This is a genomic window from Photorhabdus sp. RW14-46, assembly GCF_963887965.1.
Lineage (GTDB): Bacteria > Pseudomonadota > Gammaproteobacteria > Enterobacterales > Enterobacteriaceae > Photorhabdus > Photorhabdus laumondii.
In genome coordinates, this window is record NZ_CAWPHH010000002.1 from 256356 (window position 1) to 314026 (window position 57671).

47 protein-coding genes and 1 riboswitch (1 of these 48 only partly in view) are annotated in these 57671 nt (G+C 43.2%); of the genes, 17 read left to right on the forward strand and 30 right to left on the reverse strand.

From position 1 onward, the window contains the following. Positions 1-338: 338 nt before the first annotated feature. From recD to rppH, 14 genes are all read right to left on the reverse strand, one after another. The gene (gene recD / locus AACQ38_RS02955) at positions 339-2192 is read right to left on the reverse strand and encodes an exodeoxyribonuclease V subunit alpha (protein ID WP_165577372.1); all 1854 of its coding nucleotides are present in this window, start codon (positions 2190-2192) and stop codon (positions 339-341) included. Further along, positions 2192-5797, reverse strand: coding sequence for an exodeoxyribonuclease V subunit beta (gene recB / locus AACQ38_RS02960; protein ID WP_165577412.1), 3606 nt, complete (start codon positions 5795-5797; stop codon positions 2192-2194). The genes recD and recB overlap by 1 nt, the downstream gene beginning before the upstream one ends. Further along, positions 5797-8688, reverse strand: coding sequence for a pitrilysin (ptrA, locus tag AACQ38_RS02965; RefSeq protein ID WP_165577373.1), 2892 nt, complete (start codon positions 8686-8688; stop codon positions 5797-5799). The genes recB and ptrA overlap by 1 nt, the downstream gene beginning before the upstream one ends. Positions 8689-8703: 15 nt before the next feature. Next, positions 8704-12093, reverse strand: coding sequence for an exodeoxyribonuclease V subunit gamma (recC, locus tag AACQ38_RS02970; RefSeq protein WP_165577374.1), 3390 nt, complete (start codon positions 12091-12093; stop codon positions 8704-8706). Beyond that, the gene (locus tag AACQ38_RS02975) at positions 12086-12457 is read right to left on the reverse strand and encodes a prepilin-type N-terminal cleavage/methylation domain-containing protein (RefSeq protein ID WP_165577375.1); all 372 of its coding nucleotides are present in this window, start codon (positions 12455-12457) and stop codon (positions 12086-12088) included. The genes recC and AACQ38_RS02975 overlap by 8 nt, the downstream gene beginning before the upstream one ends. Beyond that, the gene (locus tag AACQ38_RS02980; protein WP_109791321.1) at positions 12454-12939 is read right to left on the reverse strand and encodes a YgdB family protein; all 486 of its coding nucleotides are present in this window, start codon (positions 12937-12939) and stop codon (positions 12454-12456) included. Before AACQ38_RS02980 ends, AACQ38_RS02975 begins: the two co-directional genes overlap by 4 nt. Before the next feature lie 5 nt (positions 12940-12944). Next, positions 12945-13532, reverse strand: coding sequence for a prepilin peptidase-dependent protein (locus tag AACQ38_RS02985; protein ID WP_011145003.1), 588 nt, complete (start codon positions 13530-13532; stop codon positions 12945-12947). 167 nt (positions 13533-13699) lie between these two features. Continuing rightward, positions 13700-14215 (reverse strand): prepilin peptidase-dependent protein, encoded by a 516-nt coding sequence (locus AACQ38_RS02990; protein ID WP_165577376.1) that lies wholly within the window; start codon positions 14213-14215, stop codon positions 13700-13702. A 491-nt stretch (positions 14216-14706) separates the two neighbouring features. Then, positions 14707-15039, reverse strand: coding sequence for a type II toxin-antitoxin system RelE/ParE family toxin (locus AACQ38_RS02995; RefSeq protein WP_011145001.1), 333 nt, complete (start codon positions 15037-15039; stop codon positions 14707-14709). Further along, complete coding sequence (locus AACQ38_RS03000; protein ID WP_011145000.1) at positions 15036-15302, reverse strand: hypothetical protein; 267 nt, start codon at positions 15300-15302, stop codon at positions 15036-15038. The genes AACQ38_RS02995 and AACQ38_RS03000 overlap by 4 nt, the downstream gene beginning before the upstream one ends. Positions 15303-15429: 127 nt before the next feature. Then, entirely contained in the window at positions 15430-16224 is a 795-nt protein-coding gene (gene thyA / locus AACQ38_RS03005) for a thymidylate synthase (protein WP_165577377.1), read from the reverse strand. Beyond that, positions 16221-17096: a prolipoprotein diacylglyceryl transferase gene (lgt, locus tag AACQ38_RS03010; RefSeq protein ID WP_011144998.1), complete on the reverse strand. Its 876-nt coding sequence runs from the start codon at positions 17094-17096 to the stop codon at positions 16221-16223. Before lgt ends, thyA begins: the two co-directional genes overlap by 4 nt. 75 nt (positions 17097-17171) lie before the next feature. Continuing rightward, entirely contained in the window at positions 17172-19418 is a 2247-nt protein-coding gene (gene ptsP, locus AACQ38_RS03015; RefSeq protein ID WP_011144997.1) for a phosphoenolpyruvate--protein phosphotransferase, read from the reverse strand. Positions 19419-19427: 9 nt separating this feature from the next. Beyond that, complete coding sequence (rppH, locus tag AACQ38_RS03020) at positions 19428-19958, reverse strand: RNA pyrophosphohydrolase (protein ID WP_109791314.1); 531 nt, start codon at positions 19956-19958, stop codon at positions 19428-19430. Between the two features lie 113 nt (positions 19959-20071). After that, a riboswitch (TPP riboswitch) is annotated at positions 20072-20176 on the forward strand. A gap of 72 nt (positions 20177-20248) precedes the next feature. On the opposite strand from rppH, the gene thiB reads away from it, so the two are divergent. From thiB to rluA, 6 genes are all read left to right on the forward strand, one after another. Then, positions 20249-21262 (forward strand): thiamine ABC transporter substrate binding subunit, encoded by a 1014-nt coding sequence (gene thiB / locus AACQ38_RS03025; RefSeq protein ID WP_011144995.1) that lies wholly within the window; start codon positions 20249-20251, stop codon positions 21260-21262. Next, positions 21238-22848, forward strand: coding sequence for a thiamine/thiamine pyrophosphate ABC transporter permease ThiP (gene thiP / locus AACQ38_RS03030; RefSeq protein ID WP_165577378.1), 1611 nt, complete (start codon positions 21238-21240; stop codon positions 22846-22848). The genes thiB and thiP overlap by 25 nt, the downstream gene beginning before the upstream one ends. Beyond that, entirely contained in the window at positions 22835-23542 is a 708-nt protein-coding gene (gene thiQ / locus AACQ38_RS03035) for a thiamine ABC transporter ATP-binding protein ThiQ (RefSeq protein ID WP_011144993.1), read from the forward strand. Before thiP ends, thiQ begins: the two co-directional genes overlap by 14 nt. A 313-nt stretch (positions 23543-23855) precedes the next feature. After that, a complete protein-coding gene (locus tag AACQ38_RS03040; RefSeq protein WP_158536423.1) occupies positions 23856-24002 on the forward strand; it encodes a hypothetical protein in 147 nt (48 codons plus the stop codon). Positions 24003-24199: 197 nt separating this feature from the next. After that, complete coding sequence (gene rapA, locus AACQ38_RS03045; protein ID WP_165577379.1) at positions 24200-27112, forward strand: RNA polymerase-associated protein RapA; 2913 nt, start codon at positions 24200-24202, stop codon at positions 27110-27112. A gap of 97 nt (positions 27113-27209) precedes the next feature. After that, a complete protein-coding gene (gene rluA, locus AACQ38_RS03050) occupies positions 27210-27860 on the forward strand; it encodes a bifunctional tRNA pseudouridine(32) synthase/23S rRNA pseudouridine(746) synthase RluA (protein WP_011144991.1) in 651 nt (216 codons plus the stop codon). 235 nt (positions 27861-28095) lie between these two features. Here the strand turns inward: rluA and djlA are convergent, their stop codons facing one another. After that, the gene (djlA, locus tag AACQ38_RS03055) at positions 28096-28917 is read right to left on the reverse strand and encodes a co-chaperone DjlA (protein ID WP_113025553.1); all 822 of its coding nucleotides are present in this window, start codon (positions 28915-28917) and stop codon (positions 28096-28098) included. 35 nt (positions 28918-28952) lie between these two features. Here djlA and AACQ38_RS03060 point away from each other — a divergent pair, with 35 nt between their 5' ends. The 7 genes from AACQ38_RS03060 to apaH all read left to right on the forward strand — a co-directional run bounded on the left by AACQ38_RS03060 (position 28953) and on the right by apaH (position 35951). Further along, positions 28953-29129, forward strand: a complete 177-nt coding sequence (locus tag AACQ38_RS03060) for a hypothetical protein (protein WP_165577380.1) — start codon at positions 28953-28955, stop codon at positions 29127-29129. A gap of 97 nt (positions 29130-29226) precedes the next feature. Next, positions 29227-31551, forward strand: coding sequence for an LPS assembly protein LptD (gene lptD / locus AACQ38_RS03065; protein WP_011144989.1), 2325 nt, complete (start codon positions 29227-29229; stop codon positions 31549-31551). Positions 31552-31621: 70 nt separating this feature from the next. Continuing rightward, positions 31622-32923 (forward strand): peptidylprolyl isomerase SurA, encoded by a 1302-nt coding sequence (gene surA, locus AACQ38_RS03070; protein WP_011144988.1) that lies wholly within the window; start codon positions 31622-31624, stop codon positions 32921-32923. Further along, entirely contained in the window at positions 32901-33920 is a 1020-nt protein-coding gene (gene pdxA, locus AACQ38_RS03075; protein WP_165577381.1) for a 4-hydroxythreonine-4-phosphate dehydrogenase PdxA, read from the forward strand. The genes surA and pdxA overlap by 23 nt, the downstream gene beginning before the upstream one ends. Beyond that, positions 33913-34731, forward strand: coding sequence for a 16S rRNA (adenine(1518)-N(6)/adenine(1519)-N(6))-dimethyltransferase RsmA (gene rsmA / locus AACQ38_RS03080; protein WP_011144986.1), 819 nt, complete (start codon positions 33913-33915; stop codon positions 34729-34731). The genes pdxA and rsmA overlap by 8 nt, the downstream gene beginning before the upstream one ends. A gap of 12 nt (positions 34732-34743) precedes the next feature. Further along, positions 34744-35121 carry a Co2+/Mg2+ efflux protein ApaG gene (apaG, locus tag AACQ38_RS03085; protein ID WP_011144985.1) on the forward strand — a complete coding sequence of 126 codons (378 nt, stop codon included), beginning with the start codon at positions 34744-34746 and terminating at the stop codon, positions 35119-35121. Positions 35122-35123: 2 nt separating this feature from the next. After that, positions 35124-35951, forward strand: a complete 828-nt coding sequence (apaH, locus tag AACQ38_RS03090) for a bis(5'-nucleosyl)-tetraphosphatase (symmetrical) ApaH (RefSeq protein WP_011144984.1) — start codon at positions 35124-35126, stop codon at positions 35949-35951. A gap of 43 nt (positions 35952-35994) precedes the next feature. Here the strand turns inward: apaH and folA are convergent, their stop codons facing one another. After that, entirely contained in the window at positions 35995-36480 is a 486-nt protein-coding gene (folA, locus tag AACQ38_RS03095) for a type 3 dihydrofolate reductase (RefSeq protein WP_011144983.1), read from the reverse strand. A 179-nt stretch (positions 36481-36659) separates the two neighbouring features. Here folA and AACQ38_RS03100 point away from each other — a divergent pair, with 179 nt between their 5' ends. After that, a complete protein-coding gene (locus AACQ38_RS03100) occupies positions 36660-37274 on the forward strand; it encodes a LysE family translocator (RefSeq protein ID WP_011144982.1) in 615 nt (204 codons plus the stop codon). Between the two features lie 96 nt (positions 37275-37370). Here the strand turns inward: AACQ38_RS03100 and carB are convergent, their stop codons facing one another. From carB to ribF, 8 genes are all read right to left on the reverse strand, one after another. Then, on the reverse strand, positions 37371-40595 hold the full coding sequence (carB, locus tag AACQ38_RS03105; protein ID WP_165577382.1) for a carbamoyl-phosphate synthase large subunit: 3225 nt from the start codon (positions 40593-40595) through the stop codon (positions 37371-37373). Between the two features lie 15 nt (positions 40596-40610). After that, positions 40611-41774: a glutamine-hydrolyzing carbamoyl-phosphate synthase small subunit gene (gene carA / locus AACQ38_RS03110; RefSeq protein WP_011144980.1), complete on the reverse strand. Its 1164-nt coding sequence runs from the start codon at positions 41772-41774 to the stop codon at positions 40611-40613. A 434-nt stretch (positions 41775-42208) separates the two neighbouring features. Beyond that, positions 42209-43030, reverse strand: a complete 822-nt coding sequence (dapB, locus tag AACQ38_RS03115; protein ID WP_011144979.1) for a 4-hydroxy-tetrahydrodipicolinate reductase — start codon at positions 43028-43030, stop codon at positions 42209-42211. A gap of 120 nt (positions 43031-43150) precedes the next feature. Continuing rightward, positions 43151-44104 carry a 4-hydroxy-3-methylbut-2-enyl diphosphate reductase gene (ispH, locus tag AACQ38_RS03120; protein ID WP_113025562.1) on the reverse strand — a complete coding sequence of 318 codons (954 nt, stop codon included), beginning with the start codon at positions 44102-44104 and terminating at the stop codon, positions 43151-43153. Continuing rightward, positions 44085-44555, reverse strand: coding sequence for an FKBP-type peptidyl-prolyl cis-trans isomerase (fkpB, locus tag AACQ38_RS03125; protein WP_011144972.1), 471 nt, complete (start codon positions 44553-44555; stop codon positions 44085-44087). The genes ispH and fkpB overlap by 20 nt, the downstream gene beginning before the upstream one ends. A gap of 5 nt (positions 44556-44560) precedes the next feature. Next, positions 44561-45064: a signal peptidase II gene (gene lspA / locus AACQ38_RS03130; protein ID WP_165577383.1), complete on the reverse strand. Its 504-nt coding sequence runs from the start codon at positions 45062-45064 to the stop codon at positions 44561-44563. Further along, the gene (gene ileS, locus AACQ38_RS03135; protein ID WP_011144970.1) at positions 45064-47877 is read right to left on the reverse strand and encodes an isoleucine--tRNA ligase; all 2814 of its coding nucleotides are present in this window, start codon (positions 47875-47877) and stop codon (positions 45064-45066) included. Before ileS ends, lspA begins: the two co-directional genes overlap by 1 nt. A 24-nt stretch (positions 47878-47901) precedes the next feature. Beyond that, positions 47902-48846, reverse strand: a complete 945-nt coding sequence (ribF, locus tag AACQ38_RS03140) for a bifunctional riboflavin kinase/FAD synthetase (RefSeq protein ID WP_011144969.1) — start codon at positions 48844-48846, stop codon at positions 47902-47904. Between the two features lie 350 nt (positions 48847-49196). On the opposite strand from ribF, the gene rpsT reads away from it, so the two are divergent. After that, on the forward strand, positions 49197-49460 hold the full coding sequence (gene rpsT, locus AACQ38_RS03145) for a 30S ribosomal protein S20 (protein ID WP_011144968.1): 264 nt from the start codon (positions 49197-49199) through the stop codon (positions 49458-49460). Positions 49461-49530: 70 nt separating this feature from the next. Here rpsT and nhaR read toward each other — a convergent pair whose 3' ends face one another. The 5 genes from nhaR to AACQ38_RS03170 form a co-directional block, all read right to left on the reverse strand. After that, positions 49531-50445 carry a transcriptional activator NhaR gene (gene nhaR / locus AACQ38_RS03150; RefSeq protein WP_011144967.1) on the reverse strand — a complete coding sequence of 305 codons (915 nt, stop codon included), beginning with the start codon at positions 50443-50445 and terminating at the stop codon, positions 49531-49533. A 223-nt stretch (positions 50446-50668) separates the two neighbouring features. After that, positions 50669-51835 (reverse strand): Na+/H+ antiporter NhaA, encoded by a 1167-nt coding sequence (gene nhaA / locus AACQ38_RS03155; RefSeq protein ID WP_011144966.1) that lies wholly within the window; start codon positions 51833-51835, stop codon positions 50669-50671. 248 nt (positions 51836-52083) lie between these two features. Next, complete coding sequence (locus AACQ38_RS03160) at positions 52084-52392, reverse strand: hypothetical protein (RefSeq protein ID WP_192880127.1); 309 nt, start codon at positions 52390-52392, stop codon at positions 52084-52086. Between the two features lie 38 nt (positions 52393-52430). Beyond that, positions 52431-52592, reverse strand: a complete 162-nt coding sequence (locus AACQ38_RS03165) for a hypothetical protein (protein WP_011144965.1) — start codon at positions 52590-52592, stop codon at positions 52431-52433. A 359-nt stretch (positions 52593-52951) separates the two neighbouring features. Then, the gene (locus AACQ38_RS03170) at positions 52952-54799 is read right to left on the reverse strand and encodes a beta-glucoside-specific PTS transporter subunit IIABC (protein WP_165577384.1); all 1848 of its coding nucleotides are present in this window, start codon (positions 54797-54799) and stop codon (positions 52952-52954) included. 116 nt (positions 54800-54915) lie between these two features. Between AACQ38_RS03170 and AACQ38_RS03175 the strand changes: the two genes are divergently transcribed. After that, positions 54916-55050 (forward strand): hypothetical protein, encoded by a 135-nt coding sequence (locus AACQ38_RS03175; protein ID WP_255562944.1) that lies wholly within the window; start codon positions 54916-54918, stop codon positions 55048-55050. Here the strand turns inward: AACQ38_RS03175 and AACQ38_RS03180 are convergent. After that, positions 55029-55967 (reverse strand): PRD domain-containing protein, encoded by a 939-nt coding sequence (locus tag AACQ38_RS03180; protein WP_240002187.1) that lies wholly within the window; start codon positions 55965-55967, stop codon positions 55029-55031. The genes AACQ38_RS03175 and AACQ38_RS03180 overlap by 22 nt on opposite strands. A gap of 488 nt (positions 55968-56455) precedes the next feature. Here AACQ38_RS03180 and AACQ38_RS03185 point away from each other — a divergent pair, with 488 nt between their 5' ends. After that, positions 56456-57671 carry the 5' portion of a PTS transporter subunit EIIC gene (locus AACQ38_RS03185; RefSeq protein WP_165577385.1) on the forward strand. The gene runs 227 nt beyond the window's last position, so the window shows 1216 of its 1443 coding nt (coding positions 1-1216); its start codon is at positions 56456-56458; its stop codon lies off the right edge, out of view.

Here is a 57671-nt window from a genome sequence, read left to right on the forward strand (position 1 = left end):
ACTAAGAAAAGATATTTCAGTTAGAAATTAACCAAAATTTGGCATATAGGTAGGTTTAAGATACATTTATCTTGCATAGGTCAATGTAATCTCTAGTTCACTGCACGAGAATTTTTCAATCACCCAATCGAGAACTTTTTACAAAACTGAAAAGGGATATTTACCGAAGTCAGCACGGCAAATCAGAAATCTCATTAAAGGGATTAATGATCTGATTGTCGGGCTTAAAAGCCCATCCAACAACCGAACAAATAACGATCAAAAAAATGTCAGAGAAGATATGGCAACATCATTAATATATAAATTTTTTTGCACAAGTTAGTCTATCAGAATAAGCGCTAATCCACCTGTAAGCTAAGCCGCTCTGCTAACCCGCTTCGCCTTTGAGTTGGCGTCTGGATTGCCTGACGCAATACCGCTTCATGTACATAAAGAGTCAGTTTTTCTCTGGCACGGGTTATCGCTGTATAAACCAGTTCACGGCTGACAACCGGCACAAATTGCGTTGGCAATACCAAAGCGGTATGTTCAAATTCTGAGCCCTGCGATTTATGTACGGTCATCACATACGCAGTTTCATGTTGTGGTAAACGACTTGGCTGGATTCCCTTAATCTGCCCGTCAGGCAGTTGAAAATAAGCACGCAGTTCATGATTTTCGTCTCTGAGCATAATACCAATATCACCATTAAATAGGCCCAATGTGCTGTCGTTACGCGATATCATGATGGGCCGCCCTGCATAACCACGGCTGAAAGTCCCGACTGGACGACGAATAAGCCCCTGACGATGTAATAGCTGTTCTATACTCTCATTAAGCCCACTGACACCAAACGGCCCTTCTCTAAGTGCACACAACAAACGATAGCGGTTAAATTCATCTAAAATCTCTTTGACTGGTGCCTGTTTTGCCACCAGATGCAAGTAAAGGTAATAACCCGATACCGTTTCTGCCAACAACCGCTGATAATCTTCATCGTCAGACAATGGGTAAAAACAGATATCCTTCAACGGTTGCTGCAAAATAGCGAGAGCTTGTCGACTCTTTCCCTGATTAACGGCCGTCGCCAATTGACCAATCCCCGAATCCACATTAAAACGATAACTTTTACGTAAAAGACACAAACGATCACGAACCTCTGGGATATTTTGCTGATCACCCGCAACTAACCGGCATCCCGTCAATCTGCTTAGCTGTTGCGCCCTCGTTACGCTATATCCGAGTTCGGCAAAACGGCAAATATCACCCAACACCGCGCCTGCTTCCACTGATGCCAATTGATCTCGGTCACCAAGCAGAACAATTTTCGCTTTCGGTGGCAATGCATCAATCAACCTAGCCATCATGGGTAAATCCACCATTGAAGCTTCATCCACCACCAGCACATCCAGGTTCAGTGGATTATCTCGATCATAGCGCAAGCGCTGGCTATCAGGCTGCGCTCCTAGCAAGCGATGAATCGTCTGCGCCTGATCCGGCATACATGCAAATTGTTCCTCCGTCAGAGGCAATTTTCTGACCGCACTATTAAGAGATTCGGTCAATCTGGCGGCCGCCTTTCCGGTCGGAGCCGCCAGTTGGATAACCCGCTTTTTATCAGGTTCAAGTTTAATTAAGGTAGCCAACAGCTTAGCAACAGTGGTAGTTTTCCCGGTTCCTGGTCCGCCAGAGATAACCGAAATTCTGCTAGTCACCGCGACAGCCGCAGCTATTTTTTGCCAGTCCACAATTTCCTCAGATAGCATGAATAATTCATCTAAAACAACTCTCAGTTGCTGTTCCTGAATATTATCAATTGGTTGATTGCCAGAAAAAAAAGCCGCCACCTGACATTCACTTTGCCACATTCTCTGCAAATAAAGCCGATCATGGGAAAGCACAACAGGCGTGGGTTGAAATCCATCACTAACCGCAGCACAATTTTCCAGTGCTATCCGCAAACTCTGCTCATCAGGTTTTCCCGCAACCTGCCATAACTGTTCGGCAAATTCACGATGTCGCCCATCAAAAAAATATTCAGGCGTTATCCGATTAACCGGCAGGCAAACATGGCCGGTACCGGTTTCAGCGCTTAACAGCGCCATCACCAACAACAAAACAGGATCTTTATCCTCAATCAATACATGAGCAAACTGTAAGTCCAATGAACGCAAAAGCCTGAGGTTTACTGCTTGTTGTAATAACGAAATCATCAATTTTTCTCTTTCTCAAGCTGTTCACTACCACTGAAAAGCAGATCCAAAGCATCAACAAATTCAGCCGATGGCCGACAATTGAAAATACCATTCCCCGGCTGTTGTTTATCTATTCCCCTCAGAAACAGATAAATCACGCCGCCGAAATGTTGTTGGTAATCATAATTAGCCAGCCTGTGACGCAAGTAACGATGCAATGCCAGTGTATAAAGTTGATATTGCAGATCATAACGATGCTCAATCATGGCTATTTCCATTGCCTGGCGAGTATAAAACTGACTCTCCTCTCCCAACCAGTTTGATTTGTAATCCAGCAGGTAGAATTTACCTTGCCAACAGAAGACCAAATCAATAAACCCTTTCAACACTCCTTTCACCTGCTGAAATTCCAGTTGGGGGCAGCGAGCAGAAATTGGATCATAACGACGTATCAGTGTATCCAACGTCTGAGATCGCAAAAGTTGTTCAACCGGCAGATAAAATTGCATTTCATCCTGTTGATGATGTAGCGGAATTTTTGCCAATTGCACTCCTTCATCATTCAATGGAATAGTAAAAATATCGACCATCCATTGCTGTAATGTCCCACTCCAGCGTTCATCAAATCCGGCTGATTGCAGTTGTTCTGCCAACCATTTCTCATCAGGTAATTGGCTGAAACTAAGTTCTTCCAAAATAGCGTGTAAAAAAGTCCCCGCGGAAGCTCCCCGTGGGAATGTATGTGGTGTCATTTCAGGTTGTTCTACTAACTGTCTTTCACCACTAGCATCAACATCAAGTTTTGGCGCAATAGACTGAACAATCACGTCAATAGATTCTTCTCCAGCAAAATAAGCGGAAGCATTACCACGATGAACTACAGAGTTTCGTAAACCAGAATAACTGGTAATACGCCAATCATCCTGAACTCTACGTTTAAATTGCCTGGCCGACAGGACTAAATCATTTTTACTTTGCGATTGCCAAGGGTGATCATCAGTCTCATTAATTGATGATATAACAATGCCATCTCCGCTTAATTCTTTAAGCGATGTTGCCAGAAAATCAGCATCCCCTTTCACCCCCTTTTGCAACAGGTAGCCCAGAGCACATTGATGCAGATCAGTATCCCCGGCCTTTTTCTTATTGCCTTTTATCAGCGGAGCCACGCCGACACTGCAATGGTAAACAGAACGCGTCAATGCGACATAGAGTAAACGCAAATCCTCTGCCAATCGCTCTTGTTCCGCCAGCTCAATCGTCTCGTCGTCAGGAAAGATATCGAGGCAAGCATTAAAGCTTGTACGATCATGATATATCGCCCGCTTCTGCTCCCTGAAATTACAGATAAATGGCAACCATACCAGCGGATATTCCAGCCCCTTAGATTTATGGATAGTACAAATTTGTACCAAATGACGATCGCTTTCCAGCCGTATCTGCTGATTTTCAGATTGTGGATCAGGATGAGAGATTTGCTGAGCCAACCAGCGAGTGACCGCATGTTCACTGTCAAGTTGTAAAGATATCTCCTGCAACAACTCACCAATATGCATCACATCTGTCAAGCGCCGTTCACCGTCATAACTGGCAAGCAAATTCTCAGCAATATGATGGTTGGCGATTACCGCTCGTAGCATAGGTAACACGCCACGGCGTTGCCACAGACGAAAGTAGCCATCAAACTCATCAACTAACTGGTCCCACGTCTTCTCATCATGATTTAGTTTGTCTATCTGTCGAGCGGTCAAACCAAACAAACCACTGGCAAGCGCACTTCTCAACACCCGCTCTTTCTCTGGTGATAACACCGCTTGCAGCAACCAGAGAATATCCTTGGCTTCTACGGTATCAAATACACTTTCTCGGTTAGAAAGAAATACGGAAGGGATAGATAACAGATTAAGTGCATTACGGATCAGTGTCGCTTCCTTTCTACTACGCACCAAAACCGTAATATCAGCCGCCGTCACAGGCCGAGAACCTTCACTTTTATGTAACAAAGCCCGCCCTTCACTACCTGCCTGCAACCAATCACGAATTTGCGCAGAACAGAGCCGTGACATCGTTTGCTCATAATCTCCGATAGAAACACCTTCTCCTGGTTGTAACCAGAAATTCAGTGCGGCCTGTTCTTCACCGTCATAGCTAAAAGAGAGTTCTCGGTTTTTCTCTGCCGCAGAAACTTCAATAAAAGGAATCTGCTCAAACAAAAATGGATTTTCTGAACGCATAAACAGTTTGTTTACTGCCTGTACCATCGAGTAGGCAGAGCGCCAGTTTGTTTCCAGAGTATAGTGAGCACTTACCTGAGAGCGGGCACGAATATAAGTGAAAATATCTGCGCCGCGAAATGCATAAATAGCTTGTTTGGGATCACCAATAAATAGCAATCCATTTTCAGGCTGAGTGCCATAAATGGTATGAAAAATTCGGTATTGCTGTGGGTCGGTATCCTGAAATTCGTCGATCAACGCAACCGGATAGCGTCGGCGGATTGTCTCAGCAAGCAAATCACTGCCGGGACCTTTCAGAGCATCATCAAGACGGGTTAGTAAATCATCAAACCCCATTTGACCACGTGTTAATTTTTCCTGACGGATTGATTGGCGAACCTCAATAATAGCTCTGGAGATAATCAAATCACGTAAAGTAAGTGGTTTCTGATATAAATCATCTATCACAACAAAAAGTGAATGTTCAGGTACCTCACCTTTTTTTGTCTTTTCTGCCAATACTGACTGCCGGAATTTCTCCAGCGCTTTTGGCAACTGATAATCCTCTGTAGGCGTCTGAGCCCAATCCATGACACTATTCAGCCAATTTGGTAAGTGCTTACTACTGTAACTTCTTTTATCGACACCAGAACCCGCAATTAAATCGTGCAACTCTCCCGCAGCTTCATTCCATTGGTATTTAACATCGTTGATCAACTGGGTAATTTTTTCATGACGACTTAACAGCGTTTCATCGCTGGCTGGTGCATCAACCATATATGGCATATCCCCTTGTAAATAAGGGTATAATTCAGCCAACAGGGCTTCCGGCCCACTCCACTCCTCGCTGATCACCTGCGCCATTGATAACGGCAATGGATAACAGTGTCGCCGCCAGAAATCGGCACACCCTTGCCGTTCTAACGGATGTTGATCCTGAATTAATGTCTGTTCAAACAAAATCCCAGATTCAAAGGCATTATGTGCCAACATTCTCTGACAAAAACCATGAATGGTATAAATCGCCGCTTCATCCATTTGCCGCTCTGCGGCGAGTAACCAAATAGCCGCCTGCCCTTTATCCGGGATTTCATTCAATAGCTGTTGATAGGCAGGTTCTGTCTCTTCTATTGCATTTCGAATACAGGCAAGGCGAAGTTTATGAATATTTTCACGGATACGACCACGTAACTCATTTGTTGCTGCCTCAGTAAAAGTCACCACCAGAATTTCTTCCACGCTTAAAGGCCGTGAAAAAGCGGCATCTTTCCCCAGTCCAAGTAGAAGACGCAGATATAAAATGCCAATGGTGTAGGTTTTACCCGTCCCGGCCGATGCTTCGATCAGCCGCTGACCAGTCAGCGGCAGAGTTAATACATTAAGCCTGTGGACAGATATCTCTGTGATCACTGAGCTCTTACCTCAACAGGTAACCGTTTCTGAAATTCAGTCACATTTTGATAGGTTTTCCAACCTTTCAATTTCGCATATCCATCCAAGTTTCCTGATTTACCAATCACTTGTGAAATGAATGACAACCCTATATGTTTGATTACCGCATTCCGATAGAAACTAATCAATTGTTGCTGTGTAGTTTTCTTTAGGATCTCAAGCATTTTATCTCTACTGTCAAAACTAAAGTTATTACGACTGAAATCACCGGAGAAACGGGCAACTTCGGCATAGAAAGTTTGTGGCGGTTGCTGCTTTTCATTAATCAGCGCACTCTTGTACTGCTCAAAATCAGCTTGAGGCATGGCTTTCAATTTATTACCCACGTTCTGATAGAAATCTTGATAACGCTGATTCAAATATTTTGGTTGCTTGCTATTACTTTGCAGTAGGAAACCCAACCCCCACTGTTCCCCCACACTGATATTGAAAGCAAACACTGCATACCCCAGTTGCTCTACTGTTCTTAACTGCTCATAGAACCACGGCTGGAGCATGTTGCTCAACAAACTGGAATAAACATAACCTTCTATACGGTTATAACCCGTCGGAATATAAACCTCTGCTAAAGCACCATCTGTGCTGCTGCCAACACGCTGGAAATTAACCGGGTAATTTTTATCAATCACCACCTTATCCCCACTCCACCAATCATTTCCTTGATTTGCCAGTTGGTTATGGGCAGATTCAGCAATCACTTTGCTCTGCTGTTCGGTCAAATTCCCAATGATCATCATTTGCAAAGCAGCATTTTTTATCATCTCATGACGATACGTAACAATATCCTGAACCGTGATAGTCTCCAGCGCTTCCAGACGGGTGGATTGTTCAGTGTAAGGCACCACAGAAAGGCGCTTCAACGGCTGCATAGCCATGTCATAAGCTTTAGCGTTATTAGAAACCGCTATCTGCTCACGATACCAAGACTTAGCCTGTGCCAATTGCTCCTCAGTTGGTGTGAATGCCATGTAATTACTGATTAAAGAGGTTAAAAGCGCTGGCAGACTCTGAGTGTAACCACTTACTCCTAATTGCAGCCCCTGAGATGAGCCCGTAGAAATATTCATTCCTGCAACAGAAGCCTGATAACTAAGCTGGTCAAGGGAAAGCCCTGCCAAATAATCAAGCAAAGAGGAAGTGACCTGCTCACGAGCGCTATTCAAACCTTCTGCGTTGCGCAAATCAAGCGTAATGCTGGCTTTAGGTTCATCAGCAAAATATTGGCTCGGCATATAAAGCAAGCGGACATTCTGCTGTTCAACGATCATTTCTGGATGTTTTTTACTCTTATCTGCTTTTATCAGCTTCAAATCGTCAGGAATATAAGGATTTAGTGCAGGCAGAGAAAAGCTCATCTGCTCCTCTAATTGCTGCCATTTAACTCGTTGCTGCAATGTAATTCGATCAACCTGATAAGGTGCCTGAACAAAATAAGCCTGTTTATTGTGTGGCTCTTTTGGACTGATATACCAGATTCTTGCATTTTCAGGTGTTAACTCAGCAAGCCGATTGGCGATTGCTTTCGGGTCATAGTTATCAGCTAAATAACCGGCATTCAGTACATTGGAAACAGGAACTCGCAACATAGCATCCGATAACCATTCGATATAATGCATATCACGAACAACGGAACCATATCGGAAAGATAGGTTCAAAACCTTCGCGATTTCATCAAAATAACTTTTCTGAATGCCTTTTTGTTTCAATAAATTAATATAAGCAAAAATAGCCGCAACAATCTGATCCCGTTGTGCAAGCCCTTTATCTGTCAACGTCACATAAATAAAAAAGATACCTTTGTTGCGATCAACCATAGGCTCCGCACCGGCACTGATACTTTCTGCTAGTCCTTGAGTTTGTAGCCAATCTGATAATGTATTCAGGCTACGATTGCCTATTATATAACCGAGATATTCATCGGTTTTACTGCGGAAATCAGCACTGTTATTGTCAATACTGAATTCCAATTGCAATGCCTTTTGCGGTTGGGCAGGAACATAATGGATGATAATCCCTTTCTCTTTTTCCGTTACTGCTGGCACAGTAATCACCGGCACACTCGCTTTTCTATCCGGTATCCGACCAAAAGTATCAACGGCAATTTGAGTCAGTTTATCGATAGGCTGATTACCGTAAATGACACCTTTCATCAGGTTGGCTGAATAATAGCGTTGATAAAAATCCACCAGTTCTGTCTGTAATTTACTCCCCGGTTTATCTTTTAATGTTTCTAGATTACCACCAGAAAAACGAGCATTGGGATGCTTAGGATTCAAGGTTTCTGCCCGTATTTGAGCAACCCGCATCCCATCACGCGAACGCGCCATTGTCAGCTCTGCATTAACCGCATTTCGCTCCCGATCTGCATTCACTGGATTAAGTAACGGCTCAGCCAGTGCATCAGCCAGACGATCTGTGGCTTGAGCTAACGCTTCATTTTCTACTTCAAGGTAGAAAGCTGTGCGGTAAGAAGCGGTGCTGGCATTATAGCTACCACCATGTTTTTGCAAAAATTCAGATAAATCACCTGACTGTGGGTAACGTTCAGATCCCATCAGAACCATATGTTCCAGATAATGTGCAAGCCCGAGCTGGCTGTCAGGGTTTTCCATACTACCAACCGGAATTGCTACCGCTGCCAGAGATTTGGTTGCCTTCTCATCAGATACCAGCAAGACCGTCATATTGTTCGCCAGTTTGATTCCCTGATACTGACGATGATCACTCTCGCTTTTATAAATTGTCTCTTGCAGTAGTTGTGATGATTGTGGTGTTTGCGCATAACTCGTCGTTCCCCAAAAAAGCAGGAACATCACAGTAATCATGCGAACAAAATGTTTATGCATTATCTGATATTCTCTCTATGTATTCTGATATCGCGCTATCGGTAACAAATAACTGAGCGCTTCCTGTTTAAATTTTGCCAAAAATGATTTATCCACTTGCCTGAAAGCTCGTTGGATATAAGGATCATCCCCTTCGCCTCTGCGTCCCTGATCGCCAAGCCATGCTTTCAATAACTGACTTTCAGCCTTTGATTGAATTTCATCACTATCATCAATCTCACCAGTCTCTTTATTCATACATGCTGAAAGCCACGCCCAACCACTTTTACAAAACAGCGGTAAAGGTGCTGATATTCCTCGCTGATAGCCTTCAATCAATTGATTCAGATAATCTTTAGCGTACTCTGAAGGTACAGGAGCGAAACGCCATTCGTTGCCATCACGCCCATAGCTGCGACTTTCACCCTCACCACCTGTCAGACAATAAGCCAGATGCTCAATCCACAATTGCATGCCATCATTGGCTGTCAAACTGGCAGGCCGCCAACGTAGCAAGCCATCCGGTTGCACCTTATTAATACGCCCTGTCAGAATCACCGGGCCTAAATTATGATGTAAATCGACAGATAAAGTTTCCATTTGTTGTTCACGAATTTTATCCGCCAAAGGCTGCATCTCTTTTTGCTGTCTTAACCAATAAACCTCACCAAAAGCACCAAAAGGTAATCCTCCAGCAGCACGCAGCCGATTGAAAAGTGGTTCAGGCGATTGCTGTTCAATTAGTGCACTTAACAATAGCTGATTAAACTGATAACGTTGAAGATTATCTAAAACGAAAGGTTCTTCCTCCGGTAATTCCGTTTCTTCAATAACGAAATTTACTTTCAAGCAACGTTGGAAAAAAAACCGAACGGGATGGCGGTAAAAACTGCTCAAATTATCAAGTGTAATTTCTTGAATTTGCGCCATTTCAATAGATTGGCAAAATTCAGCGTATGCTGCACCTTGTTCAGTTGCCGCCGGTAACCACTCCCCGGCATAGCTTTGCTGATAACTGCCCGGTATAAAATTTTCCGGTGCAAATGGAACGCGGGCATGAAGATACAACAGATGTTTTCTAACATGGGTAGCACTTTCATCAACATTCAGTTTTTCATTTCCCGGTAAACAAAAACTTTGGCAAACATAATCCAGTAATTCATTCACCAGCACGGAAGGATTACATTCCGTATCATCACGAATAGACTTACCAATATAGCTGATATAAAGAAACCGTTCGGCAGATATCAAAGCTTCAAGGAATAGATAACGGTCATCATCCCGTCGTTTTCTGTCTCCCCTCTGACCTTTTTCCGCCATCAGATCAAATCCAAGCGGTGGAATTGAACGGGGGTAAATACCATCATTCATTCCCAATAAACAGACGACCTTAAAGGGAATAGAACGCATCGGCATTAGAGTGCAAAAATTGACAGATCCGGCGAGAAAACGCTGACTGATTTTTTCATTATCAAACTGAAGTGCCAATTCATCTCGCAATAAAACCAATGGCACACTTTCCTGATAACGGGCATTCAAGCCATTGACTATGACTTTCTGCCATTGCTGTTCTATCATTGCTAGTACTAATTCAGTCTCATTATCTGAGACAAAAAATGTTTCCAGCAACTGCTGGCAGACAGGTAACCAACCCGTTAATGCCCGGCTCTCAGCAAGAATTTTGCGCCAATAGCTTAATTGCATTAAAAATTCAGCCAATTGGCCGGCAAGCTCCGCAGCTAAACCACTGGATTCATCATAAGGCAATACCTCTTTCCAAGGGCCCGATCGGCTATCCATTGCATAACCCAATAACATTCGGGTCAGTCCAAAACGCCAGGTATGCTGACCTGTCACCGGTAAAGATAGCTCTTCGACATTATCGTCATCCAGCCCCCAACGAACACCTGATTCTTCAACCCAACGTCTTAACAAACGCAAACCATCTTCATGTATGTCAAATTTATTCGCCAGCGCGGGTACTTCCAACAATGCTAAAACCTGCTCTGTTGTAAAACGGCTTTGAGGTAAATCAAGCAGTGTAATAAATGCCTGTAAAATCGAATGTGCCTGACGAGCTTTACGATCAGAAATAGCAAATGGAATATAGCGTTCAACAGAGACATTACCAAATACTGCCTGAACATAGGGGGTATAACTGTCAATATCCGCGACCATCACAATAATATCCCTTGGCGTCAGCGATGGATTATCTTCCAATAATCTCAATAGCTGATCCTGTAAAACTTCCACTTCACGTTGAGGGCTATGGCAAACATGGAAAGATAAAGAACGATCCAACGGATCAAGTACTCTTTTTTTCAAACTGTTTTCAAATGTTTCTTTTGTTGAACCAATTTGGGCATGATCTTCCAGATAGAGAATATCCCTTTGCAATTGATGTAATAGATTATCCTGTTCTAATTCAACAAAAGCGTGAATATCCGAACTCTGCTCAAGCTGCGACAATAAATAGAGATTATCACGGCCCAACCGTCCCCACGATGCCAACAAGGGATTACTGACATCTTGTTCACCGTCACCGTTAAACAATGATTGAGCATTATCAGGATCTTTAAAATATTCCAGCTCCTGTTCGCTCTTATAATGACGTGGTTTACGGCTACTCAGTTTTGCCAAAAAAGCATAATTCTGAATATCTCCCCAATAATATTTACATGGATTGGTAAACATCAGGTGAATATCAATGTGCCGTGCCAATGCCTGTAAAGCTTGTAAATAGACCGGTGGTAAGGCAGAAATGCCACAGATAAATACCCGTTTCGGTAAACAAGCTGAAAAATCAGTACTATTTTGCTGTTCAGTATTATTTTCCAGTATCGAAATAAAACGCTGATACAAATTAGCACGATGCCATTGAGGTTGTTGTAACTGGTGAGTATATTTCGTCAGTTCCAGCCATAATCTTTTCTGCCACAACTGATTATCACTCAAGCCATCAATAAGCTGACCTTGCTGCCAACTTTCCAACCATTGCGGGCGATAAACGAGATATTGGTCAAACAGATCAGCAACTCGTCCAGCTAATTGATGAATCTTCCGTTTATCAAAATCTTGATCAAGGTAGTGCCTGAGTGCAACAAACTCTGCTTCAGGCAACAATTGAGGCAATAACGCCATCAATTTCCATGTCATAGCATCTTTACTAAAAGCACTTTCTTTAGGAATATCAGGCAATACTTTGGTAAACATATCCCAAATAAACGTAGCGGGAAGCGGAAATGAAATATTAGCTGATATGCCTATTCTTTCGGCCAGTTGGATTTGCAGCCACTGTGACATACCTGGGCTTTGTACCAAAATGACTTCTTGCGCAAATGGATCAGTCAGTGGGTTATCCCCGATCAATATTGCCATCAGTTCCTTAAGAAGATCTAATTGATTAGAATGATAAACCTTAAACATCAGAACTCCCATTTGAACAAATCAATCGGCTTGCTTTACTTTGCTGATTATAAGGCGTTGTCACTATAACTGTAAGCTGATAGCAGCTAGACAACGGATAGGCCGTCTGAAATTCAGCATGCCATCCCGGTGGCAATGTTATTTTTGGTAAAGCATTTTGACCTGCAATTAATTCATATTGTTCCAGATATCCATAAGATAATTTATCTGCCTTTGATTGCTGCCAATGTTGCTGAAACCCAAATAATAACGCCTGATGATAACGCATTAATCCCAATAAAGAGACCGAAAAAACCATAACAGCAATCATTACTTCGGGCAAACTCATGCCTGCTTGATGCTCATAAAAAAGCTCTGACTTCATGAACAAAATCCCACATCTACCTCAGGACAAAAATCCAGCCAACCACTCTCTACCGGAATAAGAGAATCATCTCCACCAAATGAGTGTAATTTCATCCATTGATATAATCCAACAGATTGCCCGGGTGCCACATCAGCCATACCTTTTAGTAGAAAAAAATGACTCGATTGCCTTTTTAAACAACTGGTCAAATGAAATTCTTGTTGTTGCTGGCAATACCACTCTTCTGTTTTATTACTATCTTCTATTTGACTACTATGAAGTGGCCATGACTGAGCGATTCCCCATGCCAATGAAGATTCTGCTTGCTGAAAAGCTTTTAGATATCTGCGTTCATCGACCATCATGATTAAAGCGTTATCCAGATGATGATGCAAAGCCTTTAACATCATCAGGCTAACGGTCAATAATATCAGCACTGAAATGAGCAATACATTACCTTGCTGATATTGAAAACAGACATGTGGAGAATGCTCAGCCACGGTACTTATCCCCTGATATTGCGCAAACGTATTACTGACTGATATTGGTAGTTTATCGATGGATGTTTAAACCAATGTGCAATAAGTACCAATTTGATAAAAACTAAGCCATCTTTTGCCGGTAATTTTTCAGCTTTAAAGGAATCTACCACTATCTCATTTGGATCAAACAGCCTTTCCCAGCCATTTTCCTGACAGTTACCCGCCCCCCTTTTCCACTCTACTGACTTATTGCTAAGACGATAGCCAAAGAATTCCGATTCACTGTGTTCTGGCGGCTCCCATTGGTTATTTATATTAAGATCGTATGCAATAATCAGACATGAATCCTCACTCTCATCACTTTTATTATCGATGAATATTGGCTTTCCATCACAATAATGCTGACAATATCCAGCACGGCGAATATCCTTTTCTATAATATGTAACGTTTGTTTAACAAAATAGCCTAACCGATATCTCTGATATAACTCCATTATTTGTTTAGTTAAAATAGGGTAACTTTTAGCAATCGCCAGTAAGATAATACTACCAATAGCCATTGCTACAATAACCTCTAATAATGTCATTCCAGATTGGTTTTTATGTTTCATTATTCCAATTAAAGTATCTCTTATTTATACCCGTCATCTTTCAAGTTGCCTCTTTGTTGGCTGCACTCACTCACCCCGGTCACATCGTTATCTATGCTCCCGGGGATTCGCTCCCTTGCCGTCGCGATCCATCTTGAAATCCATAGGGTATAGTGGGAAAAATTTAACTAATCACAAGCTGGAATTTGATTAAACTTATTATTACTACATGATCTTATCCTACCTCGTGAAGAAAAAATAATGGATATTTCACCTGCGGAATTCGCCAAAGTAAAACTCGCAGGTATCATGGTGTTTCTTATTCCATGAAACTCTATCTGATCCTTGGTTGCTGAACTGATAATAACATCCTGATAGGGTGAGTTTATTCCCTCAACATTTTCTAAATTACAATTAGCTAATACCGAATTAGAGAACGCTATGCACCAATCCTTGCCAGTTTTCAACCACAATATCACCCTTTTGTTCAAATAATTTGCCAAAGATTGTTGCCTAGATATAAATGTCAATATCTTCTGTGCTGATTCCTGTAACCTGACTCTTTCCTGGTGATAGCCCCATTCCTGTACGCCCCATAAGGAAAATATTGACACCAAAACAATAACGACCATTAATTCCAATAAAGAAAAACCTGATTGATTATCAATATTATAATGGCCGATTATATTCATATTATTTACCATTGATAATTCCTTATTTCCTTTCGTAAAACATTTTATTCATTTTAAACACAAAATAAATACACAATTAAATTTTATGCGAGAGTGCATCAATAAAAAAATAATAGTTTATCATTGTTACATTTAAATTGCGTAGAGCTTCGCAAAAATCAACGAGAATAGTTATTTTTGTTTCTTATTATTTTCATACATTGTAAGATTATATGGCTATGAGGAAGAATCTTCATGAACATAATAAAGAAAATATTGAGTGCTTGACATGAGGATGTTATTACTATTAATTTATTCTATAAAGATAAATAATATCAGACCAGAAAATAATTAATTGAGAATATTTTATTAAGTATAGCGTTCAATGTTTTAAATATATACCCAATGGATTTCAAGATGCATCGCGACGGCAAGGGAGCGAATCCCCGGGAGCATAGCGAACTATGTAACCGGGGTGAGCGAGTGCAGCCAACAAAGAGGCAACTTGAAAGATAACGGGTATATCAGTGTATGATCAGTAGTTGGTACAAGAGGGCAATTAAATCTTGGTTTGTGCTTGCGTATGCCAATATTTGAATTTCATCCCCAACTACATCATAAATAACACGAAATTGCCGATCTTTGGAAAGCCATTGGTGAAATTGCATTCCTTTATCCAGCAACATTGAACAATAGCCGTATGCTAACGGGTTCTCCCCTATCCGTTCCGATGATTCAATTAATAAATCATCCACCAAATTCTGAGCTGCTTCCAACCCTATAGTATTAGCCTTGTAGTCTTCAATAATAGAAAGTGTCTGGTAGGCTGTTTCGGTAATTTGAACTTTATATATCACACCCGACGTTCCTTGCGCCTACGAAGTGCTTCTTCAAGTGTCATTTTTCTACCTTCTATAGTATCTTTCTTAGACAACATCGCGATTTTAAGCAATGCTATCGCCTGTCGTTCTACGCCTCTTTCGGCCAACTCTCTCTCACGTTCTGCCATTGGTTGAATAAACAATTCAGATATCCCGTTTTTGGTAATAAACACACCACCCTCGAAATGCTTTGGATTACTAAGCAGATCCCTAGCTTTTTTTTGGGAAATAGTATTCATGGTCTTTTTCCTCTTAATTTCTACGTATCTGTATATTATATCATCAAAATGAAAAGAGGAACAATTTATTATAAATTGTTCCTCCAGATTGTCGACGAACATAGAAGCACTATTTTAACCGCAACCGCTAAATAGCAACCGGGGCCTTTATTCCTGGATGTGGGTCATAATCAACTATTTCAAAGTCATCAAATTTATAATCAAAAAGTGATGCCGGTTTACGCTTTATCACCAGTTTTGGTAGTGAACGCGGTTCACGGCTGAGTTGTAATTTTGTCTGCTCCATATGGTTGCTATAAAGGTGCGTATCACCACCGGTCCAGACAAAATCGCCTACTTCCAAATCACACTGTTGCGCCATCATATGAACTAGCAATGCATAGCTGGCAATATTGAACGGTAAGCCAAGGAATACGTCACAGGAGCGCTGGTAAAGCTGACAGGAAAGTTTGCCATCCGCAACATAAAACTGGAAGAAAGCGTGGCATGGCGCTAATGCCATCTTATCCAATTCACCAACGTTCCAAGCCGAAACAATAATTCTACGTGAATCTGGATCGCTTTTAAGCTGTTCCAGTACAGTTTTCAATTGGTCAATCTGGCGGCCATCTGCGGTACTCCATGCGCGCCATTGCTTACCATATACCGGCCCTAAATCACCGTTTTCATCCGCCCATTCATCCCAAATAGTCACCCCATTTTCATGCAGATATTTAATATTGGTATCACCATTCAAGAACCAGAGAAGTTCATGAATAATTGAGCGGATATGGCAACGTTTAGTTGTGACCAGTGGAAAACCATCCTGTAAATTGAAACGCATCTGATGCCCGAAAATCGAGAGTGTCCCCGTCCCGGTGCGGTCTGCTTTCGGAGTGCCCTCTGCAAGCACTCTTGTCATTAAGTCCAGATACTGTTTCATTTTACCTCTTGTACCTTATTACCTTGGTGTTTATATGCCCATATCATCATTAATATTCCCGCCAGGATCATTGGTATAGAAAGAATTTGCCCCATACTGATCCCGTCGAATAAGCCCAGTTGTGCATCTGGTTGGCGGAAGAACTCGACTATCACTCGGAAAATACCGTAGCCAATTAAGAATAAACCGGAAACACTGCCCATTGGGCGAGGTTTACGGATATATAAATTCAAAATAATGAACAGAACGATCCCTTCCAACGCCATTTCATAAAGCTGTGAAGGGTGACGTGGCAGAACACCATATTGCTCAAGTACTGATAACAGTGAGGGATCGGTTGCAGCCAATGCAATATCTTCACCACGGGAGCTTGGGAATAACATCGCCCACGGCGTATCCAATGTGACACGTCCCCACAACTCGCCGTTAATAAAATTACCGATTCTCCCCATGCCTAAACCAAAAGGGACTAACGGGGCAATGAAGTCAGCAACTTGTAAGAAATGGCGTTTCGTTCTGCGGCCAAACCACCACATTGCGCAGATAACCCCCACTAAACCACCGTGGAAAGACATCCCACCATCCCAAACTTTAAACAAATAAAGGGGGTTGTCGAGAAAGGCAGGGAAATTATAAAACAGGACGTAGCCCAGACGGCCACCAACAAATACGCCAGCAAAACCTGCATAAAGCAAGTTCTCTACTTCGTTTTTTGTCCAACCACTATTGGGTTTCGCTGCCCTGCGTGTCGCTAGCCACATGGCGAATACAAACCCAACCAAGTACATGAAACCATACCAATGGAGGGCTATTGGACCTATTGAAAAAATGACCGGGTCAATATTAGGAAATGCCAGGTAGCTGTTACTCATCTTTCCCCACTTAATATTTAGCGTTAATGCCCTAAGGCAAGTGATTGAGAATCATAGCACAGGCCGTTAAACGGATTAAATGCCACCTCTGACCAAACCGCCCACCCCATGCTGCTCCATAAATGTTGCTGACAGCTCCTTCACTCTTAGGCTGGTTTCAGCTTGTAGGATTTCGGCCATTAATTTTTCAACCTGAGCCAACTCCAGATGACGTAATAAATATTTAATTCTTGGCACACTACAACCACTCATACTCAAACTGCGATAGCCAAGACCAATCAATAACAGCGCTCCCATAGGGAAACTTGCCATTTCACCACAAATGCTGATCGTAAGACCTGCCCGCTGGCTATTTTCAAATACTAGTTTTAATGCCCGAATCACCGCCGGATGTAGGCAATCATAAAGAGAAGCGACGTGAGTGTTATTCCGATCCACTGCCAATAGATATTGTGTTAGGTCATTGGTGCCAATAGACACAAAATCGACTCTGTTTTTGAGTTGTGGCAACAGAAAAATCATCGAAGGAACTTCAATCATGACACCGAGCTGAGGCATAGATATTTGGCGCGCCAGCATTTGCTCAACTTCCTCTTTCGCTCTGTCTACCAATCGCTTAGCTTCATCAATTTCTTCTACACTCGTCACCATTGGCAGCAGGATTTTCAGGTTACCCATATCAGCGTTAGCTCTGAGCATTGCCCGCAGTTGGATAAGAAAAATTTCCGGTTGATCCAGCGTCACTCGTATACCACGCCATCCCAAACAAGGGTTCTCTTCGCTGATCGGCATATAAGGCAGTTGTTTATCCGCACCAATATCAAGTGTACGCAGTACCACCGGTTTATCGGGAAATAATTGTAACATCTCCTGATAACGCGCTTTTTGTTCATCTTCTGATGGGAAACCACAGTGCAGCATAAAGGGTATTTCGGTGCGATAGAGTCCAACACCATCAATACTATTACTGATCTGCAACTCATATTTCAGGCTCAAACCCGCATTAAGCTGAACCAAAATGCGCTCGCCACTTTTTAACCGTGCTTCCTGCTCCACATCTCCCTCAGCCAATCTGCTAAGTGCCTTTTCTTCTTCGATAATCTGTTTATATTCCTGCGAAATCAGTGGCTCAGGTTCAATGAAGACTTCCCCACGGAAACCATCAAGAATTAGCATACGATTGTTCAGGAGTTCCGGCTGGATATCCGCCCCCATAATGGCCGGAATACCCATTGCTCGAACCAATATGGCAGAGTGTGAATGAGTTGCGCCATCACGAACAATAACCCCTGCTAATCTTTCCTGCGGCATTTCTGCCAATAGGTTAGCACTCAGTTCATCTGCAACCAGAATGAACCATTCAGGCCATTGATGACTGGCAGTAAGTGAATCATCCAGATGAAATAATAATCGCTGTCCAAGTGCCCGTAAATCTGATGCTCTTTCCCGCATATAAGCATCCTGCAAGCTGGAAAATTGTTCTGCGTATTTCTCAATAACTTGTTTAACGGCCCATTGCGCAACAGAGCCCTGTTCAACACAGGAGAACAGATCTTGTTTCAACTGGGGATCATTCAAAAGGTAGGAATAAAGATCAAAAATCGCGGCGCTCTCTTTTTGAGAACCCACGGTAAAACGTTTACTGAGCCGACGACATTCTGCTATTGCATCTTCCAGTGCCTGAATTAAACGAGAACGTTCTGCTGCATGATCAAGAGTTGAGGCTTCAAAAATTTGGTCAAGTGAGGGTTGGGAGCAATCTTGCCATCCCTGAGCCATCACGATGCCATTGGAAATTGCCAAGGCTTTAATTCTGGTCTGCCGATATCGACCAAACAAGCCTTTAGTCTGAGCTTGAGCAAGGATCACCGCGAGTTGTGTCGCAAGCGTCACCATAAAGGACTCTTCGGTTTCATTAAACAAGCGTTGTTCCTGCTGCTGAACGACCAAAACACCTTGCAATTGACGGCGGTAAACCACGGGAACGCCCAAAAAAGCGCGAAAGCTATCCTCTTTAACTTGAGGCAAGTATTTGAAACTTGGATGGCTGCGGACATCCGCCAGATTAATCAGTTCAGACAATTGACCAACTTGCCCGACAACGCCCTCACCAAAAGCCAAACTGATAGCCCTTCCTCGGGGTTTCCTCAACCCTCTAGTTGCCATCAGGTAATAACACCGCCGTTGATGATCAGCAAGATAGATAGAACAGACATCCGTGTTCATTGCCAGACAAGTCTCGTTCACCAATAGCTCAAGCGCTTCGGCCAGATTGGTTGCCATAGCAACTTTTTCAACAATTTCCCGTAAACGCATGAGCATGGAACTCACCTAACTTCTTTTACGACGGTAAGAATACGAAGAACGTGGCAGAGATACGCTTTCCTGCATTGGCATTACAACCGAAGCAAACTCTTTCATCACGCGCCGATAAACATCACGCTTAAAAGAGACTACCTGCCGAACAGGATACCAATAGCTGACCCAACGCCAACCATCGAACTCTGGGGTATTACTGTGTTGCACATTAATATCTTCTTCATTACAGAGCAGTTGTAATAAAAACCATCGCTGCTTTTGACCAATACAGACAGGTCGTGTATCCCAACGCACCAAACGCTTGGGTAATTTGTAACGTAACCAATTACGAGTAGAGGCCAGAACGCGTACATCTTTCCGACCTAACCCCACTTCTTCATACAGTTCCCGGTACATAGCCTGTTCTGGTGATTCCCCCGGATTAATTCCCCCTTGAGGAAATTGCCAGGAATGCTGCCCATAACGCCGGGCCCACAAAACCTGGCCTTGCCGATTACAAATTACAATTCCTACATTCGGGCGGTAGCCATCATCATCGATCACCAGACTACCTCGATAAACTAAATTTGAAAGATGACTAATTGTTTCACACTACCCTCAAGTGGTAAACCTCTATCATTGGACTTTGCAGTCGCTAGCTAAATCTCTACAATAGCGCCATCTCAACGGGGTGCTGGCTGTTTAAAACAGCCTTGCTGAGAGTAAACCCGCCGAACCTGATCCGGCTAATACCGGCGTAGGGATTTGAGCTGCTAACTATTTCACAGACGTTATCTTGCCGTTTAGCGCTTCCTCAAATCCTTTGCCAATCCTCTTAATTTAAGGAGAGCAAAGTGTTTAAGACGTTATTTTCCAAATTAATCGTACTGGCAGCCCTATCAGCTCCTGCGTTGCTATTAAGTCAAGTTGTACAGGCCAAGCCAGTATTAACGGTCTATACCTATGATTCTTTTGCCACTGAATGGGGACCCGGGCCCGCAATTAAAAAAGCGTTTGAAGCTGAATGTCACTGTGAACTGAAACTGGTTGCTCTGGAAGACGGTGTTTCCTTGCTCAATCGCCTAAGAATGGAGGGCAAGCGTACTGCTGCCGATATTATTCTTGGGTTGGATAACAACTTGATTCAAGCAGCCCAACAAACAGGGCTGTTTACTGAAAGTCAAGTGGATACCAGCAAACTGACACTGCCAGTGTCATGGAATAACAAGGTATTCATTCCTTATGACTATGGCTATTTTGCTTTCATTTACAACAAAAAGACTTTACCAAACCCACCAAAAAGCATGGATGAGCTCATCAACAGCCACAATAACTGGAAAGTGATCTATCAAGATCCTCGCACCAGCACACCGGGGCAAGGTTTGCTGTTATGGATGCAGAAAATTTACGGTGATGATGCCCCACAAGCCTGGCAAAAGCTGGCAAAGAAAACACTCACCGTTACCAAGGGCTGGAGCGAAGCTTATGGTCTGTTCCTCAAAGGAGAAGGCGATCTGGTGCTGAGTTACACCACTTCACCGGGTTACCACCTGTTATCTGAGAAGAATGACGATTACACTGCGGCTACATTCAGTGAAGGTCATTACCTTCAAATCGAAGTGGCCGCACAACTGGCCTCCAGCAAGCAACCGGAACTTGCCCAGAAATTTATGCAGTTTATGCTGACGCCAACTTTCCAACAGGAAATTCCAACCACTAACTGGATGTATCCGGTCATTGATATCCCACTCCCGGAAGTATATTTGCAGCTTTCCATACCCGAAAAATCGCTACAATATCGCGCGGAAGAAGTCGCAAAATACCGTAACCAATGGATTCGTACATGGCAAAGCGCTGTCAGCCGCTGATAGCCGGATGGCTGTTACCGGGGGCGATTGCCGCCGGTTTTTTACTGTTGGTCGCCTTACTGGCATTCGGGACGCTCTGGTTTAATTCACCTGCAAGTGATTGGTATTTATTGATAGAAGATCGCTATTTGTGGCACGTGGTACGTTTCACATTCTGGCAAGCCTTTTTATCAGCACTATTTTCTGTCATTCCGGCTATTTTTCTTTCCAGAGCACTCTATCGCCGTCATTTTCCAGGCCGGACCCTCTTTCTGCGCCTGTGTGCTATGACGCTGGTTTTGCCCGTGCTAGTCGCTCTATTCGGCATTCTGACGGTTTATGGTAGAACCGGCTGGCTGGCTCAGTTCTGCAAATGGATCGGCATCGATTACCCTTTCACCCCTTACGGTTTATCAGGCATTTTGCTGGCACATATTTTCTTTAATATGCCACTGGCAACACGGCTTTTACTGCAATCGCTGGAAAACATTGCGGTGGAACAACGGCAATTAGCGGCGCAGCTAGGTATGAATGAATGGCAACATTTCCGTTTTGTTGAATGGCCTTATCTACGCCGCCAGATCCTGCCCACTGGTGCACTGATTTTTATGCTCTGTTTCGCCAGTTTTGCGACTGTGCTGGCGTTAGGTGGCGGACCTGCTGCAACAACTGTCGAACTGGCAATCTATCAGGCGTTAAGCTATGACTACGATCTCAACCGTGCCGCGTTACTGGCGTTGATTCAGATTACCTGCTGCCTTGGCCTTGTGCTCCTCAGTCAGAAACTTAACAGTGCTCTATCTGTCGGCTACAGCAACCAACAGCAATGGCGTAATCCACAAGATACTCTGTTGAGAAAAATCTGCGACAGCTTGTTAATTATCGCCGCATTATTACTACTCGTGCCACCATTGCTGGCCGTTGTCGTGGATGGCCTTAACAGCGGGTTGCTTAATGTATTACGCCAACCTGCATTGTGGCGAGCCTTTATCACCTCAGCGGTGATTGCTTTAGGCGCGGGGTTATTATGCGTTTTATTCACTATGATGCTGCTGTGGAGCAGCCGTGAGCTGTACCTGCGTCATTCCCCCCATTGGGGACAAGCAATGGAGATGAGTGGTTTGTTAATCCTCTCTATGCCAGGCATTGTATTGGCAACAGGATTCTTTCTGTTGCTCAATGATACCGTCGGCTTGCCCCGTTCACCCTACGGTCTGGTGATTTTAACCAACGCACTGATGGCAATTCCTTATGCACTGAAAGTTCTGGATAATCCAATGAAAGATCTGGCGGCTCGCTATAATCCACTGTGTCGCTCCCTGAATATCCAAGGTATTAACCGACTGCGCTGGATTGAACTAAAAGCACTAAAAGTTCCGCTGGCACAAGCACTGGCCTTTGCTTGTGTCCTTTCCATTGGAGATTTTGGCGTTGTCGCGCTGTTTGGTAATGAAGATTTCCGTACCCTGCCCTTCTACCTCTATCAGCAAATCGGGGCTTATCGTAGTCAGGATGGCGCGATCACTGCTTTATTGCTGTTATTGTTATGTTTTACGCTGTTTAGTTTACTTGAACGCTTACCGAGACCACGTAATGCTCAAACTTGAAAATCTGACTTACCGCTATGAACATCTGATGATGCGCTTTGACTTACACATTCAGGCCGGAGAACGTATCGCAATCCTAGGCCCTAGTGGGGCGGGTAAAAGTACACTCCTGAACTTAATCGCCGGCTTTCAAACAGCAGAAAAAGGCTCCCTATGGCTGAACGGAGAAAATCATACCAGCACATCACCTGCTCAACGCCCGGTTTCCATGTTGTTTCAAGAAAATAATCTCTTCTCTCATTTGACAATTGAGCAGAATATCGGGCTAGGTTTACATCCCGGATTACGTCTCAATAGCACGCAGAAACAGACATTACAGCAAATAGTATCTCAAGTTTCATTGGAAGATTGTCTGCCCCGTCTGCCAGCTCAACTTTCTGGTGGACAACGGCAGCGGGCAGCATTAGCCCGTTGTCTAGTACGCCAACAGCCAATTTTATTACTTGACGAGCCCTTTTCTGCCCTAGATCCGGCACTGCGTAATGAAATGCTGGTATTGCTGGAACAAGTTTGCCATGAACGCCAACTTACATTACTGATGGTTTCCCATAATCTGGATGATGCCGCTCGTATAGCTGATCGCGCTTTATTAATCGTTGATGGCAATATCCATTATGACGGCTTAACAAATACGCTGGTTGCCGGCACTGTTCCTGAAGCAGCTATTCTAGGCATGAAAACCGATGCTATATAGGCATGGTTAATACTAAAAATCTGGAAGCAGTACGTACTGGCTGTGCCAGTCTAACGCTAATTTTCCAGAAACAACTGTATTCACTGGTTTTTAACCGAAATCCTTACCATAAATTTATTCTCACCATATTATCAGTACCCTGGAAGGAAAATTTGATGATAAACTAACCTACTGTAAAAGATTAGGCCGTAAACTGTCTGACTATCAGCACAATGTACCGCCACATGAGAGAACAGCAACGCTGGCAGATAAGTAAAATCTGTAATATCACCGGTCTTTGCCGTATCAAAATAGTGGCAGGATAAGCTATGTCATGACACTCTCCGAGCCAGAACTACTGGAAAATCTGCATTTATCACCGGACTATGATCACGATATTAACCAGCAAATTCAGCCTATCGCTGATGCTATCCTGCCGCTTTACAGGATGACTTTACAATTTCGCTCACCGGACAGATAGTAACGCCTTTTGGCTGATGACTATTTTTTGCAGGTGACGACTGGCTTTGCTTCCATTAACATATCGCCCCTTTGACGAGTGATAAGGGAAATAACGGGGTGTCTTGCTGTCTGCCCATTATCTCCGTTAAATCAAATAAAAAGCTGTCGTCCTCCACCCATGAATAACATTATCTAACAGAAACTGAGTTAAAATTTATGCCATTTACCCTCGGTCAACGCTGGATCAGCGATACAGAAAGCGAACTTGGATTAGGAACCGTTGTTGCACTGGACGCACGAATGGTCACTTTGCTCTTTCCTGCCAGCGGTGAAAACCGCCTCTATGCACGCAATGATTCTCCTATTACCCGTGTTATGTTTAACTCGGGAGATGTTGTCACCAGCCATGAAGGCTGGCAACTCAAAGTAGATGAAATCCAACAAGAAAATGGCCTGCTGATTTATACGGGCACACGACTTGATACTCTGGAAGAAAATATCAGTCTGCGCGAAGTGTTCCTTGACAGTAAACTTACCTTCAACAAACCACAGGATCGCCTGTTTGCTGGTCAGATTGACCGTATGGACCGCTTTGCCTTACGTTTTCGCGCCCGTAAATACCAAAGCGAACAATTTAAACTGGCTGAAAGTGGTTTGCGGGGTATCCGCGCAAGCTTGATCCCTCATCAACTTCACATCGCAAATGAAGTCGGCAAGCGCTACGCACCAAGAGTTCTGTTGGCCGATGAAGTCGGTTTGGGTAAAACCATCGAAGCCGGGATGATCATCCACCAGCAATTGCTGGCCGGTCGTGCTGAACGTGTTCTGGTGATTGTGCCGGATAGTCTTCAACATCAATGGTTGGTAGAAATGCTGCGCCGTTTCAATTTGCGCTTTGCCCTGTTTGACGATAGCCGCTATATCGAAGCACGGCACGATAGCGATAATCCATTTGAAACAGAACAATTGGTACTCTGTTCACTGGATTTTGCCCGCCGTAATAAACAGCGTTTTGAGCATATGCTTGAAGCCAGCTGGGATTTGATGGTGGTGGACGAAGCTCACCATCTGGTCTGGAGCGAGGATGCACCTAGCCGTGAATATCAGGTTGTCGAACAATTAGCTGAACAGATCCCAAGTGTGCTGCTATTGACTGCAACACCAGAGCAGCTAGGACAGGAAAGTCATTTTGCCCGTCTACGCCTACTTGACCCAAACCGTTTCCACGATTATCAGACTTTTATTGACGAACAACAAAAATATCGTCCAGTTGCCGATGCTGTCACACTGCTGTTATCAGGTGAACAACTTAATAATAATCAATTAAACCTAATGGGTGAGTTGATTAGTGAGCAGAATATTGAGCCTCTGCTGAAAGCTGCCAATAGTAATAGTGGTGAAAGTGAAACTGCACGGCGTGAACTGATTTCCATGCTGATGGATCGCCACGGCACCAGTCGTATTCTGTTCCGTAATACCCGTAATGGTGTGAAAGGCTTCCCCCATCGGGAATTGCACCAGATAAAGTTACCTCTGCCATCCCAATATCAGACCGCCATTAAAGTCTCCGATATTATGGGCGCTAAAAAATCGCTGGAAGCACGCGCATGGGATATGCTCTATCCAGAACAAATTTATCAAGAGTTTGAAGGCGAAAACGCTACCTGGTGGAACTTTGATCCTCGCGTAGAATGGCTACTCGGTTTTCTGATGGCAAATCGCCATGAAAAAGTGCTGGTAATTTGTGCGAAAGCAACCACCGCTCTGCAATTGGAACAGGTACTACGTGAGCGAGAAGGGATTCGTGGTGCTGTTTTCCATGAAGGTCTATCACTGATTGAACGTGATCGCGCCGCAGCCTATTTTGCTTCCGAAGAAGAAGGAGCTCAGGTATTACTATGCTCCGAAATTGGCTCAGAAGGCCGCAACTTCCAGTTCGCCAACCAATTAGTGATGTTCGATTTACCATTCAATCCAGATTTACTGGAACAGCGTATCGGACGTCTGGATCGTATCGGCCAAAGCCGTGATATCCAAATTAGTGTGCCTTATCTGGAGAACACCGCCCAAGCAGTCCTGATTCGTTGGTATCACGAAGGTTTGGATGCATTCGAGCATACCTGCCCAACCGGTCGTACTATTTACGATCACTATTATGAAACTCTGCTGAACTATCTTGCCAAACCCAATAATCAGGACCAAGAAAAATTTGGTGAATTTATTGATCAGTGCCGTCAGCAACATGAGCAACTCAAACAGCAACTGGAGCAAGGCCGTGACCGGCTGCTGGAAATGAACTCCAATGGCGGCGAGCATGGTTTGCGACTGGCAGAAAAAATTTCAGAGTATGATAATGATACTGATTTGGTGAACTTCTCTCTCAACTTATTTGATATCGTTGGTATCAATCAGGAAGATCGCAATGACAATATGATAGTGCTGACACCATCCGATCATATGCTGGTCCCAGATTTCCCTGGATTACCAAAAGATGGTTGTACTATCACTTTTGATCGTGAACAGTCACTGTCCCGTGAAGATGCCCAGTTTATCAGTTGGGAGCACCCAATTATCCGTAATGGGTTAGATCTGATCCTTTCCGGTGATACGGGTAGCTGTGCAGTATCCCTTTTGAAAAATAAAGCATTACCTGTTGGAACCCTGCTGGTAGAGCTGATCTATGTCGTTGAAGCACAAGCCCCTAAACGCCTGCAATTGACCCGCTTCCTTCCACCAACGCCATTGCGGATACTGATGGACCTGAAAGGCAATAATCTAGCTGATCAAGTGGAATTTGAAAGCTTTAACCGCCAGCTTAATGCAGTGAATCGTCATACTGCAAGTAAACTGGTCAATGCGGTACAAAAGGAAGTTCACGCTATTTTGCAACAAGCCGAAGGTTTAGTCGAAACTCAGGCAAAATCATTGATTGAACAAGCAGAACAGGAAGCAGATGAAAATCTTGTTGCTGAACTTTCCCGTTTGGAAGCATTAAAGACGGTCAATCCAAATATTCGTGATGATGAATTGGAAGCCATTGAAGCCAATCGCCAACAGTTACTGCTTAACTTAAATCAGGCAAGTTGGCGTCTGGATGCTATTCGCCTTGTTGTCGTTACACATCAGTAAATATTAGTAATACCCGGAGGCTGGACCGGGATAGGGTAACCTTTACTAAGAACCCTATTCCCGCGCCTCCCCCTAATATTCAGCTACCGGAGCCTCAATGGAAGCTTATAATCCTCCTACCGATCCCTGGTTACATGTGCTCTATCAGGATCAATATATCATTGTGGTCAATAAACCCAGTGGGCTACTTTCTGTTCCCGGTCGGGCAGCAGAGCATAAAGACAGCATTATGACGCGGATACAACAACAGTTTCCAGCCGCAGAATCTGTTCACCGGCTGGATATGGCAACCAGCGGCGTAATGGTAGTTGCACTGACCAAAGATGCAGAGCGTGAATTGAAACGTCAGTTCCGTGAACGAGAGCCGGAAAAAACCTATATTGCTCGGGTTTGGGGACGTCTGGAACCAGAAACGGGTCTTGTCGATTTACCGCTGATTTGTGACTGGCCGAATCGGCCAAAGCAGAAAGTGTGTTTTGAAACCGGGAAATCAGCCCAGACTGAGTACGAAGTACTCGCTTACGAAGATGAGGCAACTCGAATAAAACTCTCACCGATCACTGGTCGTTCACATCAGCTCAGAGTACATATGCTAGCACTTGAGCACCCAATTTTGGGAGACCAGTTTTACGCTCATCAGCAGGCAAGAGCAATGGCACCTCGCCTGCAATTACATGCACAAGAGTTATATATCACACATCCGGTCTATGGAACGCCAATGCATTTTCAGTGTAAAGCCGATTTTTAATTAATAGACAAATACAGTAACCGAATCCAATGAAGCCAATATCAGACACAAGGCCAAGCCACAACAAGCCAAAAGAACACGGATATTTGCCATTTTTTGCATTCCTCCTAAGTTAAAACAAAATAAAACATAAAATATTCTAATATTTTAGAGGAATAAAAAATAAACTCAACAGCCGTAGGGGATGTTATTCCCCTATATATTTAGTGGCATGTTTTTAAAAATAAAAAATGGGCTATTTAAAACCCTTCTCTTTTTTAATGAGATCATAGGCAGCCTGAATTGACTGGGCCTTTTGTTTAGCAATCTCCATCATTTCCGGTGGTAAACCTTTTGCTACCAGCTTATCCGGATGATGTTCACTCATCAATCTACGATAGGCACGTTTAATTGTCGTCGCATCATCCTTTTCACGCACCCCCAACACCTTACAGGCGTCCGCGAGTGTTGGCCCCTGCGCAGCCTTCTGATAACCGCCATACTGCCGTTGCTGCCACTCGCCTCCATCACCGAAATTGCGGCCACCTTCCATCATGGCAAGGAATTGTTCGAATTGGTTACGAGAGATCCCAAGTTCATCAGCAATAATAAACAACACCGTCCTCTCGTTCGGATGCAATTGACCATCAGAAAATGCCGCCTGTAACTGGATCTCCAAAAACATGCGAATTAAGTCAGACCGGCCAAAACAGGCTCGACGCAATTGTCTTAGTGTCTCACGCAAAGGAAAATTGGGCTCTTTACCTTCACGAAAAGCCTGCTGTGCCGCAATCCTGGCTTGCCCGTGAAGTTGCATTCGTTCCATTAACTGGCTCGCAAGCCGGATATCTGTTTCAGTCACCCGCCCTTTTGATTTAGTAATATGGCCCATCACCTGAAAAGTACTGCTGAAAAATAGCAGTTGGCGAGACTGATTATTTGCAAAAAAACCTTGGTTTCTCCGTACACTGGCCCTATCAAGCATATGGCCAATAAATAGACCAATGACAATACCCCAGAAGCCTGCTCCAGACACAACACCAAAGATCAGCCCAAGCAATTTTCCCCAATAATGCATATACTCCTCAATTCACCAATGCTCTGAGTGTAGTTTTGCATTATCATACTATTCATTCAGCTCTGTGCCTAACGGCAAGATATACCCTATGGATTTCAAGATGCATCGCGACGGCAAAGGAGCGAATCCCCGGGAGCATAGCTAACTATGTGACCGGGGTGAGTGAGTGCAGCCAACAAAGAAGCAACTTGAAAGATGACGGGTATAAGTAAAGGTATGACTTTACACTGGCGTATATTCATTGAGTACGCTAGTCTCTTGAGGTTTGCCCGGCATAATGCCACTGATGACGGAACCGCATAAATATCTATGAAGAAATGTTATCCAACTTTGCTGGCCACAACGGTATGGGCCGCACTTTATGGTCAGTATGCACATGCTGATCTCGCAGCGCAGTGTATGCTGGGTATACCTGTTTATGATCAGCCAATCATTAATGGCGATTTAAATCAACTTCCTATCAATATTCTGGCAGATGATTCACGCGCAGATTATCCGCGTTCCGCTAAATTTATCGGTAATGTTAATATTAAACAGGGTAATAAAACCCTGACTGCCGATCAGGTACAACTTGATCAAACAGAAGATAAAGTTCCGTTAAGAACCGTAACTGCAACGGGCAATGTCCATTATGATGATCCCCTGATTATTCTGAAAGGTCCACGCGCTTGGTCTAATTTAAATAATAAAGATACCGATATGTATCAAAGTGATTATCAGATGGTCGGGCGTCAAGGACGCGGCACCGCAGACAAAATGAAACTGCGTGGTGAAAACCGTTATGCCATTCTGGATAACGGTACTTTTACTTCCTGCCTGCCGGGTAATGATAGCTGGAGCGTTGTCGGCTCCGAAGTCATTCTCGATCGCGAAGAAGAAGTGGCTGAAATATGGAATGCCCGTTTCAGGGTGGCTAACGTTCCCATATTTTACAGTCCGTATCTTCAATTACCGATCGGTAATAAACGCCGTTCCGGTTTTCTTATTCCTAACGCCAGCTATTCCAAAAATGACGGCTTTGAATTTCTGCTGCCTTATTATTGGAATATTGCACCAAATTATGATGCCACAATTACACCGCACTATATCAGTAAACGTGGTTTAAAACTGGATAATGAATTCCGTTACTTAACCAAAGCAGGCACAGGTACCCTTGCTCTCGACTGGCTGAATAACGACGAACAGTATGTCAAAGACAAAAAGACAAACACACGTACCGCCAGAGAAAGTGATAATCGCTGGTTATTTTATTGGAGACACAGTGGTGTGATGGATAGGGTATGGCGTTTTAATATCGACTATACCAAAGTCAGTGATCCCGAATATTTTTCTGATTTCAGCTCTCAATATGGTTCCACCACCGATGGCTATGCCACACAAAAATTTAGTCTGGGCTATGCTCAACAAAACTGGAATGCCACGCTATCAACTAAACAGTTCCAGATTTTTTCTAAAGATACCAGTAGAAAAGCTTACAGAGCAGAACCACAGTTAGATTTGAATTATTACAAAAACGATCTGGGTCCATTTGACCTTAAAGTTTATGGTCAGGCGGCAAAATTTACCAGTGTAGGTAAAAATAACCCGGAAGCAACCCGCTGGCATCTGGAGCCCTCCATTAACCTGCCACTCTCCAATGGTTGGGCCAGTATGAATAATGAAGTTAAGCTGATGGCGACTCACTATCAGCAGGATATTCCCAAAGCTACCGAGAATGCTGAATATAAAGAATCTGTTAACCGGGTTCTGCCACAGTTCAAAAGCGAAGCCAAAATGGTATTTGAGCGTTCAACGTACCTGAACAACAATTACACCCAAACGCTAGAACCGCAGGTTCAGTATCTGTATGTGCCATACAAAGACCAAGATAATATCAATAATTTCGACTCATCTTTACTGCAAACTGATTACAACGGCCTGTTCCGTGACCGCTTTTATGGTGGCCTGGACCGTATTTCATCGGCCAATCAAGTGACTACCGGTCTCACTACCCGTATTTATGATGAAAGTTTGGTTGAACGTTTTAACCTGTCATTAGGTCAAATCTATTACTTTGAACGTCCACGCACTGGTAAAGAAACCATCATCAACAGTAAAGATAGTACCGGCATGATGACCTGGGCAGGTGATACTTACTGGAAAATTAATGATTCTTGGGGCTTGAAAGGTGGTATGCAGTACGATACTCGCCTGGGCAACGTAACGATGGGGAATGCAGTACTAGAATATCGCCGTGATGAAGACCGACTTGTGCAGTTGAACTATCGTTTTGTTGACAGAGATTATATCCAAGCTACAGCTAAGAGTGCTCCGGCTTTCCAGCAAGGGATCTCCCAAGTCGGTCTGGTTGCAAGTTGGCCGTTAAGTGAGCGCTGGGGTTTAGTAGGTGCTTACTATTACGATACCAAAGAACAGCAACCGGCAAGTCAGTTAGTAGGGCTACAGTACAACACTTGTTGCTGGGCAATTAATGTTGGCTATGAACGTAAGATTGTTGGTTGGAAAGACAACAATAGCGAATATGACAACAAATGGTCATTTAACTTTGAACTTCGTGGCTTAAGTAACAATCATAGTCTGGGTAGCAGAAAAATGTTGCAGTCTGGCATCATGCCATACCAACGTGCATTCTGATGCCAATATAAGGTTTGATATTAAACACGATAAACCCGCTATTGCGGAACCTACATATGATGGGAAAAGTATGAAGAACTGGAGAACTCTCATTTTTGGATTGATGTTTTCAGTGAGTACTGCCTTCGCTGCACCTCAGCAAATGGATAAAATTGCTGCGGTTGTTAATAACGGGGTGGTACTGGAGAGCGACATCAATAACCGCTTACAATCTGTCAAACGGGATGCGCAACATGCCGGCCAGCAAATACCGGATGAGCAAACGCTACGTCATCAGATCCTTGAGCGTCTGATTATAGATAATATCCTGCTACAAATGGCAAAACAGATGGGGATCACCATTCCTGATCAAGCATTGGATTCTACAATTGCCAATATTGCAGCCCAGAACCACATCACTGTGGATCAAATGAAACATCGCATTGCTGCTGACGGAATGAATTTCGATACTTACCGTGATCAAATCCGTAAAGAGATGCTGATAGCAGAAGTGCGCAATAATGAAGTCCGCCGTCGTGTCACCATTTTGCCTCAAGAGATCGACGCCTTAGTTAAACAAATTAGCAACCAGAATACTAACGATACTGAACTGAATATCAGCCACATTCTGATCCCATTGCCAGAAAATCCTGATCAGGCGCAGATGGAAAAAGCCATGACGGTAGTGCAGAAAATTATGTCTGAACTTAAACATGGTGTTGATTTCGGTAAATTGGCTATCGCCTATTCTGCCGATCCACAAGCGCTGAAAGGCGGTAATATGGGTTGGAGTAGGCTTCAGGAGTTACCAACTCTGTTTGCTGAACAACTGCAATTAGCTCAGAAAGGTGCCGTTGTTGGCCCAATCCGTTCTGGTGTTGGTTTCCATATTCTCAAAGTTAATGATATCCGTGGCGGTAATCCAACCATCGCCGTCACTGAAGTTCATGCCCGCCATATTCTATTGAGAACTTCTCCTGTCATGACCGATGATCAAGCGCGCACCAAGTTGCAGCAAATCGCCAGTGACATTCGCAGTGGAAAAACTGATTTTGCCGATGCCGCCAAAGAGTTTTCAGACGATCCAGGCTCCGCCCTGCGTGGTGGTGATCTCGGCTGGACGGCTCCTGATATCTACGATCCTGCTTTCCGTGACGCATTAATGCGACTGAACAAAGGTGAAATCAGTCAGCCAGTTCACTCATCTTTTGGTTGGCATCTGATCCAACTACTGGACACTCGCAAAGTTGATAAAACAGATGTCGCTCAGAAAGATCGTGCTTACCGTATGTTGTTCAACCGTAAATTCACCGAAGAAGCACAAAGCTGGATGCAGGAACAACGCGCCTCAGCTTATGTGAAAATTTTAGATGGCAACGATGCACAACAATAAACCGATTATTATCAATAAACCAATTGTTATTACCCCCGGCGAGCCTGCCGGGGTTGGGCCTGATTTAACAGTGGCTCTTGCTCAACAAAGTTGGCCAATGCAATTGGTCGCTTGCGCAGACCCCAACCTGCTTCTCGACAGAGCCAGACAACTTAATTTACCTTTGCAACTACAAGAATATTCTGCTGACAAAACCCCCGAGCCACAGGCTGCCGGGACATTGACAATACTGCCAGTTCCTCTTCATGTGCCCGCAATCGCTGGCGAATTGAATCAAGAAAACGGTAGATATGTCACCGAAACACTGGCACAAGCTTGTGACGGTTGTTTAAACGGGGAATTTTCAGCATTAGTCACAGGGCCAGTTCATAAAGGGAATATCAATGATGCCGGCATGCCTTTTATCGGCCATACCGAATTCTTTGCCGATCGCAGTGGATGCCAGCGAGTCGTCATGATGCTTGCGACAGAAGAACTTCGGGTTGCCCTAGCAACGACGCATCTACCCATTGTTGATGTACCAAAGTCCATCACTTTCGATAGTCTGCGGGAAGTGATTACTATTCTTAACCATGATTTAAAAACAAAGTTTGGCCTGGCAAAACCCCGTATTTATGTTTGCGGTCTGAATCCCCATGCAGGAGAAGGCGGCCATATGGGACGGGAAGAGATCGATGTCATTATTCCTGCGTTAGCCAGTCTGAGAGCAGAAGGTATCGTGCTGGAAGGCCCTTTACCAGCAGATACCCTGTTTCAACCTAAATATCTTCAACATGCGGACGCCGTGCTCTCAATGTATCACGACCAGGGATTACCCGTGTTAAAATACCAAGGTTTTGGCAGAGCAGTGAATATTACATTGGGCCTGCCGTTCATCCGTACTTCGGTCGATCATGGCACAGCATTGGAACTAGCAGGGACAGGTCAAGCTGATGTGGGAAGCTTTATCACCGCATTGAATTTAGCAATTAAAATGATACAAAACAGTAATGAATAATAGAGTCCACCAAGGGCACTTTGCCCGTAAACGTTTCGGTCAGAACTTCTTAACCGATCAATTTGTCATTGATAGTATTGCTGCCGCTATCAATCCACAACCCGGCCAAGCAGTGTTGGAAATTGGCCCCGGTCTTGGTGCATTGACAGAACCGGTCGGCGAACGTATGGATAAAATGACCGTGGTTGAACTCGACCGCGATTTAGCCGCACGTCTACAAGTTCATCCACAATTAAAAGATAAACTTACCATCATCCAGCAAGACGCCATGACGGTTAATTTTGGCGAATTGTCTCAGCAAAGAGGGAAGCCGCTACGCGTCTTTGGTAATTTACCTTATAATATTTCCACGCCGTTAATGTTCCACCTTTTCAGCTATACTGATGCTATTGCTGATATGCATTTTATGTTACAAAAAGAGGTGGTGAACCGTCTGGTAGCCGGCCCCGGAAGTAAAACTTTCGGGCGTTTAAGTGTCATGGCCCAATATTATTGTCAGGTTATCCCTGTGCTGGAAGTACCGCCAACCGCGTTTACTCCTGCACCTAAAGTCGATTCAGCCGTTGTACGTCTGGTACCGCACAAAAGCATACCGCACCCCGTCAAGAATATTCGTATGCTGAGCCGGATCACGACTCAAGCTTTCAACCAACGGCGTAAAACTATCCGTAACAGCCTCGGTGATCTTTTTACTGTAGAACAGCTCACAGAACTTGGTATCGATCCAAGTACTCGTGCAGAGAATATTTCTGTTGAGCAGTACTGTAAAATGGCAAACTGGCTATCAGAACAACCTGAAATGCAGTCATAACAGGAGTCAATTATGATTAATACGCCCAGGGTTTCTATTCAGGTACAAAGTGTTTATGTAGAAAGCCAATCGTGTCCCGATCAACGGCGTTTCGTTTTTGCCTATACAATTACTATTCGAAATCTTGGGCGCGAACGGGTCCAATTAATTAATCGTTACTGGCTGATTACCAACAGCGACAGCCATCAAACGGAAGTTCAAGGGGAAGGTGTTGTTGGTGAGCAACCCATAATCCAGCCAGGTACCGAATACCGTTACACCAGCGGGGCGATATTGGAAACGCCCTTGGGTACTATGGAAGGCCATTATGAAATGATTGATCACAATGGTGAACCATTTCGCGTTGCTATTCCGGTTTTCCGTCTGGCTATCCCAACGCTGATTAATTGATTATGTCTACATATCTCATTGGTGATATTCATGGCTGCTACCGTGAATTGCGTGCTTTATTAACTAAGGCTAATTTTGATCCTACAAAGGATACATTATGGTTAACGGGGGATTTAGTTGCCCGAGGCCCAGACTCTCTTAAAGTTCTCCGATATGTTAAACAGTTAGGTTCAGCCGCAAGAATGGTATTAGGCAATCACGATCTCCATTTATTGGGCGTTTATGCCGGGATCAGCCGTAATAAACCTAAAGATAAAATTGATACGTTACTGTCTGCACCAGATGCCGATGAATTAATTAATTGGCTACGCAAACAACCGTTACTACAGTTCGATGATGATTTAAAACTGCTCATGACACATGCCGGTATTACGCCTCAATGGGATTTGGAAACAGCCAAAATGTGCGCCAGCGAAGTTGAAACTATGTTCAACAGTAGCTGTTACCCTCTGTTTCTCAACTCCATGTATGGGGATATGCCAAACAACTGGTCACCAGAACTCTCTGGGCTGGCACGTTTACGTTTCAGTACTAATGCATTGACACGTATGCGTTACTGTTTTCCAAATGGTCAGTTAGACATGTTGTGCAAAGATAAACCCGAAAATGCGCCTGCACCGTTAAAACCTTGGTTTGAACTAGAACGGCAAATCCCACCAGAGTATGCCATCGTTTTTGGTCACTGGGCATCATTGGAAGGCCAGGGAACACCCGATAGCTTTTATGCATTGGATACAGGCTGTTGTTGGGGAGGACAACTGACGATGTTGCGTTGGGAAGATAAGCAATATTTTACACAATCATCGTTACCGGCAGTAAAACAGCATTAAGCCAGACACGCCGTGAAAAAAGCTCATCGGCGTGTTCTATCAGTTAGAGACGACGTTGTAAAATCTCAAAACAGTAGCTGTGAGAATTTAATTCATCGGCATCATGGTACTCAGTAAATTCAGAATCCCATTCATCCGGTTCATAGTCAGGAAAATGCGTATCACCTATCACTTCTGCATCGATGTGAGTCAGGTACATACGACTCGCTCGTGAAATAAATTGGTCATAAACTTTACCACCACCCATGACCATAACCTCTTCTGCATCACCTGCTACAGCCAGTGCTTCATCAACTGAACTGACCCAAGTTACACGCTCGTCATTACCCGGCTGATTACTCAATACAATATTGAGTCTTCCCGGCAACGGGTGACCTATAGATTCATAAGTCACTCTCCCCATAATAACGGGTTTATTCAATGTATTACGTTTAAACCAGGCTAGATCCCCCGGTAGATTCCACGGCATTTTATTCTCCATGCCGATAACCCGATCCATAGCTAAAGCAGCGATCAAGCTGATATTCATTAAGCCACCTTATTAGGCAAATAGTATAAAAATTGATGACACTATACGGAAAGGGATGTACCCAGTCGATAGGCTCAACGCTTTCTTAAGTACAAAAGATTAATTTATACTTGGTTTATTACTTAAGACATTTATTGATCAAAATAATAACAAAGCTAATATTAACCATAGGGTACATTATGCTGGAAACATCACTAGTCGTCATCATTATCTCAACGTTGGGTATGCTCTCTCCCGGCCCCGATTTCTTTCTGGTAGTCAAAAATGCCATACGTTATCAGCGTTCTGCTGCCATGATGACAGTTGCGGGCTTAATCGCCGCTATCACTTGTCATATGGCTTACTGTGTCGCCGGGTTAGCTATTGTTATCACCACAACGCCGTGGCTATTTAATCTGATGAAATATGCCGGAGCGGCTTATCTTATTTGGATCGGGATCAATAGCTTGCTTTCTCGCGGAGGCAACAGCATTCTCCCAGACAATCAGCCACGACAGATTATCACTTTCAAAAAAGCGTTTATGCAGGGGTTCTTATGTAATTTGCTCAACCCCAAAGCAACGTTGTTCTTCCTGGCAATATTTACTCAGTTGCTAAATGTCAATTCTGGTGTTGGTGAAAAATTATGGTATGCCTCTATTATCTGGGGATTGTCAGTCATCTATTGGCCAATATTAGTCATATTGATTCAAAGTGCACCGGTACGCCGCGGATTAGCTAAGGCTCAGAAGATTATCGATAAATTACTAGGCATTGTTTTGATTGGATTAGGTGTCAAAGTAGCACTGGGATAACAGACAGTGATTCTTTCTCTTTAATTTTTCAGTAAACATAAAAAAGTGCGCTAAACAGAGCGCACTTTTTATTACTTCAATTAATCAGAATAGAGACTAACTATTAATCATCGCATGCATTTCCTGTACAGAAATCACCTGCTCAGTTGGATCGGCACTCAGTGCCATTGTGGTAGCAAATCCACCATTTAATGTGGTGTCATAATGCACTTTATATTGCAGTGCACTACGGCGAATAAGTTTGGAATCCTCAATCGCCTGACGACCCGCAGTCGTGTTTACAATATAGCTATATTCACCATTTTTGGTTCTATCCTGAATATGCGGACGCCCTTCGTGAACTTTATTCACCAGACGAGGGTTAATCCCCGCTTCACCTAGCACAACCGCAGTACCGTGAGTCGCATCCAGTTCAAAGCCCTGTTTCAGCAATTTAGCGGCCAAATCCACAACCCGGCCTTTATCACCTTCACGCACGGACAAAAGTGCTCTACCATTTTGCGGCATTCTGGCGTTACATCCCAATAGTGCCTTTGAGAAAGCTTCGGCGAATGTACGCCCAACCCCCATCACTTCTCCGGTTGACCGCATTTCAGGCCCAAGAATCGGATCTACACCTGGAAATTTGTTGAAAGGCAATACAACTTCTTTCACCGAATAGTATGGTGGAATGATCTCCTGAGTTGCATCTTGCTCAACCAGAGATTGACCAACCATCACACGAGCCGCAACTTTTGCCAGTGGTAAACCGGTCGCTTTAGAAACAAATGGCACAGTACGAGCCGCACGCGGGTTGACTTCAATCAGATAAACTTCGTCATCCTTGACGGCAAACTGGACATTCATCAAGCCCCGTACACCCAATTCAAATGCCAGCTTTTCTACCTGCTGGCGCATGACATCTTGGATTTCCTGGCTTAGGGTGTAAGCAGGCAGTGAACAAGCTGAGTCGCCGGAATGCACACCGGCCTGTTCAATATGTTCCATAATGCCGCCGATCAATACACGCTCACCGTCACAGATAGCGTCAACGTCCACTTCCACGGCATCATCAAGGAAACAATCAAGCAATACTGGGGCATCATTAGAGACATTGACTGCCGTCTGGAAGTAACGACGTAGGTCAACTTCGTCGTATACGATTTCCATCGCACGGCCACCCAAAACATAAGATGGACGAACCACTAGCGGATAACCCAGAATATTTGCCTTCTCAACTGCCCGTTCTATCGTGGTCACGGTGGCATTTTCGGGTTGTTTCAGACCAAGGCGATTTACCGCCTGTTTAAAACGTTCACGGTCTTCCGCACGATCAATCGCATCCGGGCTGGTACCAATAATGGGAACACCGGCGATTTCCAGTTCACGAGCTAATTTCAGCGGAGTCTGCCCACCATATTGAACAATCACCCCTTTTGGCTGCTCAACACGCACAATCTCAAGAACATCTTCCAAAGTCACCGGTTCGAAATAGAGACGGTCCGAAGTATCGTAATCTGTTGAAACGGTTTCCGGGTTACAGTTCACCATGATGGTTTCATACCCATCTTCACGCAGTGCCAAGGCCGCATGAACACAACAATAGTCGAATTCAATCCCCTGACCAATACGATTAGGGCCACCACCCAATACCATGATTTTTGGCTTGTCACTATTCGGATTAGCCTCACACTCATCTTCATAAGTGGAATACATGTATGCAGTATCAGTCGCAAATTCTGCCGCACAGGTATCAACGCGCTTGTAAACCGGGTACAGATTATATTTGTGGCGTAGTTTGCGGATCTCTTTTTCGGCCACACCGACCAGTTTCGCCAGACGTGCATCAGCAAAACCTTTACGCTTCAAATAGCGCAGGAAGTCAGCCGTCAAGCTGTTAATGCCCTGCTCTGCTACTTGCTCTTCCAATCGCACGAGTTCTTCAATTTGCACTAAGAACCAGCGATCAATATCAGTCAGGTTAAAAACACCATCAACAGACATACCCGCACGGAAAGCATCCGCGATGTACCAGATACGCTCAGCACCTGCATCTTTTAATTCGCGACGAATTTTAGTCAATGCTTCTGGATCATCTAAACTGACTTTCGGGTCAAAACCGGTTGCCCCCACTTCCAAACCACGCAATGCTTTTTGCAGAGATTCTTGCTGAGTGCGGCCAATCGCCATCACCTCACCAACAGATTTCATCTGGGTTGTCAGACGATCATTGGCTCCAGCAAATTTCTCGAAATTAAAACGAGGAATTTTAGTCACTACGTAATCGATAGAAGGTTCAAAGGACGCTGGCGTGCGACCACCCGTGATATCATTCATCAATTCATCAAGGGTATAACCCACAGCCAATTTAGCGGCAATCTTAGCGATCGGGAAACCTGTCGCTTTCGAAGCCAGCGCAGAAGAGCGAGAAACGCGTGGATTCATTTCGATGATAACTAAACGGCCATTTTTTGGGTTCACCGCAAACTGTACGTTAGATCCCCCAGTTTCTACACCGATTTCACGCAATACCGCCATCGAAGCGTTACGCATGATTTGATACTCTTTATCCGTCAGCGTTTGCGCCGGAGCGACCGTGATGGAATCACCGGTGTGAATCCCCATCGCATCAAAGTTTTCAATAGAGCAGACAATAATGCAGTTATCGTTTTTATCCCGCACAACTTCCATTTCATACTCTTTCCAACCAATCAGAGACTCATCAATCAAAAGTTCGTTGGTTGGTGAAAGATCCAGGCCACGCTCACAAATTTCCTCGAATTCTTCACGGTTATAGGCGATGCCACCACCGCTTCCTCCCATAGTAAAGGAAGGGCGGATAATACAAGGAAAACCGACTTGATCAGCAACTGCCAACGCTTCTTCCATTGAATGGGCGATACCAGAACGCGGAGTTTCCAAACCGATCTTTTTCATTGCTATATCGAAACGACGACGATCTTCCGCTTTATCAATCGCATCTGCGGTAGCACCAATCATGGTAACACCAAACTCTTCCAGCACTCCCTGACGCTCCAGTTCTAGCGCACAGTTGAGTGCAGTTTGTCCGCCCATGGTTGGCAGAATCGCATCGGGACGCTCTTTTTCAATGATTTTACGTACCACTTCCCAATGGATCGGCTCAATATAAGTGGCATCGGCCATTTCTGGATCAGTCATAATGGTAGCAGGGTTCGAGTTCACCAGAACGACACGATAACCTTCTTCCCGTAACGCTTTACAAGCTTGTGCTCCTGAGTAGTCGAATTCACAAGCCTGACCAATCACAATTGGACCCGCTCCCAGGATCAGGATACTTTTAATATCAGTACGTTTTGCCATTTTATTTTCTCCTGATTACTTGGTGTTATGACGATTATTTTTCTGACAATACTGCTCAATGAGTTCAATAAAGTGATCAAATAACGATGCAGTCTCATGTGGACCGGGGCTAGCTTCTGGGTGCCCCTGGAAACTGAATGCAGGTTTATCGGTACGATGAATCCCTTGCAACGTGCCGTCAAACAGAGATTTATGAGTAACGCGCAAATTTGACGGCAGTGATTTTTCATCCACAGCAAAGCCGTGGTTTTGTGCAGTAATCATGACAACATTACATTCAAGATCTTTCACCGGATGGTTACCACCATGATGGCCGAATTTCATTTTCATAGTTTCAGCGCCACTGGCTAATGCCAACAATTGGTGTCCAAGGCAGATACCAAAGATCGGAATCTCTGTCTCAAGCAGGGTTTTGACTGCATCGATTGCATAACCACAAGGTGCCGGATCTCCCGGACCATTGGACAAGAAAATACCATCCGGATTCAGTTTCAGTACATCTTCCGCCGATGTCTGAGCAGGAACAACTGTCAGGCGGCAGCCACGATCCACCAGCATTCGCAAGATATTACGTTTTGCACCAAAGTCATAAGCAACAACATGATAAGGCAAATCCTGCTCTTGCTTATCTTCCGGTAATCCCCCCGCCAGCTTCCAGCTCCCCTGTAACCACGGATAAATCTGTTTAGTTGTCACCTCTTTTGCTAAATCCATCCCCTCCAGCCCCGGAAACGCTTGCGCTTTTTCCAGTGCAACCTGAGCGTCAATCTGTTTACCTGCTATAATACAACCATTCTGTGAACCCTTTTCTCTTAACAAACGCGTCAGCTTACGGGTATCGATATCTGCTATCGCAACAATATTATGACGTTTAAGGTAATCAGAAAGCGTTTCTTCGCAGCGGAAATTACTGGTCAACAGTGGTAGATCACGAATCACTAGCCCTTGGGCCTGTACTTTTAGTGATTCTTTATCGACTGAGTTAACACCGACATTACCAATATGGGGATAAGTAAGAGTGACAATTTGGCGGGAATAGGAAGGGTCTGTGAGAATTTCTTGATATCCGGTCATCGAGGTATTGAAAACCACTTCCCCAACTGCCGCCCCTTCCGCACCTATGGCACGACCGTGGAATTGGGTTCCATCTTCCAGAACCAATATAGCTGACTTAATCAAAACACCCTCCAAAGAATAATTACTCGCAATTAGTGCATATTAATTCAGATTTGTTCCTCAAAATCAATGCAAAAGCTGCTTTTTAGGCAAAATTTTGGCAAATTGCGCGCATTCTAATGATGAGAGGGAGAGTTGTCTACAAAAAATGTTACTTTTCTTATTTTTTTGCACACTTCGCCAGACAAACCAATGAAATAAGACTGAAAATAGCAATAAAGTTAATTGATAAAACGGTAATGAGCATAGAAGATTTGATTTTCAGATGAAAAGTTGAAAATAATCACAAAAAGGAGAAGAAAGCAGAAAATTAAGGTTATAAACAAGACAAAAATAGAAAAAATAAACCAAAAAACAATAGAATTAAACAAATAAATTAAAAATCGCATAATAAAACATTTAATTATGCGATATCAATAAGTTAAAAAAATAAATTTTTAAAGTAAATCGAGATTTAGCACATCTTTCATATCAAAAAGACCACTATTTTTACCACTTAACCATAGAGCAGCCTTTACCGCGCCATTTGCAAACGTCATCCGACTGGAAGCCTTATGAGTTATCTCTACTCTCTCCCCAATATCGGCAAACATAGCGGTATGCTCACCCACGATATCCCCGGCACGGATAGTCGCAAAACCAATACTTTTCGGATCACGTTCACCGGTATAACCTTCACGGGCATAGACAGCACACGCTTTAAGATCCCGCCCCAAAGCATGAGCAATAGATTCCCCCATTGCTAAAGCTGTTCCTGATGGTGCATCTACTTTATGGCGGTGATGCGCTTCGATAATTTCAATATCACTATACTCGCCCATCACTTTCGCTGCTTTTTCCAATAATTTAAGCACCAGATTCACACCAACACTGAAATTCGCGGCAAATACAATCGGGATATCAGCAGAAGCCTGTTTAATTGCCTGTTTACCCGCCTCATCAAAGCCAGTTGTACCGATCACTATCGCTTTACCGTTCTGGCGACAAATTTCAAGATGAGTCAACGTTCCTTCTGGACGGGTAAAATCAATAAGGATATCAAAATCATCAACGATACTTGTCAGGTCATCACAAACAGTCACACCGTTATGACCAATACCCGCCAACTCTCCGGCATCTGCGCCAATCAGAGAAGAACCGGAGCGCTCCAAAGCTGCACCAAGAGCAACACCATCTAATTGATATATGGCCTGAATCAACTGACGTCCCATACGCCCACCAGCGCCAACAATAGCAACACGAATATCTGTATCAGCCATAAGCCCTCACTATGAAGTTAGTCCCTTTCCTGATTTAACACGATGATCAGTCAGATGAATGTTTTAAATAAAGAGAAAATATACTGTTTTACTCGTACTTATCGTAATAATTTAGATTATTTATCTAATTTCTTTAACTTCAACACGTAACTCTTTTGGCACTTCAAATACAATATTTTCTTCTCTACCATGTAATTCTTGGACGGAATCAGCACCAAGAGATTTCAGGCGTTCAATAACTTGCTGAACTAAAATATCCGGTGCCGAAGCGCCCGCGGTTACGCCAACCAAAGAGATGCCAGTAATCCACTCTTCTTTAATATCCTCAGCAGAATCTATCAGGTAAGCAGGTTTACCAACCCGCTGAGCTAACTCAGCAAGGCGATTAGAGTTAGATGAATTCTTCGAACCTACAACCAAGACAACATCGGCGTCAGACGCCAGATCCCGTACCGCTTCCTGGCGGTTAGTCGTCGCATAGCAGATATCATCTTTACGGGGACCAACGATGTTTGGGAATCGTGCATTAAGTGCATCAATCACTTCTGAAGTATCATCAACAGATAATGTGGTTTGAGTCATAAAACACAAATTGTCTTCATCTTTGACTTTCAAGTTCCATACATCTGCCGGAGACTCAACCAGATACATTCCACCTTCCGCATTGTTGTACTGACCCATTGTACCTTCAACTTCGGGATGTCCAGCGTGACCAATCAGAATAGCTTCTTTGCCCTTGCGGCTAGCTCTTGCTACCTCCATATGGACTTTAGTCACTAGAGGGCAAGTCGCATCGAACAACATTGTCAAATTGCGAGAACGCGCTTCAGCACGAATAGCCTGTGAAACACCATGTGCCGAAAAAATCAGAATCGCATCATCCGGTACTTCTGAAATTTCTTCAATAAAGATAGCCCCCCGCTTGCGCAGGTTATCTACAACATAACGGTTATGCACCACTTCATGACGAACGTAGATCGGCGCACCATATAATTCCAGTGCGCGTTCTACAATACTGATAGCACGGTCAACACCAGCACAAAAACCGCGGGGGTTAGCCAGCAATATCTGCATGGTTTTCCTCCAATTGTGGATCAATTTCCACCACTTCAATTTCAAACGTGACGTTCTGATCAGCTAACGGGTGATTGAAATCAACAGTCACAGATTCCTCTGTTACCGCTTTGACTATGCCCGGCATTTCACTGCCATTCATTGCCGTAAATAACATTATAGTGCCAATTTCAGGAATACCCGTTGCGGCAAAATCACGCGGAGTAAAATATTGGATCAGATCAGGATTTGGTTTACCAAATACATTCTCACCCGCCAGAGTAAAGGTATGTTTATCTCCGTCTTTTAGCCCAGTGAGCTGCTGTTCCAAAGGTGAAGAAAGGGTTCCATCACCTAAACGAAATAATGCAGGTTTGCCCTGAGTGTAAGTGGAGTCGGCAATAGAGCCATCTTGCAGTTTTAAAATGAAGTGCAGTAAAACTGCACTATCCGCCTGCACCTGGTTTGACATATTACTTATCCCACTTTGATGGTCTTTTCATCCGGGCTTAGAAAGCTATCAATGATAACCAATCCCGCCCCGATACATATCGCCATATCGGCGATATTAAAAGTTGGAAAGTGCCAATCACCGACATAAAAATCAATAAAATCGATGACAAAGCCATGAACCAACCGGTCAAACAGATTACCCAGTGCTCCACCAATAATCAGGGCATAAGCGATATTACTCAGTTTCTTCTTTGCGCTGGCACGATACATCATCACCATCAGGACAACTGAAATAGCAACGGCAATGAATGCAAAGAACCAACGCTGCCAACCATCTTTCTCTGCAAGGAAACTGAAAGCCGCCCCAAAATTCTGGGCATAAGTCAGATTAAAATAAGGTATCAATGGAACGGATTCATACAGATGAAAGTTTTGCAACACTAACTGCTTACTCCCCAGATCCAAAATCAATACCACAACAACTAACCAAAGCCAGCGAAGGCCGGTGGAGCAAATGGGTTTATTCATCAGGCAAACTTACGCTCTTCGCCGTTACCGGCAACATTAGTTACACAGCGGCCACAAAGTTCTGCATGTTCCGCCACCAATCCCACATCTTTAGCGTAATGCCAGCAACGAGGACATTTTTCGCCATCCGCCTTGCGGAAAGCAATTTTCAGACTACCGATTTCGCTTTGTTGCGCATCTTCACCAGCCTGCTCATAATCTGCAACAACAACCTGAGATGTTAGCAGAACAAAACGCAATTCATCTCCGAGGCTATTCAGTTTGTCCGCCAATTCATTATCGGCGTACAGCGTCACCGCGGCTTCCAGTGAACTACGGATATGTTTGTCTGCGCGTGCCTGCTCCAGCACTTTGTTAACCTCACCACGCACAGCCAACAAATCAGCCCAGAAAGCATCGTTCATTAGTTCGCCTGCCGCCAGACCAAACAAACCGCCGTACCACTCTTCGGTAAATACATATTGAGCACGTTTGCCAGGCAACTCATTCCAAACTTCATCAGCAGTAAAGGAGAGGATAGGTGCCATCCAGCGAACCAATGCTTCCGCAATATGATACAGCGCGGTCTGACAACTGCGACGAGCCAAACTATCGCTCTTAGCAGTGTATTGACGGTCTTTAATGATATCGAGATAGAACGATCCCATCTCCACGGAACAAAATTGCATCATACGTTGAACAACAGTGTGGAAATCATATTTATCGTAACATTTGGCAATGTCCGCCTGTGCCGCTTGAGCACACCCCACAGCCCAACGATCCAGCACCGCCATCTCTTCTGGTTTAACGCTATGTTGTTCAGGATCGAAACCATTCAGGTTTGCCAACAAGAAACGCGCTGTGTTACGGATACGACGATATGCATCAGCAGAGCGTTTCAAGATCTCATCGGATACCGCAATTTCACCGGTATAATCGGTAGAAGCAACCCATAGACGCAGAATATCTGCCCCTAATTTATCCATGACATCCTGCGGACTGATGGTATTACCGATAGATTTAGACATCTTACGGCCCTGACCATCGACAGTGAAACCATGCGTTAACACCTGACGATAAGGTGCTTTACCTTTTATTGCCGTTGAGATCATCAGGGAAGACATAAACCAGCCACGGTGCTGATCTGAACCTTCAAGATAGATATCCGCAGCATTACCCTGGAATTCAGGGCGGGCATCAACCACCGATGCGTGAGTTGATCCCGAATCGAACCAAACATCCAACGTATCAAAAATTTTGACATAGTTAGCCGCATCATCACCTAACAGTTCGGCTGGCTCCAGATCCCACCACGCCTGAATACCGTCAACTTCAACACGTTTTGCAACTTCTTCCATCAATTCGATAGTACGTGGATGAAGCTCTTCCGTCTCTTTATGGACAAAAAGAGACATCGGCGTGCCCCAAGTACGTTGACGTGAAATACACCAGTCAGGACGGTTTTCAACCATTGCCTCAATACGGGCCTGACCCCAACCCGGTATCCACTGAACCCCTTTGATCTCTTGCAACGATTGTTTACGCAGACCATTTTGATCCATGCTGACAAACCACTGCGGCGTGGCGCGGAAAATGATAGGCGTCTTGTGACGCCAGCAGCAGGGATAACTATGCTGTAATTTTTCCAAATGCAACAATGCATTGTTTTCACTCAGGATATTCAGCACAACATCATTCGCCTTAAAGACAAACATGCCATCCAGAGAAGGATAAGTTCCGGGTAGATAACAACCATTAGGGCCAACCGGATTTGCAACTTCCAAACCATATTTCTGACCGAGGACAAAGTCGTCCGGGCCGTGACCTGGGGCCGTATGCACAGCACCGGTACCCGCATCCAAAGTCACGTGATCACCCAGTACTACCGGTGAATCAAAACCCATAAATGGATGTTTAAAGCGCAATAGCTCCAACGCGGAACCCGCACAATGCCCTAGCACTGTCCACGAAGTTATACCTGCACGCTGCATCACACTTTCTACCAAATCAGCAGCCAGGATCAGGCATTCACCCTCAATCTGCACTAATTGATAGTTAAATTCAGCATGCAAAGCGATTGCCCGGTTAGCCGGCAACGTCCACGGCGTGGTTGTCCAGATAACCAGAGAGACCGGTTGTTCTGGTGCCTGCACACCAAATTTCTCACAAACGGCAACTGCATCAACCGCATTAAAACGCACGTCAATTGATGGCGAAGTTTTGTCGTAATACTCAACTTCTGCTTCGGCCAGTGATGAACGACAATCAGTACACCAATGAACAGGCTTGGCACCTTTCAACAAATGACCATTAGCGATAATACGGCTCAATGCACGAATAATGTCGGCTTCGGTCTTAAAGTCCATCGTCAAATATGGCCGTTCCCAGTCACCTAATATGCCCAAACGGATAAAGTCTTTCTTCTGACCTTCAATTTGCTCTTTGGCATATTTGCGGCACTCGGCACGAAATTCAGCGGCGGAAAATTTTTCCCCCGGTTTACCAATAATCTGCTCAACCTTAAGCTCAATAGGCAAACCGTGGCAATCCCAACCAGGAATATACGGCGAATCATATCCCGCCATTCCTTTGGATTTAATAATAATATCTTTGAGAATCTTATTGACTGAGTGACCAATATGAATACTGCCATTCGCGTAAGGAGGGCCGTCATGCAGAATAAATGTTTTTTTACCGGCTTTTGCTTTACGAATTACCTGATACAACTCATCTTTGTACCAACGTTTTAACATATTTGGTTCGCGCTTTGCTAAATCTCCGCGCATTGGAAACCCTGTTTCTGGCAGATTCAGGGTGTTTTTATAGTCACTCATTCGATTCTCAATTCCAATTTTCCGCTAGATACATGACACAGGTAGCTGCTTAAAAAATTCCTTCGCAGCAACCAAATCATTCGCAATTTGCTGCTTGAGTGCATCAAGGGAAGCAAACCGCTGTTCATTACGCAATTTTTTACGTAACACCACATCAATATAACGCCCATAGAGATCCATTTGGGTATCAATTAGATGTACTTCAAGTTGTTGACCCTGACCAGAGACTGTTGGACGTGTACCAATATTGGCAACACCCGGTAAAGGCTGGTCTCCTAAACCATAAACTTCAACAACATAAACGCCGTGTACCGGAACCACTAATCGTTTTAACGGCAAATTTGCTGTTGGAAAACCAATAGTGCTCCCTAGTCGCTTACCATGAACGACCCGACCACAAATGCTGTATGGATGTCCCAATAATGTTTCGGCTAATACCAAATCATCATTTTGCAGTGCTTGACGGATAGCTGTACTGCTAATCCGTAAACCATCATCACAAAAACTTTCACTGCTGGTCACATCAAAGCCGTATGACTCACCGGCTCGCTGCAAAAAGGCAAAATCACCACTGCGAGATTGACCAAAACGAAAGTCGTCTCCTACAGCGAGAAACTTAACACCCAATTTTTCCACCAGCAACCGTGAAACAAAGGCTTCTGGCGTATTTGCCGCAAAATTTCTATCAAATTTCACACATAATAAATAATCCACTCCACATTGGGCGAGATATTTGGCTTTATCCCTCAATCTCGTCAGACGCGCAGGCGCATGACCCTTAGCAAAAAACTCCAAAGGTTGTGGCTCAAAAATCATGACCATTACTGGTAATCCCAGACGCTGCCCTTCGTGTTTTAAGTGTTTCAGTAGTGCCTGATGACCTCTGTGGACACCATCAAAATTACCAATCGTCAACACGCAACCGCGGTGACATGTCCGGATATTACGTATACCGCGAATTAGCTCCATAGCTGGCTCAATACCCTGGAAATTGCCAAATTATACCTTGTACAAAGCTCAAGGTTAACCCACCATCATAAGATGATTTAAATCAATAGCCCTGATTCATACAACAAAAACGAGCAGGAATCCCGAAAAATATTCATTTTATTTCTATCTGGACTATTCAATGAGATTTTTATTGTGAAAGACTGTATTCCCACTAAGTAAGCTGATAAAATCCTGCGCCATCACAACGAAACAAGTTGCCGCGGTACAACGGCGCTTATTTGCACAAATCCATTGACAAAAGAAGGTTGAACAGGCATATTCCTCGGCCTTTGAATTGTCCTTGATAGAATATATTTGGGAGTTGGACCTTGGCTAATATCAAATCAGCTAAGAAACGCGCCATACAGTCTGAAAAACGTCGTAAGCATAACGCTAGTCGTCGTTCTATGGTGCGTACCTTTATCAAGAAGGTATATGCTGCTATCGCTACTGGCGATAAAGAAGCTGCGCAGAAAGCATTTCATGACATGCAACCTATTGTTGATCGTCACGCCTGTAAGGGTCTGATCCACAAAAACAAAGCAGCACGTCATAAATCTAATCTGACGGCGCAAATCAACGCAATGCAATAATTTGCGTTTGGGTTACTGAAAAACCGGCCTGCGCCGGTTTTTTTGTGTTAACAGTGACTATCAATTATTTTTAAGTACGCTTCTTAGATAGCACATTAAACAACGCAGAAAAATCTTTATTACATACCCTTTGAACAGCCGGGTGTTGAATCATTCGTTCAGCAAAAATCACATAATACTCTTCCTGCACAGCATCTAACCGACCAATCTCGGCAATATCATTATCTATAAAAATATCATTGGTATACAAAGATGGCGCCACGAAAATCGCATTATGATACATACCAAACGCTTTCATTAACGCAGCATCATCAAACTCACCTAGTACTTCAACCTGAAGATTTTTATTACGTATCCAAGTCAACAACTTACGCCCCAACATAGAGCGACGCCCTGGAACCAATAAGCGACGTTCCTCCAAACACTCCGGGAAAGGTTTTTCCGGGATAGGTTGTCGGCAGAAGAAACTCACATCACATTCACCCAGTTTTACCGAGAACAACCCTTCCTGTTGGGAAGAATCCACCGGGCAATCAGACAATATCATATCGAGTTTGTGCTGGCTGAGTTGTTCCAGCAACAATTCATGGGTTGATTCAAAACAACGTAGATGAATCTGTTCATGTTCCACAACCGCCGTTTTCAATACCTGGCTAACCAGACGTTTGGACAGTGCATCAGCAACACCAACATCAAATAAAAGATTAGATTCACGGCTGTAGTTAACAATATCCAACATCTCCTGGCTCAGCATAAACATCTTATCCGCATAGCGGAAAATAAGCTGCCCTAGCTCTGATGGCACTAATCCCCTGCCCTGACGTTTGAACAGTTTCCCTCCCAGACGCTCCTCCAGCGCTTTTATCTGTCCTGTGATCGTTTGAGGTGTTAGATAAAGCGCTTCTGCCGCCCCAACCACAGATCCTTCCTTGCAAACATGCCAGAAATAATAGAGATGATTAAAATTCAGATGTGACACCCGCATACTTTTTTCCTTATGTATCGCCTTCGTCTGGTAGACAACGCCAGCCATACATTACTAATCCACCGTCTCCCGGTGATTTTCTGTTTTTCCACTACATAAAGCATCCGCGATACAATTCTAGTTGTTGTACCGCAAATACAAAAATGATGAGTCAGTCCAGAAATTTTCTCTAAAATGTAGAACTTCATTTGGCTAAATTAATGAATTTATCACCACTCTGCCATCACTTTTTCTTTGGTAAGACCATTCGTAACAAGCCATACCCCATAAACGCAGCGATGGTTGAACCCATCAGAATGCCAAGACGGGAATAGACACTGAAAGATTCATCCACCCCTTCAAAAGCCAATCCTGAAATAAAGATAGACATAGTAAAGCCAATTCCACAAAGAACAGAAACCGCAAATATCTGTTTAAGATTAATCTGCTGTGGCAATTTAGCAAATCCGATCTGAATAGAAATATAGCTAAAAAGAAAAATGCCCAAGGGTTTACCAAGAAACAGAGCCACAGCAATACCTAACGGCAATATATCGGTCAAACCATTTAACGTAACGCCATTCAGGGCTACACCTGCATTGGCAAATGCAAATAATGGCAAAATAAGATACGCCACCCAAGGATGCAAACCGTGCTCAAGTAATTCAGATGGTGAATGACCATTCTGGCCACGCAGAGGAATCAGAAAACCAACAATGACGCCGGCGAGTGTTGCATGAACACCCGATTTCAAGATGCAAACCCAAAGGATAGCGCCAACAGCCAAATAAGCCGATGTTTTTTCGACACCGCGCCAATTCATCCAAACCAGCAAAGCAATCATTGCCGCTGACAATCCAAGCGCCACAAGAGAAACCGTTTTGGTATAAAACAGAGCGATAATCACGATAACGCCCAGATCATCAATAATCGCAAGTGCCAACAAGAAAACCTTGAGTTCTGTTGGTACTCGCTTAGACAATAGCGCCATCACACCCAAGGCAAAAGCAATATCGGTTGCCGCAGGAATAGCCCAACCCTGACGGGTAAACTCATCATTGCCATTAAAGAGTAGATATATTAGTGCCGGAGCGACCATACCACCTATCGCCGCTATCACCGGAAATAGTGCCTTATCACGCCCTGCCAAAGAGCCTTCCAACAGTTCCCGTTTTACTTCCAAACCAACAATCAAAAAGAAGACCGCCATCAAGCCGTCATTAATCCACAACAACAAAGGCTTATTGATCTCCAGTGCAGCGAATTGTACTGCCACCGAAATATTAAGAAATTGCTGATAAATACCCTGTAATGGCGAGTTTGCCATTATCAACGCAATAATGGCAGTGATGATAAGAAGAAGCCCTCCAGCCGCTTCTAATTTCAGGAATTGACGAATAATTGCTGTCACGATGATTAACCTCTGAAACTGATCGGACTTAAATGGTACTCTAGCTATGGTTTCGAAAAAAATCGATTTTATGACCAGAATAATTCGCTATAACCGATCTATTGATGATCTACATCTCAATAAAATAGATTATCAATCAGAGGAAATCGTTAAGTGGAGCGTGCCTATTTATCTTACATTAGCACCAATTTCCCGCATCTTAGCCAAAATGCGGTTTAAATCATCTTATGATAGTGTTAACTGTGTTGCTATATATACCTGTTATCTTTCAAGTTGCCTCTTTGTTGGCTGCGCTCACTCACCCCGGTCACATAGTTACCTATGCTCCCGGGGATTCGCTCCCTTGCCGTCGCGATGCATCTTGAAATCCATAGGGTATAGAATAGAATGTGCAGAGAAATAACACGTGGTATTTTCCCACCCGTGTATTTTCTCCATTGATTGTTACCGGAAACTCCCGCTAAATCGGCCATTTGTTCTCCCGTGAAACCTAATTCTTCTTTGAGTTTAATGAGATCTTCTGTAGTAGGAGGAGAATAATTGCCGATCAGTCGCATAAGTATTCCAGAACAAAGCCCCTTACGGGGCCAATTAATTAAATGAATTTGAGCAATAGAGTTGTGATAGTCGCTACCGCACCAATAAGAGTAGAAGCAACAACAATCGGATACCATATCGCTTCACGATTTATCTTTGTCGTTTCTGCCATTAATTTTGCTATTTCAGCGTGGATTTTTTCGAATTCAGCAGTAGTCATTTCAGTAGTGCTCGTCGTTCTTCCTTTTTAGGGATGTCAGGCTGCGGCCATTCCGCTACCTTATATTATTACACAATAAAAAGTAGCCCTTTTAGGGTTAATTGTCAATGTAGATCGTTTAATTTTTCACCTCAAAATATGAGTATTCAATATGACTTAATATTATGAAAAATATATTTTTTCAGAATTTATATAGCTAGATAATTTCTAAGAATTCGACAGAAAAGATAAAATAAGACAATAATAACGAGAAAACAGCATGAATAATTAACAGGTATTAAAACTGGTCATATCGCAATCTTTAAATAAAAAAAGCATTAAGAATATTATCAACATACACTAATTACTTGGAAAACAAATCAACATCGATTAATAACCAACAAATCATCTTTACATCCAATAACTCTTCTTCTTTTAGTCGGCATTATTGAGTAATATTCCTCACTATTAGTGACGATAATTGGCGATATAATCTGAATTTTATTCTCTTGAAGAAATTCCAGATCAAAATTAACTAATACCTCACCGGCAACCACTCTCTGCCCTTCTATAATTTGTAAATTAAATCCTGCGCCTTGCAAACCTACCGTTTCAATACCAATATGAATTAATAACTCTACTCCTTGATCGGAAATTAAACCAATAGCATGTCCAGTCGGAGTAATCATTGAAACCTTGCCATTAAAAGGCGATTTAACCACACCTTCGGTAGGAATAATAGCAATACCATCACCAATAATTTTTTCAGAAAAAGTATCATCAGGTACTCTTGAGAGAGATTCTGTTGTGCCGGTCATCGGAGAACGTAATATGATTTTCTTCTTTTTTGAAAAGCGTGGCTTTATTAATACTATAGAATCAACATTAGATTCTAATTTCATTAATAAAGTGGATATAAATGCCACTAAGAAACTACTAAAAATGCCAAGCAAAATAAAAATAAAGTTATTGCTATCTTTTTGTATATAAAAAGGTAATGACACCAAGCCCGGTACACTAAAAGCAAATATTTTCACAGAGAAAATACCTATAATAGCGCCACCAACGGCTCCACCCATTAATGCAGCATAAAAAGGTTTTCTTAATTTAAGCGTAACGCCATACATTGCAGGTTCAGTTACACCTAAAAAAGCAGAGAATGAAGATGAATAAGCTAATGATTTCATTTGCCTATCTTTAATTTTAATTGCGACGGCTAATGTCGCACCAGCTTGTGCAATATTACTCGCAAAACTGATAGGTAATAACATAAAATCGTATCCAAGAGACTTAAAGTTAGCAAAAACACTTGGCAAAAAGGCATAATGCATCCCAGTAATAACTAAAATAGGTATCAATCCACCTAACAATAATCCCGCAAACGGTCCAGCCACGGAAAATAATATTAAAAGCCACTTTTCAAGATACAAACCAATTGTATTTCCCAACGGTGCAGCAATAATCAATAAAATAGGTGCAGAAATTAATAAGACCAATAATGGTGTAAGTATTATTTTCAATACCGTTGGAATAAACCTATCTACCCATCGATGAATATAACTGAGCAACCAAACCCCTAAAATAATTGGAATGGCAGTATAACTATAATGATTAGCGGGAATAGTAATACCAAATACACTAAAATATCCGCCACCAGAACTGCTCACAAGATGAGATAATGTTGGATAAATTAAAATACACGCTAATGTGGCTGCAATAAATTCATTTGTTTTAAATTTTCTTGCCGCTGAAAAAGCCAAAAGAATAGGCAAAAAATAGAGAGGTGTATCAGAAAGAATATATAATAACTTATACTCATTACTCTGCTCTGAAACCCAATCCATCATATAGAAAAAAATTAACCCGCCTTTAAGTAAACCCGCCCCTACAATTACCGGCAATACGGGAACAAATATGCCTGAAATGACGTCAAGAATATGACTAATGAAACCCTTTTTTAGACCATAATGATTTCCTTCATTTTCTTTTAACTGCTTAATTATTTCACTAAATATTTCAACAACTCTATTACCAATAATTATTTGTAATTGCCCGCTGTGAAAATGCGCCCCAATAACCCCCTGCATTTTTCTAATCGCAACAATATCTACTTTACTATCATCTATAATATTAAAACGCAATCTGGTAACACAATGCCAACTTTTATTTATATTTTCTTGTCCGCCAGTAAATATAATGATCTCTTTTGCAAAATCTTCATCTCTCATTTTATCCTCCACCTCTAATCTATTACCTGAAAAAAACCTAAATCACATATACCCTATGGATTTCAAGATGCATCGCGACGGCAAGGGAGCGAATCCCCGGGAGCATAGATAACTATGTGACCGGGGTGAGTGAGTGCAGCCAACAAAGAGACAACTTGAAAGATAACGGGTATAAATATACTCACCTAATACCATTAGCAATTGACACTTATTTTGACGCTCCACTTACTTATAATTCCCTGCTCTTATAACTATCATTAACCACCCGTTCTATATGAATGACTAAATAAATCAATTCATCATCGGGCACTTTCCATTGATATTTCTCCCTCAGATATTTAATTAGCTTAACTGCACAGTTGTAGCTTTTGAAATACTTTTCTTCTATCAACTCTTGCAGAGAAAAATCCATCTCAATCGCAGAAGAATGCTCATTTTTATTTTGTCTAATCAGGAAATAGCGCAAATGGGTAATAAAACGAGAGTAATTTACCGAGGTTGTATCAAGGTTAACATGAAAATAGTAGTGAATGAGCTTAACCGTTTTATTAATCAAATTCGTTAATTTTAATGTATCTCCCATCGTTTGCCCTTCATATTGAGCATTGACAAAATGCAAGGCAATCAATGAGGCTTCTATCGGCGGTAATGGTTTTTCAATCTGGCCATTAATATAGATAAGTGCCTGTTTACCGACTTCATATTCCAACGGGTAAAGATGAGGGATCTCCCATTGTAAGACATTACCAATCTGATATCCTTTACTCACACGCTCAAATGCAAAGTTTAAATGCTCTGACAAAGTAATGAGTAATGAATCGTTGAGAGATTTGCCAAGAAGATCTTTCCCTAATGCGATAATTTTCTCGGTTAGCTCTATAACTGAGACTGGAATAGTCGCAATAATTTGATTAATTCTATCGTTCTTTTCAACAGTGAAAACTTTCGCAACATCTTGAACATTCAGCCTATCGCCTTTTTTTCTATTAAAACCTATGCCCTTATCCATTAGAATAACTTCATTATTATTCTCATCAATGGCAAGAACGACATTATTATTTATGAGTTTTACTATCGTTAACAAAAGAGATACCTTACAGGATAAACTATTATATCCGTCATCTTTCAAGTTGCCTCTTTGTTGGCTGCACTCGCTCACCCCGGTCACATAGTTATCTATGCTCCCGGGGATTCACTCCCTTGCCGTCGCGATGCATCTTGAAATCTTTAGGGTATATATGCTCCAACCTAAGCCTATAAAATAGGTGAAATATATTTGTGACCTGGTTGTGCCTGATCTTATCAGTAACACTCCTGTACACTATATTCATTATGTTATCTTTCAGGCTAAGGCATTATTTTTACAAAGTCAACGGCACAGCAACATACCCAACTTACCCAAGGTATTTATGATAAGTATCACATTTTTACCAAAATTATATTTAATGACTTGCAAGTATCACAAGGAATAACTAGCTTTTAACCAACTGATATAGGCTTGTTACCGACTTAGTTGCGACTGACGTCGGGCAAAACCTAATCCATCACGTCACGATCCCCTTATTCCAGGGCGATTATAGATGATGGGTTAGGTTTTTTTTTGCCTTAAATTCGGTCTTTCGCTGTTTTCAGCGTATTAAATGAAGGGGAAGTCTAATGAGATACGAAAGTCTGGCAAAGAAAATAGTCAGCGCAATAGGTGGGAAAGAGAATATATCTAGCCTGGTCCATTGCGCTACTCGTTTACGATTTAAACTTAAAGATAGCAGTCTGGCCAATAGCGAATTACTCAAACAGACTAAGGGAATTATTACCGTAGTAGAGAGTGGTGGGCAATATCAGGTCGTCATCGGTAGTCACGTAGGGGATGTTTACGACGATATTAATAGATACTTACAAGATAATACAGAAAAAACCGAAGTTAAACAAAGTGTAACGTCACCGCAAGGGATAAAACAAGATAATGCAAAAGGTTTAAAACGTATTCTTGATGCCACCATTGATATCATTTCCAGTATTTTTACCCCGCTATTAGGTGTATTGGTCGCCGCCGGATTAATTAAAGGTATTCTCGCTTTATCCGACGTGTTCAATTGGATGAGCATAGACAGCGGGACCTATAAAATTTTATACGCTACCGGCGATGCCATGCTCTATTTCATGCCTATTTTATTAGGATATACCGCAGGTAAACGGTTCGGAGGCAACCCTTTTATTACTATGGTGATCGGAGCCGCCTTAACCTATCCCACCATGACCGAGGCATTTAAACTTTCGCAAACGACCCCTGCTGTTCACCTCAATTTCCTTGGCATTCCTGTCTATTTCATTAATTATAGCTCAACCATTATTCCCATTATCTTATCAGCATGGTTTAGCTGCTTGCTGGAAAAGAAGTTTAATAGCTGGTTTCATTCCTCCGTCAAACTGTTTGCCACACCTTTCCTGTGCCTGTTAATTACCGTTCCTTTAACTTTTCTAGTTATTGGCCCTGTAGCAACAGAGCTTAGTAATGGCCTGGCTGCCGGATATCTCTTCTTCTATCAATTAAACCCAGTCATTGCCGGACTCCTGATGGGCGCATTGTGGCAAGTTTGTGTTATTTTCGGTCTGCATTGGGGACTTATCCCAATAATGATCAATAACATGATGACCCAGAAAAAAGATATGCTCTCCCCACTGCTCCAGCCAGCAATATTTGGTCAAGCAGGTGCAACTCTGGGGGTATTTTTACGTACACGTGATAAGAATATGAAAACATTATCAGGTACTGCACTGATATCAAGTCTCTTTGGCATCACTGAACCTGCTATTTACGGTGTGACATTACCACTAAAACGCCCATTTATTATCGGTTGTATTGGTGGGGCGC

Excerpts from the sequence above, each read along its gene's own strand:
- recD (WP_165577372.1), bottom strand. The coding sequence starts at position 2,192 with ATGATTTCGTTATTACAACAAGCAGTAAACCTCAGGCTTTTGCGTTCA.
- ptrA (WP_165577373.1), bottom strand. The coding sequence starts at position 8,688 with ATGCATAAACATTTTGTTCGCATGATTACTGTGATGTTCCTGCTTTTT.
- recC (WP_165577374.1), bottom strand. The coding sequence starts at position 12,093 with ATGTTTAAGGTTTATCATTCTAATCAATTAGATCTTCTTAAGGAACTG.
- AACQ38_RS02975 (WP_165577375.1), bottom strand. The coding sequence starts at position 12,457 with ATGAAGTCAGAGCTTTTTTATGAGCATCAAGCAGGCATGAGTTTGCCC.
- AACQ38_RS02985 (WP_011145003.1), bottom strand. The coding sequence starts at position 13,532 with ATGAAACATAAAAACCAATCTGGAATGACATTATTAGAGGTTATTGTA.
- AACQ38_RS02990 (WP_165577376.1), bottom strand. The coding sequence starts at position 14,215 with ATGGTAAATAATATGAATATAATCGGCCATTATAATATTGATAATCAA.
- AACQ38_RS03000 (WP_011145000.1), bottom strand. The coding sequence starts at position 15,302 with ATGAATACTATTTCCCAAAAAAAAGCTAGGGATCTGCTTAGTAATCCA.
- thyA (WP_165577377.1), bottom strand. The coding sequence starts at position 16,224 with ATGAAACAGTATCTGGACTTAATGACAAGAGTGCTTGCAGAGGGCACT.
- lgt (WP_011144998.1), bottom strand. The coding sequence starts at position 17,096 with ATGAGTAACAGCTACCTGGCATTTCCTAATATTGACCCGGTCATTTTT.
- ptsP (WP_011144997.1), bottom strand. The coding sequence starts at position 19,418 with ATGCTCATGCGTTTACGGGAAATTGTTGAAAAAGTTGCTATGGCAACC.
- thiP (WP_165577378.1), top strand. The coding sequence starts at position 21,238 with ATGGCAAAGCGCTGTCAGCCGCTGATAGCCGGATGGCTGTTACCGGGG.
- thiQ (WP_011144993.1), top strand. The coding sequence starts at position 22,835 with ATGCTCAAACTTGAAAATCTGACTTACCGCTATGAACATCTGATGATG.
- AACQ38_RS03040 (WP_158536423.1), top strand. The coding sequence starts at position 23,856 with ATGACACTCTCCGAGCCAGAACTACTGGAAAATCTGCATTTATCACCG.
- rapA (WP_165577379.1), top strand. The coding sequence starts at position 24,200 with ATGCCATTTACCCTCGGTCAACGCTGGATCAGCGATACAGAAAGCGAA.
- rluA (WP_011144991.1), top strand. The coding sequence starts at position 27,210 with ATGGAAGCTTATAATCCTCCTACCGATCCCTGGTTACATGTGCTCTAT.
- djlA (WP_113025553.1), bottom strand. The coding sequence starts at position 28,917 with ATGCATTATTGGGGAAAATTGCTTGGGCTGATCTTTGGTGTTGTGTCT.
- lptD (WP_011144989.1), top strand. The coding sequence starts at position 29,227 with ATGAAGAAATGTTATCCAACTTTGCTGGCCACAACGGTATGGGCCGCA.
- surA (WP_011144988.1), top strand. The coding sequence starts at position 31,622 with ATGAAGAACTGGAGAACTCTCATTTTTGGATTGATGTTTTCAGTGAGT.
- pdxA (WP_165577381.1), top strand. The coding sequence starts at position 32,901 with ATGGCAACGATGCACAACAATAAACCGATTATTATCAATAAACCAATT.
- rsmA (WP_011144986.1), top strand. The coding sequence starts at position 33,913 with ATGAATAATAGAGTCCACCAAGGGCACTTTGCCCGTAAACGTTTCGGT.
- apaG (WP_011144985.1), top strand. The coding sequence starts at position 34,744 with ATGATTAATACGCCCAGGGTTTCTATTCAGGTACAAAGTGTTTATGTA.
- apaH (WP_011144984.1), top strand. The coding sequence starts at position 35,124 with ATGTCTACATATCTCATTGGTGATATTCATGGCTGCTACCGTGAATTG.
- folA (WP_011144983.1), bottom strand. The coding sequence starts at position 36,480 with ATGAATATCAGCTTGATCGCTGCTTTAGCTATGGATCGGGTTATCGGC.
- AACQ38_RS03100 (WP_011144982.1), top strand. The coding sequence starts at position 36,660 with ATGCTGGAAACATCACTAGTCGTCATCATTATCTCAACGTTGGGTATG.
- carB (WP_165577382.1), bottom strand. The coding sequence starts at position 40,595 with ATGGCAAAACGTACTGATATTAAAAGTATCCTGATCCTGGGAGCGGGT.
- dapB (WP_011144979.1), bottom strand. The coding sequence starts at position 43,030 with ATGGCTGATACAGATATTCGTGTTGCTATTGTTGGCGCTGGTGGGCGT.
- ispH (WP_113025562.1), bottom strand. The coding sequence starts at position 44,104 with ATGCAGATATTGCTGGCTAACCCCCGCGGTTTTTGTGCTGGTGTTGAC.
- fkpB (WP_011144972.1), bottom strand. The coding sequence starts at position 44,555 with ATGTCAAACCAGGTGCAGGCGGATAGTGCAGTTTTACTGCACTTCATT.
- lspA (WP_165577383.1), bottom strand. The coding sequence starts at position 45,064 with ATGAATAAACCCATTTGCTCCACCGGCCTTCGCTGGCTTTGGTTAGTT.
- ileS (WP_011144970.1), bottom strand. The coding sequence starts at position 47,877 with ATGAGTGACTATAAAAACACCCTGAATCTGCCAGAAACAGGGTTTCCA.
- ribF (WP_011144969.1), bottom strand. The coding sequence starts at position 48,846 with ATGGAGCTAATTCGCGGTATACGTAATATCCGGACATGTCACCGCGGT.
- nhaR (WP_011144967.1), bottom strand. The coding sequence starts at position 50,445 with ATGCGGGTGTCACATCTGAATTTTAATCATCTCTATTATTTCTGGCAT.
- AACQ38_RS03160 (WP_192880127.1), bottom strand. The coding sequence starts at position 52,392 with ATGCGACTGATCGGCAATTATTCTCCTCCTACTACAGAAGATCTCATT.
- AACQ38_RS03165 (WP_011144965.1), bottom strand. The coding sequence starts at position 52,592 with ATGACTACTGCTGAATTCGAAAAAATCCACGCTGAAATAGCAAAATTA.
- AACQ38_RS03170 (WP_165577384.1), bottom strand. The coding sequence starts at position 54,799 with ATGAGAGATGAAGATTTTGCAAAAGAGATCATTATATTTACTGGCGGA.